Here is a 53,593-nt window from a genome sequence, read left to right on the forward strand (position 1 = left end):
GCACGGTGGCCTGCTCGGCCAGCTTGGGGCAGGTGTCGGGCAGGTCGTAGGTATCGAGCCCGCCGCCCTGCAGGAAGACCTTGGCGCCGGTCAGGCTGGCAAAGCCGTAGCCGGGCACACGGTTGTAGACCCAGCAGACCGGATAGTTGGGCGCGTGGGCGGCGAAGGCCAGGCCGGTGCCGGCCAGGTACTGCTCGGTGTAGGGCCGGGTCGCGGTCAGCATCGTCACGACGCCGCCCCAGGAAAAGCCCATGATGCCGATACGCTTGCCGTCGATGCTGGGCAGGCCGGCCAGGAACTTCAGCGCACCATAAGCATCGGGCAGGGTCTCGGGCACGCCGCTGGGCCGGCCGGCCGCGCCGCTGATGCCGCGCGCCCCCACATATCGATCTCCAGGGTCGCGATGCCGGCCGCGTTGAGTTCCTTGGCGTAGGAGACGCCGCGGCTGTCGATGCCGCTGCTGCCATGCACGATGACCACGGCGGGGCGCGCCGGGCCGGGCGGCATGCGCAGCTCGGCCGGCACCGTCAGCGGCTTGACCGGATCGAGCGAGCGGTAGCTGACGCGGGTGACCAGAGTCTCCTGGTCGTCATCGCCGCCGCCGCAGGCGGTCAGGCTCAAGGCGGGCAGCAGCGCTGCGGCAAGGCGGGCGCGCTGGCCGGCAGCGGTCATCATGAAGGCCATGTCTTGTCTCCGTCGATGCAGCGTCGGCCTGTCAGGGTCAGGTCTTGTGTGCCGCGAGCTAGCGCTATGCTCGCACAAACGCCGCCGCGAGTGGCAGGCCGCGAGCTGAGGCTTGGGGCGCGTGAATGGCCGGCGCTCTGTGCAACACTGTGCGCATCGCCTCCCCAAGCCTGTTCCATGGACGACCCCGCGCACGATGAGGAACTGGTCCGGCATCTGCTGAGCCTGCACGAGGCCAGCCCGCAGCTGCTGGCCGTGTTCGACGACAAGGATGTGCTGCGCTTCGCGAACCGGGCGTTCCGCGAGGCCTTCGATGTCCGGCCCGACGGGCGGCTGACCTGGCTGGAGATGATGCGGGCCAATTGCGCCAGCGGGCGCGGCAATGTGGTCTCGGCCGCCGACAAGTCCGCCTGGTTGGCGGCGGCCGCCTCGCGGCGAGGCAAGCAGCGCTTCCGCGCCTTCGAGGCCGACCTGGTGGACGGGCGCTGGATCTGGATGAGCGAGACCATGGACGCGCAGGGCTGGATGTACTGCAGCGCCAGCGACATCACCGCGCTGAAGCAGGACGGCCGGGCGCTGCGCCAGGAGCGCGACCGCGCGCTGCGCGCGGCCCAGACCGATGCGCTGACCGGCATCAGCAACCGCGCCCATGTGCTGCAGCAATTGCAGGATCAGCTGGACCGGCTGCGCGAGCGTGGCGGGCGGCTGGCCGTGGTGCTGCTGGACCTCGATCACTTCAAGCGCATCAACGACAGCCTGGGCCACCAGGCCGGCGATCTGGTGATCTGCGACTTCGCGCGCCAGCTGCAGCTCAGCACCCGGCGCGGCGACGGCTGCGGCCGCCTGGGCGGCGAGGAGTTCATGCTGCTGCTGGGCGATGTCGACCGGCCCCAGGCGCAGGCCATCGTCGAGCGCCTGCTGCAGCGGCTGCGCCAGGCCCGGCCCCTGGCCGAGCAACCGGCGCAGAGCTACAGCGCCTCGGCCGGCCTGGCCATGGCCGGCGCCGAGGACGGCCTGACCGAGCTCTGCCGGCGCGCCGACCAGGCGCTGTACCGGGCCAAGGCCGGGGGGCGGGATCGCTGCGTCGCGGATTCGGATGACTAGCCGGCCGGTCCGTCAGCCGTTGGCGTGCGAGCCCGGTCGCAAAGCGCGCGCCCTCCGCGCCGGAAATCTGGCTTCCGCGACCAGCATCCCCGTCACGATCAAGGCAGCGCCGATCCAGTTCGGGAGGCTCAGCCGGTCTCCCGCCAGCAGGTAGCCGAACCAGCCGCCAAAGACCGGCTCCAGCACGATGATCAGCGCAATGCGGTTCGGCGATGAGGCGAACTGGGCCTGGGTCTGGACATAGAAGCCGAGGGCCGTCCCCAGGATGCCGATGACGAGAATCGCCTGTATCGTGGCGGCGTCGCGTGGCACGGACAGCTCCCGCAAGACCAGTGATTGCGCCAGCGACAGCAGCCCGACGACGACGACTTGGATGAAGGCGAGATTGACGATATCCGCGACCTTGCTGGCTCTGGACAGGATGATGATGTGCAGCGCGAATGACGCCGCGCACAGCAATACCAGCAGGTCGCCGGCCCGAACGCTCAGGCCTTTCAGCGTCAGCAAGGCCAGGCCTATGGTGGCCAGCAAGGCGCCGAGCAGCTGCGGCTTCCCCGGCAGCACCCGGAAGCAGGCGAACAGCATCAGCGGCGTGAAGATGACGGCGAGGCCGGTGATGAAGGCGGCATTCGAGGCTGTGGTGAACATCAGCCCCTTGGTCTGGAACAGAAAAGCAAGATAGAGCGCAAGCCCGGCCATGCCGCCCTGGACAAGATCCGTTCTCGAGATCGGCACCCGCCGCGCCACGAGCGCCACAAGCATGACGAGTGCCGCAGCGAGGAATCTGTAGGCATTGAAGGCGGAGTCGCTCAGCTCGCCCAGGGCCGCCTGGATGGCGACAAACGACCAGCCCCACAAGGCGGTGATCAGCACCAGCGCGACCTCCCAGCGCCGCCGGCGAGGCCCCGCAACCATGCTCTTCATTGCTTCTTCCTTCCGCTTGATGGGCACCCAAATCTCCAGCCGATGAAACACCTGCGCAGCTTCGCGAGCGGCCATGAATTCTTGAGCGCCTCGCGTCTGGCTTGGCATACGGTCTGTCGGTTTTGGCGTACGCTGCAGGCCACAGATGGGAGGAGCGGTCCCCCGGGGCCGTCGAGAGCATGCAATCGAGTTCACCGGAAACGCTCCGCGCCCTGCTGGCGCGGCGCAGCAGAGAGCTGGGCAAGACGTTCACGGCCTTGGCGGCCGAGGCTGGGATCGCCCGGACCTATCTCTACGAGCTCGCCAACGGCGGCGCTCGCGATCCGTCCGTGCGCACCCTGGTCAAGCTGGCCGGCGCGCTGCAGGTCTCGCCGCTGCTGCTGTTCCGCTACTACGCCGACCTGCAGGGTTCGTCGGCCTTCGGCGCCTTCCCCTTGCAGACCAATCGGGCGATCAACCCGCAGGACCCGATCGATATCGCGGCCTTCAACGCCGACGTGACGACGCCCGACCATGCGGTGGTCTCGCCGGGCGAGTCCTTCCGAAAGATCTGGGAGATCCAGAACCTGGGCGGCCGCCCCTGGCGGGGCCGCCGTGTGGTTCGGGTCGACGGCGAATACGCGATCGCCCGGCGCCGGCCGGACGGCAGCCTCGAAGCCATTCAGGAGGCCTATCTGGCCAGCCTGTATCGCGAGGTCGAGCTGCCGGACACCCTGCCCGGGCAGCCCGTGCATATCGGCGTGGACTTCGCGGCGCCGAAGGAGAGCTGCACCGTGGCGTCGATCTGGCGGATGACGGATGCCGACGGCGTCCCTTGCTTCGGACCCAGCTTCATCTTCTTTGCGCTCGTGACCGTGATGGCGCAGTGAGCGGATCGGCGCGCGCCCAGAAAAAAAGCGTCGCCCGAAGGCGACGCTTTGCTTCTTGGCTAGGTCGTGCGAGGCCTGCTTAACGCACGCGCCCTTCCTTCCAAGCGTTCAGCAGCTTGTCATAGGCGATGGTCTCGCCCTTGGGCTTCTCGTTGGCCAGCTTGGCCCACGGGGCGCCCTTGTCGCTCAGCCACTTGGCGTTGCTTTCCTTCTTGTTGAGCTTGGGCGCGCACTTGGCCATGCCGGCGCGCTCCAGACGGCCCATCACCTGGTCCATTTCCTCGGCCAGCGTGTCCATCGCACCCTGCGGGGTCTTCTCGCCGGTGACGGCCTGGGCCACGTTCTTCCACCACAACTGGGCCAGCTTGGGGTAGTCGGGGACGTTGGTGCCGGTGGGCGTCCAGGCCACGCGGGCGGGGCTGCGGTAGAACTCGACCAGGCCGCCGAGCTTGGGCGCCATATCGGTCATCGCCTTGGAGCGGATGTCCGATTCGCGGATCGGGGTCAGGCCGACGATGGTCTTCTTCAGGCTGGTGGTCTTGGCAGTGACGAACTGGGCATAGAGCCAGGCGGCCGCCGTCTTGTTGGCGTCGTGGTTGGCGAAGAAGGTCCAGCTGCCCACGTCCTGGTAGCCGTTCTGCATGCCTTCCTTCCAGTACGGGCCGTTCGGGCCTGGCGCCATGCGCCACTTCGGCGTGCCGTCGGCATTGACCACCGGCAGGCCCGGCTTGGTCATGTCGGCGGTGAAGGCGGTGTACCAGAAGATCTGCTGCGCGATCTGGCCCTGGGCCGGCACCGGGCCGGCTTCGCCGAAGGTCATGCCGGTGGCTTCCTTGGGCGCGTACTTCTTCATCCAGTCCACGTACTTGGTCAGCGCGTAGACGGCGGCGGGCGAATTGGTGGCGCCGCCGCGGCTGACGGATGCGCCCACCGGCGTGCACTTGTCGGCCGCGACGCGGATACCCCATTCATCGACCGGCATGCCGTTCGGGATGCCCTTGTCGGCGGTGCCGGCCATCGACAGCCAGGCGTCGGTGAAGCGCCAGCCCAGCGACGGGTCCTTCTTGCCGTAGTCCATATGACCGTAGATCGGCTTGCCGTCGATGGTCTTGACGTCTTCGCTGAAGAAGGCCGCGATGTCCTCGTAGGCGCTCCAGTTCAGCGGCACGCCCAGGTCGTAGCCGTACTTGGCCTTGAACTTGTCCTGCAGGTCCTTGCGCGCGAACAGGTCGGCACGGAACCAGTAGAGGTTGGCGAACTGCTGGTCGGGCAGCTGGTAGAGCTTGCCGTCGGGCGCGGTCGTGAAGCTGGTGCCGATGAAGTCCTTCAGGTCCAGACCGGGGTTGGTGTATTCCTTGCCCGCACCGGCCATGTAGTCGGTGAGGTTCATGATCTTGCCGTAGCGGTAGTGGGTACCGATCAGGTCGGAGTCGGAGATCCAGCCGTCGTAGATGCTCTTGCCGGACTGCATCGAGGTCTGCAGCTTCTCGACCACATCGCCTTCCTGGATCAGGTCGTGCTTGACCGTGATGCCGGTGATCTCGCTGAAGGCCTTGGCCAGGGTCTTGGCCTCGTACTCGTGGGTGGTGATGGTCTCGGACACCACCGAGATCTCCTTGACGCCCTTGGCCTGCAGCTTCTTGGCCGCTTCGATGAACCACTTCATCTCGGCCATCTGCTGGTCCTTGCTCAGCGTACTGGGCTGGAACTCGGCGTCGATCCACTTCTTGGCCTCGGGCTCGCCGGCCCAGGCGCCAGACGCCCCAACGGCCAGCGCGGCGGCGACGGCCAGCGCTGAGAACTTCTTGTGCTGCATCATCATTACTCTTGTCTCCTCTGATGAATCCCCCGAACAGCGTGATGCGGCCCCGGGGGAGGAGGGGGCCGAATCCATGAATATCGTCTAGCCTTTGCGCATGATCAGGGCCAGCACCGCCATCGAGATCACGAAGCTGATCCAGATGCTGGGATCGCTCTCCAGCGCCCACCACTCGGCCATGCGGCCGGACAGGCCGACGAAGGCCAGGTTGATATAGGCGGCCGTCAGCAGGCCGATGAAGAGCCGGTCGCCGCGCGTGGTCTTCAGCGGCAGAAAGCCCTTGCGCATCACGGTGGGCGACTTGAGCTCCCACACCGTCATGCCGGCCAGCATCAGCACGATGCAGACGAAGAACACCGCCACCGGCGTGGTCCAGTACATCCATTCAAACATCAGCGGCTCCTCAAACTCGGCCCATCGCGAAACCCTTCGCGATGTAGTGGCGGACAAACCAGATCACGATGGCGCCCGGCACGATGGTCAGCACGCCGGCGGCGGCCAAGGTGGCCCAGTCCATGCCGGAGGCGCTGACGGTGCGGGTCATGGTCGCGACGATGGGCTTGGCGTTGACGCTGGTCAGGGTGCGGGCCAGCAGCAGCTCCACCCACGAGAACATGAAGCAGAAGAAGGCCGCCACACCGACGCCGGCCTTGATCAGCGGCAGGAAGATGGTCACGAAGAAGCGCGGGAAGCTGTAGCCGTCGATATAGGCGGTCTCGTCGATCTCGCGCGGGATGCCGCTCATGAAGCCCTCCAGAATCCACACCGCCAGCGGCACATTGAACAGCAGATGCGCCAGCGCCACCGCGATGTGCGTGTCCATCATGCCCATCGTCGTGTAGAGCTGGAAGAAGGGCAAGAGGAACACCGCCGGCGGCGTCATCCGGTTGGTCAGCAGCCAGAAGAACACATGCTTGTCGCCCAGGAACGAGTAGCGGCTGAAGGCATAGGCGGCCGGCAGCGCCACGCTGATCGAGATCACCGTGTTGATGCCCACATAGATCAGGCTGTTGATATAGCCCGAGTACCAGGAGGGATCGGTGAAGATCGTGACGTAGTTGGCCCAGGTGAAGTTGTCCGGGAAGAAGCTGAAGCTCGAGAGGATTTCCTCATTCGTCTTGAAGCTCATATTGACCATCCAGTAGATGGGCAGCAGAGCGAACAGCAGGTAGGCGATCAGGAAGAGGGATCTCTTCTTAAAGCGGCGCTCATCCATGGGCGGCCTCCGTTTTTTCAGCTTGGCCGAGGGCCTGCATCCAGTTGTAGAGGATGAAGCACAGCAGCAGGATGATCAGGAAATAGATCAGCGAGAAGGCGGCGGCCGGGCCGAGGTCGAACTGGCCGACCGCCTTGGTCGTCAGGTACTGGCTCAGGAAGGTGGTCGCATTGCCGGGGCCGCCGCCGGTCAGCACGAAAGGCTCGGTGTAGATCATGAAGCTGTCCATGAAGCGCAGCAGCACCGCGATCATCAGCACGCCGCGCATCTTGGGCAGCTGGATGTAGCGGAACACCGCGAACTTGCTCGCGCCGTCGATGCGCGCGGCCTGGTAGTAGGCATCGGGGATCGATCGCAGGCCGGCGAAGGCCAGCAGGGCCACCAGCGGCGTCCAGTGCCAGACGTCCATCAGCAGCACGGTCAGCCAGGCGTCGGTGGCGTTGCCGGTGTAGTTGTAGTCGATGCCCAGCCACTGCAGCGCGGCGCCCATCAGGCCAATGTCGGCGCGGCCATAGATCTGCCAGATCGTGCCGACCACATTCCAGGGAATCAGCAGCGACAGCGCCACCATCACCAGCACGGCCGAGGACTTCCAGCCCTGCGCCGGCATGGACAGCGCCAGCGCGATGCCCAGCGGAATCTCGACCGCCAGCACCGCCAGCGAGAAGCCGAGCTGGCGCCACAGCGCGGCATGCAGTTCCTCGTCGCGCATCATCGCGGCGAACCACTCGGTACCGACAAAGACACGGCGCTCGGGCGAGATGATGTCCTGCACCGAGTAGTTGACCACGGTCATCAGCGGCAGGATGGCCGAGAAGGCCACGCAAAGGAACACCGGCAGGACCAGGAACCAGGCTTTTTGATTGATGGGCTTCATTGATGAGCCTCTTGCTTGGAGTGATGACCGTTGAGCAACTGCTCATCGCGGCCGTAGAAACAGCTGTGCGTGCCCAGCACCTGCAGCCAGACCGCGTCGCCGGCGGCGGGCGGGCGGTCCTGCGCGTTCAGGCGCAGCTTGACGTCGACCTCACCCGCACCATGGCCGATGCGGGCGCTGATCAGCCAGTAGGTGCCGATATCCTGCACCTTGGCCACCGTCGCGCGCAGCGCGCCGGCCGCGCCTGCGCCGACCAGCTCCACATACTCGGGCCGCACGCCCAGCGTGAACTCGCCGGCACGCTCAAGCTGCTGGTAGAGCACACCGAAGTCCAGGGCCAGGTCTTGCCCGGCGATCTGCAGCACGCCGGCCTTGAAACGGCCCGGCAGGAAGTTCATGCCCGGCGAGCCGATGAAGTTGCCGACGAACATATGCTGGGGCTTCTCGAACAGCGCATCGGCGCTGCCGACCTGGACCGCGCGGCCGCGCGTCATCACGACGATCTGGTCGGCAAAGGTCAGCGCCTCGACCTGGTCGTGGGTCACATAGATCAGGGTCAGCTTCAGCTCGTGGTGGATCTGCTTGAGCTTGCGGCGCAGCTGCCATTTCAGATGCGGGTCGATCACGGTCAGCGGCTCGTCGAACAGCACCGCCGAGACGTCCTCGCGCACCAGGCCGCGGCCCAGCGAGATCTTCTGCTTGGCGTCGGCCGTCAGGCCGGCGGCGCGCTGGTTCAGCTGCCCGCTCATCTCCAGCATCTCGGCGATCTTGCCGACCCGGGCCTTGATCTTTTCGGGCGCAACGCCGCGATTCTTCAGCGGGAAGGCCAGGTTCTCGGCCACCGTCATCGTGTCGTAGATCACCGGGAACTGGAACACCTGGGCGATATTGCGCGCCTGCGGTGACAGCCGGGTGACATCGCGGCCGTCGAAGGTCACCGTGCCATGCGAAGGCTGGACCAGGCCGGAGATGATGTTGAGCATGGTGGTCTTGCCGCAGCCCGAGGGCCCCAGCAAGGCATAGGCGCCGCCATCATCGAAACTCATCTTCAGCGGCAGCAGCGCGTAGTCGCTGTCCTGCTGAGGGTTGGGTTTGTAGGCGTGAGCCAGGTCGAGGTCGATGCGTGCCATCAGTGGCCAGCCTTTCTGTCGGGAGCCAGCATCAGCGCACCGTCGGCACCGAAGACATAGGCCTGCGCGGCCTGCAGGTACAGCGTGATCGGCGCGCCCAGGTCGAAGTAATGCACGCCGGTCAGCTGGGCCACCAGGGACCCGAGCTCGCTGTGCACATGGACAAAGGTGTCGGAGCCCGAGATCTCGGCCAGCTCGACGCTGCCCTGGATCGCGATATCGCCCGGCCGGGTCTGCACGCGCAGCGCGCTGGCGCGCACGCCCACCGTCACCGGGCCTGAAATCGGCATTTCGGCCGCCAGCTCCAGGGCCAGGCCTGGCATCAGATCGATCCGCGCCCCTTGGCCGGTGGCCGGCAGCAGATTCATCGGCGGGTCGCTGAAGGCACGGGCCACGCGCAGCGAGGCCGGGCGGTGGAAGACCTCGGCCGTCGGCCCGTACTGCAGCAGTTCGCCGGCGTCCATCACGGCCGTGTAGCCGCCCAGCAGCAAGGCCTCGGCCGGCTCGGTGGTGGCGTAGACCACGGTGGAGCCGCCGACGGCGAAGAGCTGGCTCAGTTCCTCGCGCAGCTCCTCGCGCAGCTTGTAGTCCAGATTGACCAGGGGCTCATCGAGCAGCATCAGCGGGGCGTTCTTGGCCAGCGCGCGGGCCAGCGCCACGCGCTGCTGCTGGCCACCGCTGAGCTGGGCCGGCAGCTTGTCCAGATGCATCTCGATATGCAGGCGCTCGGCCAGCTGGTCAACCTGCTTGTTGATGGCATCGCGGTTCAAGCCGCCGCGCAACTTCAGCGGCGACGCGATGTTGTCGCGCACCGTCATCGACGGGTAGTTGATGAACTGCTGATAGACCATGGCGACATTGCGCTCACGCACCGCGACGCCGGTCACGTCGACGCCGTCGGCCATCACCCGGCCGACAGTGGGCCGGTCCAGGCCCGCCATCAAGCGCATCAAGGTGGTCTTGCCGGCCTGGGTCGCGCCCAGCAGCACGGTGACCGCGCCGGTTTGCAGCTTCAGGTCCAGCGGGTAGAGGTGCGTCGCCGCACCGACCCGGTGGCTGATGCCCTGCATATCGAGTTGCATCGTTCAGTCTTTCCCAACGGTATTGGTCTCGAACCAGGCGGCCACGGCGGCGCGCTGGGCTTCGGTGTAATGCAGGCCCAGCTTGGAACGGCGCCACAGCACGTCGTCGGCGCTGCAGGCCCATTCCTCGCGCTGCAGATAACGCAGCTCGATGTCGAACAGCCCCGGGGCCACCTCTTGCCCCAGCTCGGCCAGGCTGGCCGCGCCGCCCAGCACGCGCGAGATGCGCGCGCCATAGGCCCGGCTCAGGCGGCGCGCCAGCGTCGGCGGCAGATAGGCATGGCGCTTTTGCACGGCCGCCACCAGGCGCTCGAAATCGGTGTCGGGTCGCTGCGCCGCCCCGATCCAGGATGACAGATCGCCGCCCGGCAGATGGGCGCGCTCGGTCCAGGGCTTGCGCCCGGATTCCGGACCTTGACCGAGCATGCCGCCGACCATATCGGCCGCATCCTCGGCCAGCTTGCGGAAGGTGGTGATCTTGCCGCCCCAGACGGAGAGCAGCGGCGCACCCTGGGTATTGGTCTCCAGCAGGTAGTCGCGTGTGACGGCCGAGGGATCGCCCGAGGCGTCGTCCAGCAGCGGGCGCACGCCGGCATAGCTCCAGACCACATCCTCGCGGGTGACCGGCTTGGCGAAGTAGCGGCTGGCCTGCTCGCACAGATAGGCGATCTCGTTCTCGTCGATCCTGGCCTTGCGTGTTTCGGGTGTAGCGCCTGCCAAGGCATCCGGAGGCAGTTCGACATCGGTGGTGCCGATCAGCGTGTAGTCGCCCTCGTAGGGGATCGCGAAGATGATGCGCTTGTCGGGGTTCTGGAAGATGTAGGCGTGGTCGTGCTCGAAGCAGCGCTTGACGATGATGTGGCTGCCCTTGACCAGGCGCAGGCTCTTGGTCGCCAGTGCCTCGCCACGCGCCGGCCGTGCAATGCCGCGCAGAAAGCTCTCGGCCCAGGGGCCGGCGGCATTGACCAAGGCCCGGGCGCGCACGGTGCGCTCGCCGGCCGGCGTGGCAATGGTCGCGGTCCAGCCCTCCGCATCGCGTTGCACCGCCGTGACCATGCTGCGCGTCAGCAGCTCGGCGCCCTTCTCGCGCGCATCGAGCGCATTCAGCAGCACCAGGCGGGCGTCGTCGACCCAGCCGTCGGAGTAGACAAAGCCACGGGTATAGCTCGGCTTCAGCGGCTTGCCGGCCGGCGAGGTCCGCAGGTTCACCCCGGTGGAGCCCGGCAGCACCTCGCGGCGCGCCAGGTGGTCGTAGAGGAACAGGCCGATGCGTATCATCCAGGCCGGCCGCATCGCCGCGTCATGCGGCATCACGAAGCGCAGCGGCCACATGATGTGGGGGGCGCTCTTCAGCAGCACCTCGCGCTCCTGCAGCGCCTTGCGCACCAGCGAGAACTCGTAGTACTCCAGATAGCGCAGGCCACCGTGGATCAGCTTGGTCGACGAGGACGAGGTGTGGGCCGCGAAGTCGTCGCGCTCGGCCAGCAGCACCTGCCAGCCGCGCCCGGCCAGGTCGCGGGCAATGCCGGCACCATTGATGCCGCCGCCGACGACGAGCACGTCGTAGCGGTCCGGCGCGGCCTGCGGCATGGCACTCGGGGCGGTCGATGGATTGGCGGTCAAAGCGGGTCTCCTGGCGAACAAAAGCGGGATCAATGAGTTCGCTATTTTGTTCTTCTTTTTTCTTTTTAGCTCGTTTTGGTGCGTTTCATCTGAGGGAAAACCCCTGTGACGGTTCGTTTTAGTTCGCTTTAGGCTCGCCCACACCCCAAAAAAGTGCATCAACGCGCTCGCCATCCCATGATTCCGAATCCCCGCCAGAACGATTTGCTGCAGGAAGTGCGCGCACGCGGCTCGGTCAGCGTCGAGGCCCTGGCCGAGAAATTCGGCGTGACCTTGCAGACCGTGCGCCGCGATGTGCAGCGCATGGCCGAAGCCGGCCTGGTGGCGCGTTTCCACGGCGGCGTGCGGGTACCGGCCTCGACCACCGAGAACATCGCCTACCGCCAGCGCCAGGCCTTGCAGGCCGACGGCAAGGCGCGCATCGCGCGCGCGATCGCGGCGCGCATCCCGGCCGGCTGCTCGCTGATCCTGAACCTGGGCACCACCACCGAGGCGGTGGCGCGCGAGCTGCTGCACCACAAGGGCCTGCGGGTGATCACGAACAATCTGAATGTCGCCACCATCCTCAGCGACAACCCCGACTGCGAGCTGGTGATGGTGGGGGGCACGGTGCGCCAGCGCGACCGCGGCGTGGTCGGCGAGGCGGCGGTGGACTTCATCCGCCAGTTCAAGGTCGACATCGGCCTGATCGGCATCTCGGGCATCGAGAGCGACGGCTCGCTGCGCGACTTCGACTACCGCGAGGTGATGGTGGCGCGGACCATCATCGAGCATTCGCGCGAGGTCTGGCTGGCCGCCGACCACAGCAAGTTCAACCGCCCGGCGATGGCCGAGGTGGCGCGGCTGCCGCAGATCGATTTACTCTTCACCGACGAGTCGCCGCCCGAGCCCTACCCCACGCTGCTGGCCGACGCCGGCGTCGAACTGGTGCTGGCCGACTGAACGACGGGACAACCAAGCCATGACCTATCTGCTCGCCCTGGACCAGGGCACCTCCAGCTCCCGCTCCATCGTCTTCGACGCCGAGGGCCATATCGTCGCGATGGCGCAGCGCGAGTTCCGCCAGATCTATCCGCAGCCCGGCTGGGTCGAACACGACGCGCAGGAGATCTGGCACAGCCAGCTGGCCACCGCCCGCGAGGTGTTGGCCAAGGCGGGCCTGAAAGCCGCCGACATCAAGGCCCTGGGCATCACCAACCAGCGCGAGACCACCGTGGTCTGGAACCGCAAGACCGGGCAGCCGATCTATCACGCCATCGTCTGGCAGGACCGCCGCGCCGAGCCGACCTGCGCCGCGCTGCGCGAGCAAGGCCTGACCCCCACGGTGCAGCGCAAGACCGGCCTGGTGATCGATGCCTATTTCTCCGGCACCAAGCTGAAATGGATCCTCGACAACGTGGCCGGCGCGCGCGAACAGGCCGCGCGTGGCGAGCTGGCCTTCGGCACGATAGACAGCTGGCTGGTCTGGCAGCTGACCGACGGCCGCGTCCATGCGACCGATGTCAGCAATGCGGCCCGCACCATGCTGTTCAATGTGCACAAGAACGAGTGGGACGATGAGCTGCTGGCCCTGCTCGACATCCCGCGCGCGGTGCTGCCCGAGGTCCACCCCTCGGCCTTCGAGTTCGGCCGCGTCAGCACCGCCCATCTGGGCGCCGAGATCATGATCGGCGGCATCGCCGGCGACCAGCAGAGCGCGCTGTTCGGTCAGGCCTGCTTCAAGGCCGGCATGGCCAAGAACACCTATGGCACCGGCTGCTTCATGCTGATGCACACCGGCGCACAGTTCCAGACCTCGGGCAACGGCCTGATCACCACCAGCGCCGCGCAGGCGAGCACGACGCCGGAGTTCGCGCTGGAAGGCAGCGTCTTCATCGGCGGCGCGGTCGTGCAGTGGCTGCGCGACGGGCTGCAGGCGATCAAGGGCAGCGGCGAGGTGCAGGGCCTGGCCGAGAGCGTGCCCGATGCCGGCGGCGTGATGTTCGTGCCGGCCTTCACCGGCCTGGGTGCGCCCTACTGGAACGCCGAGGCGCGCGGCGCCATCGTCGGGCTGACACGCGGCTCGACGGTGGCCCATATCGCCCGCGCGGCGCTGGAGAGCATCGCCTTCCAGAGCGCAGCCCTGCTGCTGGCGATGAGCCGCGATGCGGTGGCCGCCGGCGGCGCGCCGGTCTCGGAGCTGCGCGTCGATGGCGGCGCTTGCGTCAACAATCTCTTGATGCAGTTCCAGGCCGATCTGCTGGGCATCCCGGTGGTGCGGCCCAAGGTCATCGAAACCACGGCGCTGGGCGCGGCCTATCTGGCCGGCCTGTCCTCGGGCCTGTACAGCAACCTGGATGCGCTGAGCGGCAACTGGCAGGCCGAGCGCCGATTCCTGCCCACGATGCCGCGCGAGCGCGCGGCCGAGCTGATGGCGAACTGGGAACGGGCGGTCCGACAGGCCTGCGCGAGCTGAGGGACAGCCCTAGCCTCAGGTATTCCACGCCGACACGATCAGCAGCACCTTGCCCGAGATGCCGGGCTTGTTGCTGCCGGCCGGCAGTTCCACCTCGATGCGGATGCCGCCGCCCTTGACCGCCTCATAGGTCAGGGCCTGGGTCGCCACGCCGATGCGCTGGCTCTCCCAGCTGTGCAGGATGCGCCAGTCGCCGCCCGCGCTGATCGGCGGCTCCAGCGAGATCAGCAGGCTGTCGCGAAACAGGTGGCTGCCCTCGAAATGCTGGTCGGGCCAGAAGCGCTTGTTGACCTGGTAATCGGGCACGCGCACGCCGACGTCCATCGCATAGGCCAGCGTGCGGTCATGGCTGCTGATCTTGGCGCGGTTGGCCAGGAAGACGCTGGACAGATAGACCATATGGCCGCCGCTGGCCTGTTGCTGGCTCAGCTGCTGGTGGGTGCGGCAGGCGGGCGAGTCCTCCTCGGTGGTCCGGCGGCTCAGGAACCAGCGCTTGCCGCGTGGCCGCGCCATCAGCTCGAACTGGTAGAGCGCCTGCACATCGGCCTCGGCCTCGATCTTCTGCGGCAGCCGCACTTCGTCCACCTGCATCCAGATGTCGACCCGCACATCGCCGAACAGAAAGCGCGACAGGTTCTGGTAGGCCTCCTCGCTGTTGACGATGCCGTAGTAGCCCGAGTGGGCGCGGTAGCAATAGGCGGTGGCGCAGGTCTTGGTGACGTTGAGCTGCTTGTCGACGCCCCAGACCGAGGCATTCTCGACCTTGACCAGGCCGTCGCTGCCATTGCCGGCAAAGGCGCGCGAGATGCCCATGCCGGCCTCGTAATCATTGCGGTTGGTGCCCACCATGCAGAAGACGCGCTCGATCGGAAACGCCTCCTGCGGCAGGAAGTCGACCCGCTGGTGCTTTTTGTAGACCGCCTGCATATTCAGGTAGCCGGCCATGCGCTCGTGATTGAAGTTGTTGATGTCGTTGAAGGACAGCCAGCCAGGCACCTTCAGGCCGGCCAGCTGGATGCCGTTGTGCGGGGTCGCATAGGTGAAGATCTTGTCGACCGCATGGCGCGCCTCGTCGCTGCCCAGCGCCGGGTTCTGGATGAAGCCGCGCACCACCAGGCCGCCCATCGAGTGCGCGACCAGATAGCAGCGGAAGTCCTGGGCCGCGATGCCCTCCTGCGCCACCACCAGCTCGCGCACCCGCAGGATCAGCTCGGACAGGCCGCGCGAGTAGTCCTCGATATCGCGCGGCTTGCCGTCGCCGAACAGGCTGGAGCCGCTGTCGTAGTAGCGGTAGATGATGACCGAGCGTGCCGGCAGGCCGGTGTGGCCGGCGCGCGGCTGCCAGTCGGGGTCGGTGATGCCCAGGCCGTTCTCGTAGACATCGCCATAGCCGAACTCCGCCGCCAGCCGCAGCAGCGGCGACTCGAAGACAAACTTCTTCGGCGGGTCGCGCTTGTCGGTGCTGGCGCGGTAGACGGTGGAGCCGAGATTGAAGCCGCAGAAGGGATCGGTCGCCGTCTCGTCGCGCTCGCCCTCGGTCATCGCGTAACCGCGGACATAGATGATGGGGAAGAAGGGTGCTTCTTGCATGGCGCTTGTCTCCGCAGGTCTTGGGGCCTGCCGCGCTTATAGCCCGCGCGCACCGCAGCGGGCAATCCTGAGAAGCAAAAACCCGCCAGGGCGAGCCGTGGCGGGTTGCTGGGGTGAGCGCAGTGCTTACTTGAACTGGTAGGTGGCCGTGCCGTACCAGAAGCGTCCGCGCGGGTCGGCGAAGGATCCGGCAAAGCCGGCCGCATGCGAGCCATAGCTCGATGAGGCGGTGAACGGCGCCGCGTCATCCAGCAGATTGCGCGCACCGACACGCAGGGTCAGGTTCTTGAAGCCCTTGTAGGTCACGGCCAGGTTCCAGCGCGAGGTGTCCTTGACCTTGTAGGCCGGCAGATCCAGCACGCCGGGAATGCCCAGGTTGACCGTCACCTGATCGGCGGACTCGGTCCAGCCATTGGTGAACACATGCTCGAGCGACACGCTCAGGTCGCCACGGCTCCAGTCGGCGCCGAAGGTGTGCTGCCAGGCCGGCACCGGCGCAATGCCACCGGTGGCCTGGCCGACATAGTCGATCATGGGCTCATCCTTGCCGCTCTGCGTCTTGTACTTCAGCACATAAGTGCCGCTGTAGCTGAGGCCGACCCGGGTGCCGCCGTCGTAGCTGAAGCCGCCACGCATATCGAGATCGATGCCCGAGGTCTTGAGCTTGCCCAGATTCTCGACCGGCGTCTCGATATAGGACAGCAGGCCGTCCGGCGAGCGCCTCACGCGGTTGATGTACTTGCGGTACAGCGCCTCGTCGCCCATCAGCGTGTCGCCAGTGATCACACCGATCGTGTCACGCTTCTCGATATTCCAGTAGTCCAGCGCGATGGTGAAATCGCGCGAGGGTTCGAAGACCGCGCCGAAGCTGAACTGCCGGCTCTTCTCGGGCTTGAGATTCGGGTCGCTGGACAGCTGCACATTGAACTGGGTCAGGCAGCGCGGGTTGTTCTCCTGGCCCACCGGGCAGTCCCAGTCCTGCTGTGCGTCGGCCGTGTTGGTGTTGGCCACCGGGCTGTTGACGTCCCACAGCGTCGGCGCGCGGAAGCCGGTGCCCACGCTGCCGCGCAGCAGCAGCTGCTTGCTGGGCTGGTAGCGCAGGCGTGCCATCGGGTTGAAGCTGCTGCCGAAATCGCTGTAGCGGTCATAGCGGGCCGCCAGCGTCGCCTCCAGCTCCTTGCTGAAGGGCAGTGCCAGCTCGCCGAACACCGCATAGATATTGCGGCTGGCCACCGTGGTGGGCACCGAGCCCTCGCCGCCCACATGCAGGCCGGCCGAGTAGTTGGCATTGGTCGGGCGGTCCTCGGCTTTCTCCTTGCGCAGATCCACGCCCAGCGCCAGCGCCATTGCGCCGCCGCCCATCTGGCCGAGCTCGCGGCTGATCTTGGCGTCATAGGCGAAGGTCGTGCCCTTGGAGCGGCGCACCTCGCCGCGCAGCGAGGCCCCGTTCAGCAGCGCCAGACCGGCGGCATCGTTGGGACCAAAGGGGTTGATATTGCCGCTGGCCAGGGCCGCCAGATACGGTGCCTGCAGCAGGTAGCCGTCATAGACCAGCTTGCCGCGCGCCTGCGACAGGTTCAGGCCCATGTCGTAGTCCCAGCCGCCGAACTGGCCGTTGGCACCGACGACAAAGCGGTACTGCGAGTTGGTGTTGTCGCTGATGCGGTTGCCCATGTCCAGCGAGCGGGTCACGATCTCGGCGAAGCCGTTGCCGTCAGGATCCCAGTCGGCCGCGGTGTAGCCGAGGCCGGTCAGCAGCGCCGTCGGGAAATAGCGGCTGGTGACGGGCATAGCGAAGGGCGGGTAGGTGCCGTCCGGATTGACCTTGGCCGCGCCGGAATCTAGCGGCGTCGGCGCGACGCGGCCGACGGTGGCGTTGCGGGCGATCGAGCCCTCGACGAACAGCTGGTGCCCGCCACCCAGCGCGAAGGTGCCGCGCCCGTAGACATCGGTCTTCTCGCTATCCGGCAGGTTGTCCAGCATCGCCGCGTAGATGGCGCGGCAGTAGCGGGCGGTATTGCCGCTCGGCGTCGGGCCGGTGTTCGAGACCACGGTGTTGGCCGGGTCGCAGGCCGAGAACGCGGCACCGGCGCCGGTGTACTGACCCGGGGTGACCAGCTGGTCGCCGTCGTTGATGAAGATGGCGCCCGGGAATCCACGGAAGGAGGTCGGCGGCCGAGAGCCCGGCACCTCAGTGACATGGCGCAGATAGAGGCCCTGGTCGATGGCCTTGACGCGCTCCTGGTCCTTGAAGTTGGCGGTCAGCAGGACGTTGTAGCCATCCTTGCCCAGATCGCCCATGCCAAAAGCCAGCGACGCGGTCTTCTCGCTGCCGCCAATGCTCTTCTCCGGCGCGCCGTAGCGCAGGGTCAGCTCGCCCTTGCTGTAGTCCTTGCGGGTGATGAAGTTGATCACACCGCCGACCGCATCGGTGCCATAGACGGCCGAGGCGCCGTCGCGCAGAACCTCGATGCGCTCGATCGCGGCAAAGGGAATGCTGTTCAGGTCCACCGCCGCCGAGCCGCCGATCGAGCCGAAGGGATGGCCGGCCAGGCGGCGACCGTTCAGCAGGATCAGCGTCGAGTTGGCGCCCAGGCCGCGCATATTCGCGTTGCTGGTGGCATAGCCCACGCCCTGGGTGCCGTCCGACAGCATGGCCGAGCTGGCCGAGACGCGGCGCAGGATGTCTTCGACATTGCTGGCACCGCTCTTCTCGATCTGCTCGCGCGAGATCACCGTCACCGGCAGCGCGGTTTCCGATTCCAGGCGCTTGATCGACGAGCCCGTGACAGTGACGCGGTCCAGCGACTGCTGCTGGGCCTGGGCCTGCGGCACATAAATCAGCGCAGCGCCGCCAAAGGCAAGCGCCAGGGCTTTGCAAAGCCTTGAGGGTTTCAGCATGGGGACCTCTCCAAAGAAATGAACAAGGGGTTTTGGTTCAAAGCCCGACAGCCGGACGGGTAGGCCCGGCCTCGGGTGGGTGTGAAGTTCGCGCTGCGGATTTTTCGCCTCGCAGACCGCACCATCGCTGAGGGAAACCCTTGACGTTGCGACCCCGCATCGACAGGCACCCGGGCCAGACCAATAGCACTTGCCAATCTCTTAAGGTTGCATTAAGGCCTCACAGACCGAAGCGGGCCCCCGCCCCCGACAGCGTCGCCACCCCGATCACCGCGAAGATCAGCGCCGCGATGCCATGCACCAGGCGCACCGGGATGCGGCCGGCGATGCGGTCGCCCAGCAGCACGGCCGGCACATTGGCGATCATCATGCCCAGCGTCGTGCCCGCGACCACGGCCACAAAGGCCTGGAACTGCGCGGCCAGCGCGACGGTGGCGATCTGGGTCTTGTCGCCCATCTCGGCCAGGAAGAAGGCCACGATGGTGGTGCCCAGCACGCCGAGTTTCAGGCCCTTGCCGCCCTCCTCCTCTTCGTCGATCTTGTCGGGGATCAGGGTCCAGATGGCCATCGCCAGAAAGCCCAGGCCCAGGCCCCAGCGCAGCATCTGCGGGCTCAGCTGGGTGGTGATCCAGGCGCCCAGCGCACCGGCGCCGGCATGGTTGACGGCCGTGGCGATCAGGATGCCCAGGCAGATCGGCAGCGGCTTTCGAAAGCGCGCGGCCAGCAAAAAGGCCAAGAGCTGGGTCTTGTCCCCGATTTCGGCGAGGGCCACGATGCCGGTCGAGACGAGAAAGGCTTCCATTGCGAGAACACTCCACGGCCTGCAAGTGCAGCATTGACCATGCCGCCTCCGGCCGTTACCGAGGGTGCATGGTCAAAGGTCTTGCCAGGTGTGGGCACTGCCCGCGCCATGGTTCTCACGAACCAAGTGTGTTGACGCGGGCCTGCAGCGGGATGGTGGCTACAGCGGCTACTCCCCAATGACAGCAGCTATTCTAGCCGCTGTCATTGGGGGGCCTCAGCGCCCGGCCGGTCGCCGCAGTGACGGATTGCCCAGATCGAGCTGCTCGAACGGGATCACCCAGGCGCCCGGGTCGAGCTGGCGCAGCTCGGCGCCGGCCTCCTTCAGATCGCTGACGACCACGGTGCGCAGGCTGTCGGCGCGCCAGTAGCGCGCCGCGAACTCGCGCAGCGGCTCGGCCCGCAGCGCTGCCAGTTGCTGCGGCAGCTGGGCCAGCGTGGCCAGCTCGCGGCCCTGCTGCAGATGCTCGGACACCAGGCCGGCCAGACCGGCGGTGGTCTCGAGCTGGCGCGCATAGGCGCCGATCAGGCTGGCGCGGCGCGTCGCCAGCTCGGCCTCGCCGACCGGCTCTCGGCCCAGGCGAACCAGCTCGGCGGCCATCAGCCGGGCCACCTCGGCGGCCCGGCCGTGCTGGGTCTGGGTATAGGCGCTCAGCGTGCCGGCGCCGGGCAGGCTCTCGACCTGGCTGACCGCGCCGTAGCTGAGGCCGCGCTTGATGCGCACCTCATGGCTCAAGCGCGCCGAGTAGCCCTGGCCCAGCACCGCATTGGCCAGCATGCCGATGCGCTGGCCGGCCGCATCCTCGCTACCGGGATAAGGCGCCAGCAGCTGCACCGCGCTCTGGCCGGCCCCGCTCAGATCCAGCAGCACGGTCCGCACCGGCAGCGGCTGAGCGCGCAGCGGCTGCAGCGCCGGGCCGGCCGGGCGCAGGCTGCGCCAATCGCCGAAGTGCGACTCGGCCAGCGCACGCGCCTGGCCCCAATCGAGGTCGCCGGCCAGTATCAGTGTGGTGGATTCCGGCCGCAGCTGCTGGCGCTGAAAGGCCAGCAGATCCTCGCGACGCAGCCGTGCCAGGCTGGCCGGCGTCGCGATCTGGCCGGCCGGGCTGTCGCCCCAGAACAGGCGCTGGCCCAGCAGCTGGGCCAGCAGGGCCGGGTCGGACAGGCTGAGCCGGAAGCTGGCAATCAGCTCGGCGCGGGCCCGTTCGATCTCGGCCGGCGGCAGCGTGGCCCGCTGTAGGAGATCGGCCAGCAGGGCCAGCCCCTCGTCCAGCTGCGGTGTCGCCAGGGTCAGCCCCAGGCTCCCCGAGGCGCTGCCGTCACCGATCTCGAGGCTGGCGCCCAGGCTTTCGGCGGCGAAGGCGATGTCGGCCGCATCGACCGCCTGGCCCTCGCGCCGCGCGCCCTTGCTGAGCATCAGCAGGCCCAGCTGCGACAGCCCGGTCTTGCCCGGCGGGTCCAGCAGGCTGCCGGCCTGGCCCAGCAGCAGCTCGACCGTCACCAGCGGCATGCCGCGCCGCTGCGCCAGCACCAGACGCAGGCCGTTGTCCAGGCGCAGCTCCTGCAGCCGGGGCTGGGGCAAAGGCCGCGCCCGACCCGGTGCAGGCATCTGGTCGAAGCGCTGCGCCCACAGCGCTGACGGCGCCGCCGCCAGCAGGCCGGCCAGCAGGTGGCGGCGCCTCATCGCTTGTCTCCGTACAGCACCGAGACCTTGGCGGCCTGCAAGACATGGCGACGCAGCGCCCGCTGCACATCGGCCACGCCGACCGCCTGCAGCTGCGCCAGCTCGCGCTCGGCCAGGCTCGCATCGCCGCGCAGCAGCAAGGCATAGCCCAGGGCCAGCGCACGGCCCTCGGGCGTCTCGCGCTCGAGCAGCAGCTTGTTGAGCAACTGCGCCTTGGCCTTGGCCAACTCCGCGGGCAGCACCGGCTCATGGGCGAGGCGCTCGACCTCGGCCACCAGCTGCTTGAGCAGCAGCTCGCCGCTCAAGGCGCCGGTCGAGACCGCATAGGCGGCCAGGAGGCCGGCATCGGCATTCAGCAGCGCATCGAAGCCCACACTTTGTGCGACCCGCTGCCGGTACACCAGGGCCTCGCTCAGCCGCGCCGAATCCCCCTGGGCCAGCAGGGCCTGGGCCACTTGCAGCGCCGGAGCCAGCTCGCTGGCTGCCTTGGGCCCCTGCCAGATCACCAGGGCCGCCGGCAGCGGCGCACGGGCCGTCAGATGATGAAACTCGTCGCGCGCTCGGCGCGGCTCGGCGCTGGCCGCCTGGGGCACGGGGCTCAGCGCTGCGCGGATGCTGCCGAAGTAGTGGTCGACCCAGCGATCCAGCTGGCTGGCATCGAACTCGCCGGCGACGATCAGCAGCGCGTTGTCCGGCCGGTAGTAGGCCGTGTGGAAGTCGCGCACATCACGCAGCGTCGCGGCGTCGAGCTCGGCGATATTGCCGATCACCGGGCGCTTGTAGGGGTGCTGCTGGTAGCCGTAGCTGGAGATCGCGTTGAACAGCAGGCCATAGGGATCGGCCAGCACGCGCTGGCGGAACTCCTCCTTGACGACCTCGCGCTCGCTGTCGAAATTGGCCTGGTCCAGGTTCAGATTGGCCATGCGCTCGGCCTCGGCCCAGAGCACCGGTTCCAGATGGTTGGACGGCACGGTGCAGTGGTAGACCGTCATGTCCTCGGCGGTGAAGGCATTGTTGCTGCCGCCCACGTCCTCGGTCATGCGGTCGAACTGCTCGTTCGCCATATGCCGCGTGCTCTTGAACATCAGGTGCTCGAACAGATGGGCCAGGCCGGAGCGCCCCGCCGGATCGTGCTTGCTGCCGACCCGGTACCAGAGCTGCACGCTGACGCTGGTGCTGGCCACCGGCAAGGCCAGCACGGTCAGTCCATTGGCCAGCTGCCGGCTCGTGAAGGCCAGCGGCGGCAGTTGCAGACCGGCCGCCAGGCCGGCAAGACCTGTCCCCGCCGCCGCGATCAGCAGGCTGCGTCGGGGGACACCGTGGCGCAAAGTCATGGCGCGCAGCATAAGGGCAATGCTGACAGCGACTGTCAGCAGCGGCGGCGCAAGATGTCGCCACCCATCCACAGCAAGGAGCAAGCCCCATGAACTTCGCCTACACCCTCGTCTATGTCGCCGACGTCGCCGCCTCGCTGGACTTCTACGAGCGCGCCTTTGGCCTGCAGCGCCGCTTCCTGCACGAGTCCGGCGCCTATGGCGAACTCGAGACCGGCGCCACCGCGCTGGCCTTTGTCGACCACGCGACCGCGCGCGACAGCGTCGGCGGCGACTATGTCGCGGCCGACGCCAGCCCCCGCCCGCTGGGCATGGAGATCGGCTTCACCACCACCGATGTGGCAGCGGCCTACGCGCGCGCCCTGGCCGCCGGCGCCACCGGCCTGGCGGCACCGACGGTCAAGCCCTGGGGCCAGACCGTCGCCTATGTGCGCTGCCCGGACGGCTCGCTGGTGGAGCTGTGCACGCCGATGGGCTGATGGCCCCTCAGGCCTTGCGGCGACGCACCGCCACACCCACGGCCACCAGACCCAGGGCCATCAGGCCGTAAGTCGAGGGCTCGGGCACTGGCGCGGCGCTCAGCACAAAGGACAGATTGTCGGCATAGCCGTCGTTGTCGCCGCCGCCCAGGCGCTCCATCGTGAGCCAGAACTGCACGGTGGCGGTCTGGGTCGGCAGCAGGCCGCTGGCCTCGCGGTAGAACAGGCCGGTCTTGTTGCCGCGATCGGCCGCGTAGACGGGGCCGATCTCGGTGCTGCCCAGCGACTTGCCGGACAGGTCCAGAAAGGACACGAAGAGCTTGGCGTTGTCGCCCTGGGCCTGCCAGCCACCGAGCCAGCCGCTGAGCTTGAAGCTGTCGCCGGCACCGGACAACTGCTCCAGGTCCAGCGACTGCCAGGCCACTGCGCGCGCGCCAAGGCCGGTGAACATCTGGGCGCCACGGTCGACCGGGCCCGGCTCGCTGGGCTTGACCCAGTTGTTGCCATAGCTGACCGACTGGATGAAGTCGAAGTCATCGAAGCCGTTCCAGCCGCTGGTGCCCTGTTCGGCACCGCCATTGACGATCAGGTTCTGGTCGTAGACGGCGGCCTGGCTGAGGCCGGCGACGAGGCCCAGCAGGGTGCTCGCGATAAGGTTCTTGATTTTCATGATGGACTCTTGATGTGTTGGAGGTTCAGGGGATTCAGGGGCGGTATTGGTCGAGCAGGGCCGGGCCACCCAGGGCCGGGTCGCTGATCGAGGCCTCGCCGGTCTCGAGATGGCCGGCCAGGCGGCGGCTGAAGCCGGCCAGCTCGCGCACCTTGACCGACAGGTCGTACCAGTGGCGGCTCTCGGCCAGCGGCAGGCGCAGCTCCAGCGAAGCGCCGGCGGCCACCTTGTGCAGCTGCACCGGCTCGTCGCTGTACTTCAGCGCGCGCAGCTCGAAGCTGGCCGCCACCGGGCCGCGGTTGTGCAGGCGCAGCAGCAGTTCGCCATAGACACGGTCGCTGCGGACCTCGATCTCGGGCCGGGGCTTGTTGGCCACGGCGGTCAGCGAGCCGGTGAAATGGCGATGGAAGCCATTCGGGCCCAGCACCCAGAGGTCATAGCTGCCGGTGGCCGGGGTCCAGCGGCCTTCCAGCTGCTTGCCGGCCTCGACCGTGTAGCGGCGCGGCAGCGCGCCCAGCGCCAGGCGGTCGTAGACATGGAAGACCGCACCGGCCTCGCCCTCGTTCTCGAAGCGCAGCAGCAGGCTGGTGCCGTCCTGGCGAGCCTGCACCTGCAGCTCGTAAGGCAGGGCGCGGGCCGGGCGCACGCCATCCTCCTGCACCGGTGCGACCAGGCTCTGCGGCGTGGCCGGGGTCTTGGTGGCGGGCAGCGCGCGGGCGCGCGCGCGCAGTGCGGCGGTCTCGGGCAGCAGATGGATGAAGGGCTGGTCCTCCGGATTGCGGAAGTCGAAGCAGCTCTGCAGATCGCCGCTGACCGCGCGGCGCCAGGGGCTGATCAGCGGCTCCTGCACGCCGAAGCGCGCCTCGATGAAGCGGATCACCGAGCTGTGGTCCGAGACCTGGGAGTTGACCCAGCCGCCCTTGCTCCAGGGCGAGATCACATACATCGGCACGCGCGGGCCCAGGCCGTAAGGGCGGTGGTGATAGAGCGCGTTCGAGCCGTTCAGGTGATGGTGGTACTCGCCCACGGTATCCACCGTCGAGGCGCCGGCCAGGCGGGCGCGGCTAGCGTCGGCGTCATAGAGCTCGTAGGACGGCGCGGACGGCGGCGGCATATGGTCGAAGAAGCCGTCGTTCTCGTCGAAGTTGATCAGGAACACGGTCTTGCTCCAGACCTCCGGATTGGCCGTCAGCGCGTCCAGCACGCGGGCCGTGTAGTCCGCGCCCGAGGCCGGGCTGGACGGGCCGGGGTGCTCCGAGCCTTCGGCGGTGGCGACGATCCAGCTGACCTGGGGCAGCTTGTCGGCCAGCACGTCGGCCTTGAGCTTGTCGAGGTCGCGCGTGCTGACGCCGCGCTCGCGCAGCACCTGCGAGTAGCCGGGACGCTGGTACCAGGCGTTGCGGAAGGGGCGGAAGCCGGCCAGCGGGTTGTCGGTGAAGTTGTCCGCCATGTTCTGGTAGACCTGCCAGCTGATGCCCGCGTCCTGCAGGCGCTCGACATAGGTGATCCAGGTGTAGTCGGTGGCGGGATTGGTGTTGAAGCTGTCGCGGCTGTTGTCGGTCGACGGGCCGCCGGCCACGGCCAGCGGGTCGTTGTGGCCGGTCCACAGGAACAGGCGGTTGGTGTTGGTGCCGGTCTGGGTGGCGCAGTGGTAGTGGTCGCACAGCGTGAAGGCCTCGGCCAGCGCGAACTGGAAGGGCAGGTCCGCACGGGCATAGTGGCCCATCGAATGGTTCTGCTTGGCCTTGGGCCAGTTGTTCATGCGGCCCAGGTCCCAGGCGGCCTGCGAATCGGGCCAGCTGTGCGGCGTGCCGGCCACGCGCATCACCGAGAAGTCCTGCTCGGTGTTCAGGTGGAAGGGCGCGATCGCGGTGCGGCCACCGCCCCACTCCGGACGGCCCGGCACCGGCGCGCCACTGCCGATGGGCTGGACGAACACGCTCTTGCGCGTGAAGGTGCCCGGGCGGTCCAGCACCGGCACCGGGAAGGGGTCGCTGAAACCGCGCACGCCGGCCAGCGTGCCGAAGTAGTGGTCGAAGCTGCGGTTCTCCTGGGTCAGGATCACGATGTGCTCGACATCGTTGAGCGTGCCGCTGCGGTGGTTGGCGGGGATGGCCAGCGCACGCTGGATGGCGGGCGGGAAACTGGCCAGGGCGGCCGAGGCACCGGCGCCGGCGGCGAGGCTGCGCAGAAAGCTGCGGCGATCTTGCTGGGACTTCATGATGGGAAGACTCCTGTGGGACGGCGGTCCCGTTCTGGTTGTCGAACGGGACGCAATCTAGGAGCTCTTTATGAAGCTCAACAAAATCTCAATAGGCCGAACGGACCCGTTCGGCCGGCCGCTGTGCGGCTAGTGGCCGGGCTCTGCGGTCGGCGCCGGTTCGGCCACCACGCGCGCATAGCGCTGGAAGCTCCAATAGGCCCAGGCCCAGTCCATCAGCACGACCAGGCGGTTGCGGAAGCCGATCAGGAAGTAGATGTGGACAAACAGCCAGAACAGCCAGGCGAAGTAGCCGCTGAACTGGAAGCGCCCGACATCGGCCACCGCCGCCTTGCGACCTATCGTGGCCAGCGCGCCGTAGTCCTGATAGCGGAACGGGGCCAGGTCTTGCCGGCCGGCGATGGCCGCCATGATCTGGCGGGCCGCATGGCGACCCATCTGCTTGGCGCCCGGGCTGACGCCGGGCACCGGCTTCGTGCGGCCATCCTTCTCATGGCTTTGCGCGGCGGCCAGGTCGCCGACGACAAAGATCTCGCGGTGGCCGGGGATGTTGAGCGCGCCATCGACGATGACGCGGCCGGCGCGGTCCAGCGGCACATCCAGGGTCTTGCCCAGCGGTGAGGCCGCCACGCCGGCGGCCCAGACCACGGTGCGCGCCGCGATGCGCCGCCGCTCGCCGCCCTGCTCGACCTCGATGCCCGCCGCGTCGATGCCGACCACGCGGGCGCCGGTCTGCACCTGCACGCCCAGGCCCTCCAGCTGGGCCTGGGCCTTGGCCGAGAGCTCGGGCCTGAAGGCCTGCAGCACCCGCTCCGAGCCCTCGACCAGCAACACCTGGGCACTGGCCGGGTCGATGCGGCGGAACTCGTTCTTCAGCGTGTGGCGGGCGATCTCGGCCAGCGTGCCGGCCATCTCGACCCCGGTCGGGCCGGCGCCGATCACGATGAAGTTCAGCCAGGGCCGGCGCTGCGCCTCGTCCTGCAAGGTCTCGGCCTGCTCGAAGGCCAGCAGCACCTTGGCGCGCAGCTTGAAGGCATCGGCCAGGGTCTTCAGCCCCGGCGCGTGGGCGGCCCATTCATCGCGGCCGAAATAGCTGTGGGTGGCGCCGCTGGCGACGATCAGATGGTCGTAGGGCAGGCGCTGGCCATCGGCCAGCGCCACCCGCCGCGCGGCCTTGTCAACACCTGACACCTCGGCCATCAGCACGGTGACATTGCGCTGGCGCCGCAGCATATGGCGGATCGGCGCCGCGATCGAGGGCGCCGACAGACCGGCGGTGGCCACCTGGTAGAGCAGGGGCTGGAACAGATGGTGATTGCTGCGATCGATCAGCGTGATGTCGACCGGCGCATGGGCCAGCGTGCGTGCGGCCTCCAGGCCGCCAAAGCCACAACCGATGATCAGAACCCGAGGCCTTTGCATTCATGCTCCCGCAGTGTTTCGGGGCATTGTGGATCAGGCGCCGAGCAGCTTCTCCATATAGACGCTGAAGGGGTCGGCACGGTAGCCGCCGAAAGGGCCGCAGCGCCGATAGCCCATGCGCTCATAGAGCCGTATCGCCGGACGCTGGCGCACGCCGGTCTCCAGCCGCAGCAAGGGCCGGCCCGCACACACGGCCTCCACCTCCAGCGCCGCAATCAGCGCGCCGCCCAGGCCCTGCCCGCGCGCCTCGGGGCGCACCATCATGCGCTTGAGCTCGGCGCAGTCCTCGCGCAGCACGATGGCCCCGCAGCCCTGCACCCGTGCCTGTGCATCGCGCACCACCAGAAAGCGCACCTCCGGCGCCAGCAAGGCCTCGATATCAAGCAGATGGTTGCTGGCGGCCGGGTAGAGCTGGCTCTGGAAGGTGTCCAGCGCATGGATCAGCGCCAGCACCTCAGGCTGATCGGGGCGCTCGCGCGCCAGGCTGGGTTCGAGAGCAAGGGCAGAACTGTTCACGGTGTACGGCTCGGGTGAACAAGGAGAGGACAACATGGGCACGATGCCGGCAGCGGCCGGTAGTCAACAAAGCGGTTGGGATGTGCCGTTGTACGCAAGTGGCGTGCCAGCGCGCCGAATTCCAGGTCCGCTTCCGGCCAGCCAGGCCGGCACGGCGGGCCTAGGCTGCAGACCTTCTCAACCCTTGGACCGCTGCACCATGACGACCCATTACCGCATCACCGGCCTGTCGCCCGAGCCCTTCCGCCCGCTGTTCGGCCTGAGCGACGCCGAACTCGCCGAGCGCCATATCGTGCGCCGCCGCGTCGAGGCCGGCCAGACCTTGCCCGACCGCATCGAGCTGCGCCCGGCCCGGCCCGGCGAAAGCTGCCTGCTGCTGAACCATGTGCATCTGGACGTCGACAGCCCTTACCGCGCCAGCCACGCGATCTTTGTGCGCGAGGGTGCCGAAGCCGCCTTCGAGGCGGTGGACAAGCTGCCCGAGATGCTGCGCTACAGCCTGCTGTCGCTGCGCGCTTTCGACGCGCAGGGGCTGATCGTCGATGCCGGCGTCGTCGAGGGCCGCATGGCCGAGAGCCTGATCGGCCACCTGCTGGGCCAGCCCCGCACGGCCTTCATCCATGCCCACTACGCCGGCCATGGCTGCTATGTGGCGCGCATCGAGCGCGCCTGATCGTCAGACGCTGTGAAAGCGCTGGACGATGCCCGTCCAGCGTCCCTGCTCCAGCCGGTGTTCGCTGAAGTGGCCGTGGCTGCGGGCCGCGATCACGCGGCGCCAGAAGGCCTGGGCGGGCAGATTGGCCGGCATCTGGCCGACCTCCCAGTCGCCCGGCAGCGCCTCGAACACATGGGCGGCCAGCGCCGCACCGACCCCGGCGCGGCGGTACTTCTTCAGCACGAAGAACTGGTCCATCCACCAGCCCTCGGGCCCGATCTTGACGCGCCGGTCCACCGTCGCGAAGCCGGCGTAGCGACCAGCCACCGTCGCGATGAAGGCATGGCAGGTGGGCGAGCGCCAGAAGCTCTCCAGGTCGTAGCCGAATTCGCCGTTGGCATCGAGGTCCTGGTCCCAGATATCGGACAGCTCGTACTGGTAGAGCTCCAGCATGCGGGCCAGCGCCGGGCGGTCACCCGTCTCGCAGCGGCGCAGCGCGAGCGCGGCCATCAGACATAGGGCCGCTCGCGCAGCCATTTGGTGGCGATGTACTTGACACCGGCCAGCACCGGCACGCCGGCGTGCAGCGTGACCGGGTCTTCGACACCGCGCGCATCGACATCGGCAAAGTACAGCGCCGCGCCGCGCGAGGGCCGCACCTCGAAGCCCAGCTGCGGGAAGCGGGTGCCGCCGCCGGCCTCGACCTCGCCCAGGTAGAGGATGCAGGTGCCGACCCGCTGGCCGCCCTGCTGCAGATGGCGCTGGCTGCCGGCATGGGCCGGGTTGAAGAAATCATGGTGGGCGCGGTACTCGCCGCCCGGCCCGTAGCGCAGCACCTGCAGGCCCTCGCCGTGATCCACCGGCCAGCGCAGCAGCGCGGCCAGCCGCGCCTCGATGGTGGCGACCAGCGGCGTCTCGCCGCGCTGGAACCAGGCCCCGGCGCTGCTGCGGTGCTCGTGCGCCCGCGCCTCGCCGAGCTGCTCGTCGACCACGGTGGAGCGCGCCAGCCGGGTCTCGGCCAGCGCGATCATCGCCGCGCACTCGGCCTCGCTGAGCAGGTTCTCGAACAGCGCGATCTGCGGCGCATCCAGCACCGCCGCGACGCGCACGCGCTGGCCGGCGCAGTCAATGCGATTGGCCTGCAGCTCGGGCGCGGGCCGCTTGCGCAAGGCCTGACCCTGCGTCGCCGGCAGCGCCGGCGCGCCGGCGATGAGCTCGTCCAGCGCCCGCTCGGCCACGGCCGGGGCAAAACCGCCCTGCACCAGCAGCGGCAGCATGGTGTCGCGGCGGCAGCCGCGCGCGACGTTCTCGCGCAGCCAGGCTTGCCAGTCGGGGGTCAGCTGTTGAATCGACATGGGCGGATGTTACTGACAGCACGGCGTCAGCAGTGTGAAGCGAGCATCGGAAGCCGCCACAATGGAGGGATGCGCCGTGCCGACCGCCTGTTCCAGATTGTCCAGCTCATTCGTGGGCGCCGCCTCTCCACCGCCGAGTTCCTGGCCCAGCGCCTGGAGGTGTCGGTGCGCACCGTCTACCGCGATGTGGCCGCGCTGCAGCAGCAGGGCGTGCCTATCGAGGGCGAGGCCGGCGTCGGCTACCGCATGCGGGCCGGCTTCGACCTGCCGCCGCTGATGTTCACCAAGGACGAGGCCCAGGCCCTGGTGGCCGTGGTGCGGCTGGCGCGGCCGGCACTGGACGCCGGTCTGATCGCGCCGGCCGAAAGCGCGCTGTCCAAGATCCTGGCCGTGCTGTCGCCGGCGGCGCGGGCGGCGGCCGAGAGCCTGGCGGTCTATGCACCGCACAGCGGCATGGACGAAGGCCTGAGCCAGCGCCTGATGCGGCTGCGTGAAGCCACCGAGAGCCGCCACAAGCTGCGCCTGCAGTATCTGGACCTCGGCGGCGCCAGTACCGAGCGGGTGGTGCGCCCGCTGGCCTGCTTCTTCTGGGGCCCGGTCTGGACCGTCGCGGCCTGGTGCGAAAAGCGCAGCGACTTCCGCAGCTTCCGGGTCGACCGGATACAAGACCTGACCCTGCTGGACGAACGCTTCCGCGACGAGCCGGGCAAGACCCTGGCCGACCTGGAGCGGGCGCAGGCCGGGGGCTGAGCGCAGCCCGGCGGGGTCGTCACCACAGCTTCGTCAGGCTGTCATCAACGCTGGCCACACTGCGGACCGATAGCGCAAGTCTGCCCGAGCACATGCAAGTTGACACACGGTCTGTGGCCGACGGCACGGCCTGGACCGAATGGATAGCCACCAATCTGCTGCGCGGCTGCAGCGTCGACTCGATGCTGCAGGGCATGGTGGATGCGGGCCTGCCCGCCGATCCGGCACTGGCCGCCATCCAGCGGGTCGCCCAGGACCCGATCTTCGCGGCGGCCGCGCGCGGCCAGCGCCAGCATCGCAAGCTGCTGTCGGTGGTCGGCAATATGCAGTCGGTCTGGGCCTCGGACCCAGGCTATGCGGAGATCCCGCGGGTCGGCCGGATGGACGCGGCCGACTTCCTCGCCCGCCATGTGCACGCCTTCCGGCCCGCCCTGCTGACCGAGCCTGCGCGCCACTGGCCGGCGCTGCAGAACTGGCGCTGGGAGCGGCTCGCCGCCCGCTTCGGCGAGCACACGATCGAGGTCCAGGACGGCCGCAACGACGACCCTCGCTTCGAGGAGAACAGCGTCGCGCACAAGCGCCCGATGCGCTTCGGCGAGTTTCTTGCCTATGTCGAACAGACAGCCTGGGACAACAACGCCTACATCACGGCCAACAACGGCTTGCTGCGCCAGGCCGCTTTTGCCGGGCTGCTGGACGATGTCGGCGAACTCCCGCCCCTGGCGGACCGGGCCCGGCTCGCCGCCGCCGCCCATCTCTGGATAGGACCGGCCGGCACCAAGACACCGCTGCATCACGACACCTGCATGCTGTTCCACACCCAGATCATCGGCAGCAAGCGCTGGCGTCTGGTGTCGCCGCTGGAATGGGCGCGCATGTACAACCACAGCCATGTGTTCAGCCCGGTCGACCTGGACGCACCGGACCACGGCCGCTATCCGGATGTCGCCGCCGCGCGCGTGCTGGATGTGGTGGTGCGCCCCGGTGAAACCCTGTTCCTGCCACTGGGTTGGTGGCACCAGGTCAGTGCGCTGGAACCCAGCGTCTCGATCAGCTACACGGGACTGACGATACCGAACAGCTTCGAGTACGCCGATCCGGCCGCCGCATGAGCTAGGCTCCCGCCATGCTCAAAACCCTGCTGATCACCGCCACGCTGCTGACCTGCAGCGTCGCCAATGCGGCCGATGCCCCGCTGCCCACGGTGGCCGACGTCGACCTCGCGCGCTACGCCGGCGCCTGGTACGAGATCGCACTGCTGCCCAATCGCTTCCAGCGCCAATGCGTGGCCGACACCCAGGCCCGCTACCGACCCGACGGCGAACGCGTCGAGGTGATCAACCGCTGCCGCACGGCCAGCGGCGAGATCGAGGACGTCAAGGGCCATGCCAAGGTGGTGGACGGCAGCGGCAATGCCAGGCTGAGCGTCACCTTCTTCTGGCCGTTCTACGGCGACTACTGGGTGCTGGATCTGGACGAGAACTACCGCCAGGTGCTGGTCGGCACACCCAACCGCAAGCACGCCTGGGTGCTGTCGCGCGAGCCGCAGATGGACGAGGCCCAGCTGCAGCGCCTGCTCGACAAGGCGGCCTCGCTGGGCTTTGACAAGAGCGCCTTCCAGCGCACGCCGCAGACCCGGCCGCTGGCGCGCTGAGGCCAGCGGGGCTCAGGCCTGCTGGGTGCGCGCCCAAGCCAGGCGCAGCCGCCCGGCCGGCGCCTCGATCCAGCGATAGAAAGGCAGCGCGGCCAGATTGCTCAGCGCCCAGGCGGCCGCCATCGCGGCGACGCCGGCCCAGGGGTGCTCGGGGTCCTTGTGCTCGAACAGCGCATTGACCAGCAGGCAGATCGGGAAGTGCACCAGGAACAGCGCATAAGAGTGCGTGCCCAGATGAGCGAGCGCCGCCGCCGCCCGGCCGCGCAGCAGCCGCAGGCCGCGCTGGTGGCGCTGCTGCAGCCAGGCCAGCAGCAGCGCGGTGGCCAGCGCCAGCGCCAGGCGCTCGCGGAACTCGTAGACCAGGGCCCCGCCGGCCAGCGCTGTCAACACAACGAGGCCCAGCCTGCGATGGCGGCTCAAGCCCAGCCAGTGCACCAGCGCGCCCAGGCCATAGGCACCGAAGAAGTACGGCGCCCAGACGTCTTGACTGGCATCCAGATTGAAGACCCAGAGCGAGGCCGCGCTCAGCAGCAGCACCAGGGCCGGGCCCAGCCAGCGCGCCGCCGCGCTGCCGCGCACCAGCCACAGCAGGGCCAGCAGCAGCGCGAACAGCTGCAGATCGATGGCCACATACCAGGCACCCACCGTCAGCGCCTCATAGCCCAGCACATCGTGCAGCAAGAGCCCGTGGGCCAGCAGCTGCGGTGCGCTGACCGCGGCCGGCACCAGCTCGGGCAGCAGCGGCTCGACCAGGGCCGAGCAGGCCAGCGTCAGCAGCACGGCCGCCATAAACGGCAGCGCCAGGCGCAGATAGCGGCGCCACAGCAGGCTCAGCGGCGCACCTTCCAAGGGTCGGCCGGCCGGTGCCAGGCCGCGCGCCGTCAGAAAGCCGCCGACCACCAGAAACACCTGCACCGCCATGCGACCATAGTCATACAGCCAGGCGATCAGGGCCGGCCACAGCGACTGCACGGTCTCGGCGACGGGCCCGTAGGCGGCCAGGTGATGCAGCACGATCAGCTGCGCGGCCACCGCCTTCAAGGCATCGAGGTGCAGCAGGCGGGAGGAGACAGCGGACATGGGGACGTTCATGAAAAAACGCCCGCCCCGGTGTCGGGCGGGCGCTGTCTTGTTCTGGGAGGGCTCAGTCGCGGAGCGCGGCCGGCGGCGGCGCGCAAGCCCCGGATTGTAAGGCGGGGCCCAGCAACAGGCCTTCGTGGATGGCCACCCGCTCCAGCGCCGTCTCGAAGCTGGCGCGCGCCTGGCCCGCGACCTGCTGCAGATAGGCGTGCAGCTCGGCATCGGCCGGGCTGCGCTGGCGGCAGTCGGCACTGTAGGCCTCGAACTGCGCCAGCCGGATCAGGATCTCGGCCAGATGCTGTGGGCATTCGCAGGCAATCGTCGAGGACAGCCCCGCCACGTCGCCGAGCACCGCATCGTCGAAGCGACGTGGCGGCGCCGTGTCGGTCGGCAGGTCCAGCGGAAGATCCAGTGTCAGAACAGGCAGGCGCAGCGGCTCGGCCACGGTGCTGGCATGGGTGCGGGCCACGGCCTGCAGCCCGTCCATATCGAGCGCGGCGAGCGCACCGATGGCATGACCCAGCGTGGTCAGCTGTTTCAGCAGGGCCAGGCGCCGCACATCGGCGGCGCTGTAGAGCCGGTGGCCGGCCGCGCTGGTGGCCGCACCGCTGACCCGGTAGCGCCGCTCCCAGACGCGCAGCGTCGCCACCGGCATCCGCAGCATGCGGGCCACGGCAGCGCTGCGGTAGTGGCGCTGCGCGACGGCTTCTGCAACGGACTCGGACATGAGGGCCTTCACTGACTCGAAATTGAATCGGATTATCAGAGCCCACGCGCCGAGAATTGCGCGCCGTCGGGGTCGGCGAGGCCGATCTGCCTAAGCTCGGCCCATGCGCGTCAAATCCTCCTCGCCCTCGTCAGCCGACTTCAAGGGCAATAAGCAAAACCTGCCCAGCAAGCCCTGCCAGGCCTGCGGCCGATCGATGAGCTGGCGCAAGCGCTGGGCCAGGGTCTGGGACGAGGTGCGCTACTGCTCCGACGCCTGCCGCAGCGCCAGGACGGGCCGCCATGGCTGAGGGCCTGCGCGATCTGGTGCTGGTGCTGGGCGATCAGCTCGATCTGCAAGCCGCCGCCTTCGATGACTTCGATCCGGCCCACGACGCGGTCTGGATGGCCGAGGAGTCCACCCATGTCTGGTCGGGCAAGCCGCGCATCGCGCTGTTTCTGGCCGCGATGCGGCATTTCGCCGCCGCGCTGCGCGCCGCCGGAAGGCCGCTGCACTACCGGCGGCTCGACGATGCGGGCAATCTCGGCACGCTGGCGGCCGAGCTGGGCGCCAGCCTTGCCGAGTTGCGCCCGCAGCGCCTGTTGCTGACCGCGCCGGGGGATTGGCGGGTGCTGCAGGCGCTGAAGGCGGTGGCCAGCGAGGCCGGGCTGCCGCTGGTGCTGCGCGAGGACCGGCATTTCTACGCGACGGTGCGCGAGTTCGCGGCCCACGCCAAGGGCCGCAAGCAGCTGCGGCTGGAGTACTACTACCGCGAGCTGCGCGGCCGGCACGGCGTGCTGATGCAGGCCGATGGCCAGCCGGCCGGCGGGCAGTGGAATTTCGATGCCGAGAACCGCGACGCCTTCGGCCCGAATGGCCCCGGCCTGCGAGCGCCGCGCGCCGAGTTCGCGCCCGATGCGATCACCCGCGAGGTCATCGCGCTGGTCAACAGCCGCTTTGCCGATCACCCGGGCTCGCTGGCGCAGTTCGCCTGGCCGGTGACGCGCGCCGATGCGCTGCGGGCGCTGCAGGACTTCATCAGCGAGCGCCTGCCGCTGTTCGGCCGCTACCAGGACGCGCTCTGGCCCGACGAGCCCTGGCTCTACCACTCGCAGCTGGCCGCCGCGCTGAACCTGAAGCTGCTGAACCCGCGCGAGGTGGTCGCCGCGGCCGAGGCGGCCTGGCGCGACGGCCACGCGCCGCTGGCCAGCGTCGAGGGCTTCATCCGCCAGATCCTCGGCTGGCGCGAGTATGTGCGCGGCATCTACTGGACCCAGATGCCCGGCTATCTGGAGCGCAATGCGCTGGACGCCCGCCAGCCCCTGCCCGCCTGCTACTGGAGCGGCGACACCGAGATGGCCTGCCTGCGCGACGCGCTGAAGCAGACCCTGGAACAGGGCTATGCCCACCACATCCAGCGCCTGATGGTCACCGGCCTCTACGCGCTGCTGCTGGGCGTGGACCCGAAGCAGCTGCATGCCTGGTATCTGGCCGTCTATGTCGATGCCGTCGAGTGGGTGGAGCTGCCCAACACCCTGGGCATGAGCCAGTTCGCCGACGGCGGCCTGATGGCCAGCAAGCCCTATATCGCCAGCGGCAAATACCTGCAGCGCATGGGCCCCTACTGTCGAGGCTGCCGCTTCGACCCGGCCGAGCGCGTGGGCGAGCGCGCCTGCCCCTACACCAGCCTGTACTGGGACTTTCTGCTGCGCCACGAGGATTGGTTGATGCGCCAGCCGCGCATGCAGATGCAGCTCAAGAATCTGGCGCGGCTGGACGATGCGCAGCGGCAGGCCATCCGCGCGCACGCCGAGACCTTGCGAGCCGCTGCGGCATGAGCAAGCCCGGCTTCCCGCCCACGCTGGCCGCCGCCCGGGCACGGGTGGCCGCGATCGACCCGCACGAGTACGCGCGCAGCCGCAATGCGCTGGACGGTGCGGTGACGCAGCTCTCGCCCTATATGAGCCATGGCCTGCTGGACCTGCCTGCGGTGATGGCCGCACTGTCCGAACGGCACGGGCCGCTGCACCCGCAGCACAAGCTGGTCTACGAGTTCGGCTGGCGCGAGTATTTCCACCATGTCTGGCAGCGCCGCGGCGAGGCGATCTTCCGCTCCCTGCATGCCGGTCCGCTGCCCGACCGCGCCTATGCCCGCGAGCTGCCGGCCGACATCCGCGAGGCGCGCTGCGGCGTCCCGGTGATCGACCGGGCGGTGCGCCTGCTCTATGCCGAAGGCTATCTGCACAACCATCTGCGCCTGTGGCTGGCCAGCTATATCGTCCATCTGCGCAAGATCCACTGGCGCAGCGGCGCCGACTGGATGTACGGCCACCTGCTGGACGGTGATCTGGCCAGCAACCACCTGAGCTGGCAATGGGTGGCCGGTACCGGCAGCCACAAGCCCTATCTCTTCAATGCCGGCAATGTCGCCCGCCATGCGCCGCCGGACTGGCACAGCCCGGGCACGGTGATCGACACCTCCTACGAGGCCCTCGATGCGATCGCCCGCAGCGCCGAGCCGGTCGGCGCCGAAGCGCTGCAAGCGCCGGGCATCGACACGCCGGCCCTGCACGAGCGGCCGCCCGCCGCCTGGAGCGCGCCCGATGCCCAGGCGGTGGCGGGGCGCGATGTCTGGCTGGTCCACGCCTGGGCCTTGGCCGACCCGCCCCCCGATCTGCCGGACGGCACCGTCAGCGTGGCCGTCTTCGAGGCCGGCCATCTGCATGCGCGCTGGCCCTGGAGCGCGGCACGCTGGACCTTTGTCGGCCAGCGCATGAGCGAGCTGGCCGCGTTGCGCTGGTGGGGCGATGCGGCCACGCTGGCCGGCGCGCTGGCGCAGGCACGCTCGGTGCAGATGGTGGCCGACCCGCATCTCTCGCCCGCCCTGCACGGCCTGGCCCGCTGCCGGCCGAGGCCGCAGCTGTTCGCCCCGGTGGCGCGGCACTGCGATTCGTTCTCGCAGTGGTGGAAGCGGGCCAGCGCGGCGCTCTGACCCTCAACGCCCGCTGCTGAAGATCCGCCCCAGCCAGCCCAGATACCAGTCCAGAAAGCGCTGGAAGGCGCTCTTGGGCGGGGCCGGTGGCTCGGCCGGTGCCACCCCATAGCGCTCGGCCAGCGCCGCGTTGAAGGCCGCGAAGAAGTCGCCGGCCATCTTCTGCGCGGCCATATCGACCAGGCGCGAACCGATCTGCGCGATCTTGCCGCCGACGCTGGCCACCACGGTGTAGTGCAGCAGGGTCTGGGCCGGGCCCAGCGTCTCCAGCCGCACCTGGGCAGTGCCCTTGCCGTGCCCGGCCGCGCCGCCCGAGCCCTCGAAGGCGAGCTGGTAGCTGGTCGGCGGCTGCAGGTCGGAGAGCTTGAGCTTGCCCTTGAACTTCGCCTTGACCGGGCCGATCGCGACCGCGAGCAGGACCTCGTATTCGTTCTCTCCAGTGGGCGTCAGCGCTTCGCAGCCGGTGATGGCGGCCTTCAGCATCTCGGTGTCGTTGAGCGCGGCCCAGGCCTGGGCCTGGGCGACGGGAAGGGTTTCTTGTCCGGTCAGTTGCATAAGGTGTTCACCAGATCTTCAAGACTGGCGAGATTGTGGGCGGGAAGATGAGCGCTGACCTCGGGCAGCAAGGCCTTGATGCCTGCCGCCCTGGGCTCGAAGCCCTCGAAGCGCAAGAGCGGGTTCAGCCAGATCAGGCGCCGGCAGGACAGGCGCAGACGGCGCGCCTCGAAGGCCAGGGCCTCGGCACTGTCACCCTGCTCCAGGCCGTCGGTGATCAAGAGCACCGTCGTGTCGCTGCTCAGCACGCGGCGGGCCCAATCATGGTTGAACTGGTGCAGGCAGGCGCTGATGCGGGTGCCGCCCGACCAGTCGGCCACCGCGCGCGCGACGGCGCCCACCGCGATATCGGGGTCGCGCTGCTGCAGCAGCCGGGTAATGGCCGTCAGCCGCGTGCCGAAGACAAAGCTCGTGACCCTGGGCGCATGACGGCGCTCGGCCGGATTGGCCAGGCCATGGGCCAGATGCAAGAGCATGCGCGAATAACGGCTCATCGAGCCGGAGATATCGGCCAGGATCAGCAGCGGCGCGATCTTGCCCCTGGGCCGGCGCCAGCACGGCGGCGCCAGCTCCTCGCGGGTCTGCGCGCGCATCGTGGCACGCCAGTCGAAGCGGCCCTGGGCCGAAGGCCGGAAGCGGCGCGTGGGCCGGGTCTCGAAGAAGGGACGCAGCCGCGCCAGCAGGCGCTTGGCGGCGGCCCATTCCTCGGCCGTCATCGTCTCGAAATCGCGCTGGCGCAGCAGCTCCTGATCGCTCCAGCTGAGCCGGGCATCGATCTCGATCTGCTGCTCCGGTTCACGCGGCTCCTGACGCTGCCCCTGCGGGAACAGCGCATCGGCCAGGCGTCGGTTCTCCGGCGGCGGCGGGGTGCCGGGTTGGGCCTGGGCGCGCGGCAACATCATCGCCATCACCCGGCCCAGCAGATCGGGGTCGCGCCAGAACAGGTAGAAGGCCTGTTCGAACAAGGGCCGGTGCGCCGCGCGGTCAATCAGGCAGGCGGCCAGCGTGGCCTTGAAATCGGCACGCGACGCCAGCCCGGCCACCTGCAGCGCCTGCAGGCACAGCTGCACCCGGTCCGTGCCCACGGCCATGCCGGACTGGCGCAGCACGCGGGCGAAGTGCATCACATTGGCCGCCAGGTGCGCCGGCAGATCGGGCGACTCAGCCATGGTGCGTGGCCACCCTCACCTGCTCCAGCAGCCGCGCCGCCTCCGAGCCCTGCACCTTGGCGATGTCGTCCTGGTATTTCAGGAGCACGCCCAGCGTGTTGCTGACCGTCTCCGGGTCCAGCACCAGGGCGTTGAGTTCCAGCAGCGCGCGCGACCACTCGATGGTCTCGGCCACACCGGGCAGCTTGTACAGGTCCAGCGTGCGCAGGCCCTGGATGAAGGCGACGATCTGGCGCGACAGCGCCTCGCCGGCACCGGGCACCTTGAGCCGCAGGATCTGCAGCTCGCGCTGTGCATCGGGGAAATCGACCCAGTGATAGAGGCAGCGGCGCTTGACCGCGTCGTGGATCTCGCGGGTGCGATTGCTGGTCAGCACCACGATGGGCGGCTCGGCGGCCTTGATCACACCCAGCTCGGGGATGCTGAGCTGGAAGTCGCTCAGCAGCTCCAGCAGAAAGGCCTCGAAAGGCTCGTCGGCACGGTCCAGCTCGTCGATCAAGAGTACCCCCGGCTGTTCCAGGGCCTGCAGCAGCGGCCGCGCGATCAGGAAGCGGCGCGCGAACAAGTCATCGCCGCTCAGTCCGCCGCTCTTGATCTCCAGCATCTGGCGCGCATGGTTCCACTCATAGGCCGCGCTGGCCAGATCCAGGCCCTCGTAGCATTGCAGCCGTATCAGCGGCCGCCCCAGCATCGCGGCCAGGGCCTTGGCGATCTCGGTCTTGCCGGTGCCCGGCTCGCCCTCCAGGAACAGCGGGCGCTGCAGGCGCAGGGCCAGGAAGACGGCGGTGGCCAGCTCGCGCTGGGCCACATAGCCCTGGGCCAGCAGTTGTGCCGCCGTTTCGTCGATGCTGGCGGGCAATGCCGCCGCCATCAGCTGGCCGCCACCGCGCGCCCGGCCAGCACCGGAATCAGCGCGGCCCGGTAGGCCGCCGAGCCATGCAGATCGTTGTTCAGGCCCGCGTCGCTGATGCTGACCGTCATCGTCGCCGCCTGGCTCCAGCTGGCGCTCAGCGCCTGCTCCAGCGCCGTGGCGCGGAACACGCAAGACCCGGCACCGGTCACGGCCACGCGCACGCCGCCGGCCGTCTTCGCGACGAACACGCCGACGATGGAGAAGCGCGAGGCCGGTTGCTTGAACTTCTGCCAGCCGGCCTTCTCCGGGACGGGGAAGCTCACCGAGCTGATGATCTCGCCCTCGGCCAGCGCGGTCTCGTACAGGCCCTTGAAGAAATCATCGGCCGCAATCGAGCGCCGGTCGGTGTGGATGGTGGCGTTCAAGGCCAGCACCGCCGCCGGATAGCAGGCGGCCGGGTCGTTATTGGCCAGGCTGCCGCCGATCGTGCCGCGGTTGCGCACCTGGCGGTCGCCGATGCGGCCGGCCAGATCGGCCAGTGCCGGTATCGCGGCGGCCAGCTCCTTGGACGATGCCACCGCCGCGTGCGTGCTCATCGCGCCGATCGTGACCTTGCCGGCCTCGACCTTGATGCCCTTCAGATCGGCCAGGCCGGACAGATCGATCAAGGCCTCGGGCGCGGCCAGGCCCTGCTTGATCGCGGCCAGCAGGGATTGGCCGCCGGCCAGGATCTTGGCCTCGCTATTGGCCCGCACGGCCTGGGCCGCGTCGGCGACGCTGGCGGCTTGTTGGTAGGCGAATGTCATGCTGTGCTCCCCGGTTCAACGCTTGGCTTGGATGGCCTGCCACACGGTGTGCGGCGTCGCCGGCATCGGCAGGTCCTTGACGCCGATGGCATCGCAGATCGCATTGATCACCGCCGGCGGTGATCCGATCGCGCCGGCCTCGCCGCAGCCCTTGACGCCCAGCGGGTTGTGCGTGCAGGGCGTGCCCTTGGCCGTGCGGATATTGAAGCTGGGCAGGTCGTCGGCGCGCGGCATCGCATAGTCCATATAGCTGCCGGTCAAGAGCTGGCCGCTCTCGGTGTCATAGATGCCATGCTCCAGCAGCGCCTGGCCTATGCCTTGCGCGATGCCGCCCTGCACCTGGCCTTCGACAATCATCGGGTTGACGATGTTGCCGAAGTCATCGACCGCGCTGAAGCGGTCCACCCGCACGACGCCGGTGGCCGGATCGACCTCGACCTCGCAGACATAGGACCCGGCCGGATAGGTGAAATTGGTCGGGTCGTAGAAGGCGTTCTCGTTCAGGCCGGGCTCCAGCTTGTCGAGCGGATAGTTGTGCGGCACATAGGCGGTCAGCGAGACGGACGCGAAGGGCACGCTCTTGTCGGTACCCGCCACCTTGAAGATACCGTTCTCGAATTCGATGTCGGTGTCGGCCGCCTCCAGCAGATGGGCGGCGATCTTCTTGCCCTTGGCGATCACCTTGTCGACCGCCTTGATGATGGCCGTGCCGCCGACCGACAGCGAGCGGCTGCCATAGGTGCCCATGCCGAACAGCACCTTGGCGGTGTCGCCGTGCTCGATGCTCACATCGTCGATAGGAATCCCGAGCCGGTCCGCGACCACCTGGGCAAACGTCGTCTCATGGCCCTGCCCATGCGAATGGCTGCCGGTGAAGATGGTCACCTTGCCGGTCGGATGCACCCGCACCTCGCCGGCCTCGAACAGGCCGGCCCGTGCGCCCAGGGCGCCGGCGATGTTGGACGGCGCCAGGCCGCAGGCCTCGATATAGGTCGAGTAGCCGATGCCGCGCTTGAACCCCTTGGCCTCGGACACCGCCTTGCGCGCCGCGAAGCCGGCCACATCGGCCAGCTCGATGACTTCCTTGAGCGTCGCGTCGTAGTCGCCGATGTCGTAGGTCAGGCCCACCGGCGTCGCGTAGGGGAAGCTGTGGATGAAGTTGCGGCGGCGGATCTCGGCCGGGTTCAGGCCCAGCTCCTTGGCCGCCGTCTCGACCAGGCGCTCGACCACATAGGTGGCCTCGGGCCGGCCGGCACCGCGGTAGGCATCGACCGGCGCGGTGTTGCTGAAAACGCCGGTGACCTCGGCATAGATCTTGGGTGTCGTGTACTGGCCGGCCAGCAGCGTGGCGTAGAGAATGGTCGGCACGCTGGACGCGAAGGTCGACAGATAGGCACCCAGGTTCGCGGTGGTGTGGACCCGCATCGCCAGGAACTTGCCGCCGGCGTCGAGTGCCAGCTCGGCCACGGTCGCATGGTCGCGGCCGTGGGCATCGCTCAGAAAGGCCTCGGAGCGGTCCGCCGTCCACTTGATCGGCCGGCCGACCTGCTTGCTGGCCCAGGTCAGCGCGGTCTCCTCGTTGTAGAGAAAGATCTTGGAGCCGAAGCCGCCGCCGACATCGGGCGCGACCACGCGCAGCTTGTGCTCCGGAATGCCCAGCACGAAGGCGCACATCAGCAGCCGCGCCACATGGGGGTTCTGGCTGGTGGTGTAGAGCGTGTAGCTGTCGTCGCTGGCGTTGTAGGCGGCATTGGCCGCGCGCGGCTCGATGGCATTGGGGATCAGCCGGTTGTTGCGGAACTCCAGCCGCGTCACATGGGCGGCGCCGACAAAGGCCGCGTCGGCGCCGGCCTTGTCGCCGCAGCCCCAGGTATAGCAGACGTTGTCCGGCGCTTCCTCATGCACCTGGCCCGCATGGCCCTTGGCGGCGGCGGTGTCGACCGCCGGCACCAGCTCCTCGTAGTCGATCGCTATCAGCTGGGCGGCGGCCTTGGCCTCGGCATAGCTCTCGGCCACCACCAGGGCCACCGGATCGCCGACATAGCGGACCTTGCCGTCGGCCAGGATCGGGTGCTTGGGCTCCTTCATCGGGCTGCCGTCCAGGCTGTTGATCAGCCAGCCGCAGGGCAGGCCGCCGATCGCGCGGAAGTGCTCGCCGGTGTAGACGCCCAGCACGCCCTCGGCCGCCGCCGCGCCTGCCGTGTCCACGCTCTTGATGCGCGCATGGGCATAGGGCGAGCGCAGGAAGTAGGCATAAGTCTGGCGCGGCAGCACGATGTCATCGGTGTACTGCCCCCGCCCGGTCAGAAAGCGCGCGTCCTCGCGGCGCTTGACGCTCTGGCCGATGAAACCTTCTTTGGGTGCGTTCATGGTGCGGCCTCCATCACTTCATGTTTTGCGCGCCGAGCTGCACGGCGCGCACGATGTTCTGGTAGCCGGTACAGCGGCAGATATTGCCCTCCAGCCCCTCGCGGATATCGGTCTCTGAGCTGCAGCGGTGGTGCTGCACCAGGTCGACCGCGCTCATCACCATGCCGGGCGTGCAGAAGCCGCATTGCAGGCCGTGGCACTCCTTGAACGCGGCCTGCATCGGGTGCATCTCCCCGCCGGCCGGTGACAGGCCCTCGATGGTGGTGATCTCGGCGCCGACCGCCTGCACGGCCAGCATCGAACAGCTCTTCACCGCGCGCCCGTCCAGGTGCACGGTGCAGGCCCCGCACTGGCTGGTGTCGCAGCCCACATGGGTGCCGGTCAGCGCGAGGTCCTCGCGCAGGAATTGCACCAGCAGGCGGTCCGGCGCGATCTCGCGCGTGACCGGCTTGCCGTTGACCTTGAGCGTGATCTTGTGGCTCATTGGCTTGTCTCCTTGTTGTCGTCAGCGATCCATCAGCGACCATCGTCGCGGCAGCCCGCCGCGGGCGCTATCTACCGTTTACCCGCATGTATGCCCATACATGGGGCGCTTCAGTCCGGGCATGCTGCCCCGGCTTGGCACAGCTGTGCCAGCTTGGTGCCCACTTGCACCAGACCTGCGGGTCAACCCGGATTCACCGCAGCTCAGGCAAGGCCGGCCGCTATCGGGTATGTTCGACGCCTGTGTCGCCCGGGCGCCGGGCTAGAGTCTCAAAGAACGCTTATGGACAATGTTGATCTGAATGTGCTGCGCCAGGTATCGAGCTGGATGAGCGAGGGCCGGCGCGTCGTGCTGGGCACCATCACCCGCACCTGGGGCTCGGCGCCCCGGCCGGTGGGCTCGGTGGTGGCGGTGCGCGACGACGGCCTGATCGCCGGCTCGGTTTCGGGCGGCTGCATCGAGGACGATCTGATCGCCAAGGTGCGCGAGGGCGCGCTGACCCTGAGCAGACCCGAGCTGATCCGCTACGGCGTCGGCGCCGAAGAGGCCACCCGCTTCGGCCTGCCCTGCGGCGGCACCTTGGAGCTGGTGCTGGAGCCGCTCAGCGCGGCCTCGCAGATCCCGGCCCTGCTGGCCCGTCTGGCGGCCGGCGAGCGGGTGCAACGCGAGCTGGACCTGGCCAGCGGCGCGGTGCGCTTGCTGGCCCCGCAGGCCCATGCCGATGTGGTGCGCCTGAGCGAGACGCAGCTGGTCACCCACCACGGCCCGCAATGGCGCTTGCTGATCATCGGCGCCGGCCAGCTGACCCAGTACCTGGCCAGCATGGCGCTGGCGCTGGACTACCAGGTGCTGGTCTGCGATCCGCGCGACGAGTACCAGCCCGACATTCCCGGCGCCACCCTGACGCGCGAGATGCCGGACGACGTGGTGCAGCGCTTTGCCCCCGACGGCCACTGCGCCATCGTCGCGCTGACCCACGACCCCAAGCTCGACGACCTGGCCCTGATGGAAGCGCTGGGCAGCCCGGCCTTCTATGTCGGCGCGATCGGCTCGCGGGTCAACCAGGCCAAGCGCAAGGCCCGCCTGGCCGAGCATTTCGGCATGAGCGAGGCCCAGCTCGCGCGGCTGCACGGCCCGGTCGGCCTGAACATCGGCGCCCGCACGCCGCCCGAGATCGCGCTGTCCATCCTGGCCCATATGACGGCCGAGCGTTATGGCGTGAGCCTGGCGAGCTCGCAGCAGGGCTCGGGCAGCGAGGCCGGCTGCGTGGTCTGAGCACCAGCCCTCGCCTACTTCTTCCGCCCCCGCTCCGCCACCGGCGGCGCCAAGGCGCCCGGGTCGGCGGGCTTGCTGATCGGCGGGTCCTTCTTCGGTTTCTTCGCTTCCTTATTGCCGCGCTGGCCCTTGGACATGGCTGATCTCTCCTGCAATGACGGAATTCCGCCGGTGAGCCAGCTTGCATGAAGCCGATCGCGTCGTCCGTGCGCTGGCGCACCTCGCTGCGCCCACACCGTCACAAGCTGGCGCTACGATGCCGCCCATCGATCACGCCCGGCCCCACCCCATGATCCAGCTGCACTACCACCCGAGCAATGCCAGCTTCGCGCCCCACATCGTCCTGAACGAACTGGCCGTGCCGTTCGAGCTGAAGCTGGTCGACCGCGCCGCTGGCGCCCACAAGTCGGCCGACTATCTGAAGCTCAACCCCAACGGGCTGATCCCGGTGCTGGTCGATGGCGAGCTGGTGCTGTATGAGACCGCCGCCATCCTCCTGCACCTGGCCGACACCCACCCCGAGGCCAGCCTGGTGCCGCCGCTGGCCACGGCCGAGCGGGCCCAGTTCTACAAATGGCTGATCTGGCTGACCAACACCTTCCAGCCCCTGGTCCTGGCCTACTACTACCCCGAACGCTGGGTGGTCGAGGGCAATGCGGAGGGCGTGGCCCAGGTCAAGGCGCAGGCCGAGGCGCGCATCGCGCCGCTGCTGGACCAGCTGGAGGCCCAGCTGGCCAGCCACGACGGCCCCTGGCTGCTGGGCCAGCGCTACAGCGTGGCCGACGCGCTGGCCTTCATGCTGTGCCGCTGGACCCGCGGCTTCGCCCGGCCGGCGCGCAGCCTGCCGCTGCTGGGCGTCTATCTGCAGCGCATGCTGGAACGCCCGGCGGTGCAGCAGGCCATCGCCACCGAGCAGCTGCCCCAACCCTGGATCTGAAGCCATGACCGAGCTGATATTGATACGCCATGGCGAAACCGACTGGAATCGCCGCCAGTGCTTCCAGGGCCATCTCGATGTGCCGCTCAACGCACGCGGCCTGGCCCAGGCCGAACGCCTGGGCGCGCGGCTGGCGGCCGAGCGCATCGATGCGCTGGTGGTCAGCGATCTGATGCGCACCCGCCAGACCGCCGCGCCACTGGCCGGCCAGACCAAGCTGGTGCCCAGCTACACGCCGACCTTGCGCGAGCAGGCCTTCGGCATCCTCGAAGGCCTGACCTTCGAGGACATCCGCGTCCAGCATCCGGCCGAGTTCGCGCTCTGGGCCAAGCACGAGCCCGACTACGCGCTGCCCGGCGGCGCCGAGAGCCGCACGCTGTTCCACCGCCGCGTCATCGCCGCGCTGCAGCAGCTGGCCACCCAGCACAGCGGCCAGCGCCTGGCCGTCGTGACCCATGGCGGCGTACTCGACATGGTCTGGCGCACGGCCAAGGGCCTGAGCCTGCATGGCGCCCGCGAATGCGCGATTCCGAACACCGGCATCAACCGCGTGCAGCTCAAGGACAGCGGCGGCTTCGAGATCCTCGGCTGGGCCGATGACGAGCATGTACGGGATCTGGCGGACTAGCTAGAACCTCGACCTGATCTTGCGCACGCTCCAGCTGTGGTCCTTCTCGTTGAGCGTCGCGCAGACAATGGTCTCGCCGTCCGTGCGGATATTGACCAGGCCGTAGACCAGGCCGGCCACAACCAGGGTGCTGCCCAGCGTGCGCGTGGTCTTGCTGGGATTCAGATCGCCGGCCTTGGTGACGGCGGCCTCGATGCGGATCTTGGCCAGCTCGGCCTGCTCGTGCGCGTGGTCGGGCGTGATCAGGCGCAGCGGCTTGCCGAGCTGCACGCTGCGGGCGATTTCGGTCGAGTAGACCAGCGGCGTGACGATGCGATCCTGCTCGACCTGCAGATGACCGGTGGTGGCGCTGGCCGCGACGATGGCCGGGCGCGGATGGTCGTGGCCCTCGCTGTCGCCCGATGAGATCACCGTGACGGCCGGCCGCAGCGCGGCCAGGAACTCGTAGCTCACATCGTCGCTGCCATGGTGGCAGGCCTTGGCCACATCGCACTGGAACTCGATGCGCCGGCCCGCATAATCGTCCAGCAGCGCGCGCTGGCTGGCGGTGTTGAGGTCGCCGGTCAAGAGGATGCGGGCGCGGCCATGGTCCAGGCGTAGCAGCACGCTATTGCCGTTGGTGTTCTGGCTGGGCGCCGAGGCATAGCTGTGCAAGGCGGGTTTGCCGGCCAGCGTCTGCTCCCAGGGCCCCAGCACCTTGATCGCGACGCCGCCGCCGGCGCCATCGAAACCGGGCAGGAAGCCGTCCTTCTGGCTCAGGCGGCGCACCGGCGTGATGCGGCCGGCAGCGGTGCGGGCCTTGCACACATGGCCCATGAAGCCGGCCCACTCGCCCTGCAGTCGCGGCTCGGCGCCGGGCTTCAGCGCGGCCAGCACCTCGTTGCGGCTGCCCATCAGCTGGGTCAGCCAGCGCTTGTCGGCCGAGCTCGGGCCCAGCCAGCGCTGGCCGTTGGCCGGGTTGGTCCACCAGGCCACACCGGCGTGATAGAAGGCCTCGACCTGCAGCTTCTTGGCATCGAGCTCGGCGGTCTGCGCCACATCGAGCAGATCGGCCAGGCCGCCGTAATGGTCGGCATCGCAGTGCGAGGCGATCATCGCGTCGAGCTTGATGGTGTCGCGACCATAGTCCTTGGCGAATTTCCAGTCGACGAAGTCGGCCGCATTCTTGCCGCTGGGCTGCTTGCTGCGCGCATAGCCGCCGTCGATCATCAGATGCCGGTCGTCGGGCGTGCGTATCAGGATGCCGTCACCCTGGCCCACATCGATGATGTAGACCTCCAGCAGCGACTGTCCGCCCAGCGCCGCGTTGTCGACCCAGCCGGTCTTGCCGCGCGCGCGCACCTTGGAGCGGCTCGGTCCCGCCTCCAGCAGTTGGGCCCGGTCACCCCAGAGCAGCTCCAGCCGGACCTGGCTGCCGCTGGCCGCCTGGTAGAGCCGGGCGGTGTCGCTGCCGATGTACTTCGTGACGCTGTCGTTCATCGCGGGCTCCTGCTGCATGCGGGCCGAGCCGATTGTGAACGCATAGTCGTGGCGACGCCTACTCGCTGACCGGCAAGGCCTTCAGATAGTCGTGCAGCTGGCGCGCCACCGCCTCGCGGTCGGCCAGGCCCTCGGGCAGCGGCGGCATGGTCGTGCCCGGTCTCACCGCGCTGGGATTGAGCAGCCAGCGCTGCCAGGTGGTGGCATCGATCTGCTTGGCGCGGGCCGCCAGATTGATGGGCATCTTGTCGCCGCCAAAGCCGTTGACCTGGTGGCAGTTCAGACAGAACTTCTGCGCCAGGCCGGCCTGGAGCTCGAAGCCCGGCGCCAGCCCGGGCGGCAGCAGGGCCGTCTTGCTGCTGGTGCGCAGCGCAATCTGGGCGACCTGATAGGGCCAGCCGCTGGCGCCCTCGGCCTGCAACTCGGGCGCGGCGATATTGTCCCAGACCAGGTAGTAGGGCCCGAGGGGCACGCGCTTCTGGTTCTGCTCCAGATTGTCGACCACGAACTCGCTGCCGTCCTGGCGGCCCAGCACCAGATAGGCGCGCTGCCTGGTGCCGAAGCGCTCGACCGGAATGCGCGAGACATAGCCGTCCAGCGCACGGAACTCGATCTCCTTGCCGGGCGTCTTCTGCCAGTCGGGCCCCAGATGGGCGTTCAGCACCTGGGCGATCGGATAGCCCAGATAGCTCAGGCGCACCTGCTTGCCACCGACGCTCAGATGCGGCTCGATCACCGTGACCGGCTGTGGCGGCGCGCCCAGACTGGCCTGCAGCACGGCCGGTGTCGGCAGCACCTGGGCCCACAGCGCCGGGGCGACGGCGAGCAGGGCGGGAACCAGCGAGAGATGGCGATAGCGCATGGGCAGGGGTCAGGCCTTGCGCGGCTTGCGCATCGAGACCAGGGCCTCGACCCGCTTGAGCAGCTCGCGGTCGTTCCAGGGCTTCTTGAACAGGCCGTAGATCCCCTGCACATCGTGCACCCGGGTGTGCAGCTCGTCGTGGCCGGTGATCGCGATGATGGGCAGATCCTCGGTCTCCAGACTGCCCTGCACATCGGCAATCAGCTCGAAGCCGTCCTTGTTGGGCATTTCCAGGTCGGTGACCATCACATTGAAGTGCTGCTGGGCCAGTTGCTCCAGCGCGTCGACGCCATCCTTGGCCAGGGTGACGCGGTAGCCGGCGCTCTCGAACAGCTTGCCCAGCTTGGCGCGCGCCACCGCCGAGTCGTCGACCAGCAGCAGCGAGGCCGGCTGGCCCTGCTCGGCCAAGGTCATCGGCTGGGTCGGCGGCAGCATCGTGCCCGGGGCCGCCCGGGTGTTGTCCAGATCGTCGCCACGGCGGCGGCTGATGACCAGCACCACAATGGCCAGCGGCACCGCGATCAACAGCGGCAGCAGATAGGGTCCGAGCAATTCCGGGACTTCAAAAGGCATGACGGGGTTCTCCTGAGCTCGGCCAGCCCTCCACGGCCCGCTGAGGCCGCTCATTCTCCCACTGTCGGATCCGATTCAAGCAATAGAAAAGGCGACACAAGGTCGCCTTTGTCGTGAGGCTGACGCAATCGGCCGGGCCCGCGGCGACCCGGCCTGTGCATCCGCCCGGGCTTATTGCGCGCTGCGCGGCTGGCCGGCGAGCGTCTGCGGCAGCGGGCGGGTCTGCGGGCCATGGGCGAAGTCGGCATGCTCGCTGTTCAGCAAGGCCAGCTCACCGCTGACGCGGGCTTGCTGCAGCTCGGCCAGCACGGCGGCGCGGCTCTTGGTCGACACGGTCGAGATCTGCGGTGCATAGGACTCGCTGTTGAGGCGATCCAGCGCGCCGCTCTGGCGGGCTTTTTGCAGCTCGGCCAGCACGGCGGCGCGGGTCTGCGGCGCCGCGACGCTCACGCTCACATCGCTGTCGCGACCCAGTTCGTTGAAGGCCCCGCCCCGGGCCATCGCGGCACCGGTGGTCGACAGCAGGGCAAGGGCGATGACGGCGGTCAGCTTGTTCATGATGGTTGTTTCCTTTTCAGCTTGCGGATTGATTGGGGTTGAGGCTCTGGAGCCAGCGATGCTTGTTGTCGGTATCGCCGTGTCCATGGGCCGAACTTTGAACCTCGGGCCGCTGAAGAAAAACCGGCGGCGCTGCAACTGAGCATTCAGGATTTCACAAGAATGCCGGTGCAACGCCCATGAAAAAGCCGGCCCGCAGGCCGGCTTTCGTCATCGAAGGGTCAGGTCTTGCCGCGATCGATCAGGACTTGGCGCCGACCACGCGGTAGGCCGCCGCGCCCAGCAGCGCGCCGACGATGGGGGCCAGCCAGAACAGCCACAGCTGCTGCACCGCCCAGCCGCCGACATAGATCGCCACGCCGGTGCTGCGCGCCGGGTTGACCGAGGTGTTGGTGACCGGGATGCTGATCAGGTGGATCAGGGTCAGGGCCAGGCCGATCGCGATCGGCGCAAAGCCGGCCGGCGCGCGGCCGTCGGTGGCGCCCAGGATGATGATCAGGAAGAAGGCCGTCAGCACCACCTCGGTGATCAGCGCCGCCTGCATCGAGTAGCCGCCGGGCGAGTGCTCGCCGAAGCCGTTCGACGCGAAACCGGCCGACACATCAAAGCCGGCCTTGCCGCTGGCGATCAGATAGAGCACGCCGCCGGCCGCCAGACCGCCCAGCACCTGGGCAATGATGTAGGGCAGCAGCTGCGAGGCCGGGAAGCGCCCGCCGGCCCACAGGCCCACCGAGACGGCCGGGTTGAAATGCCCGCCCGAGATATGGCCCACCGCGTAGGCCATGGTCAGCACCGTCAGGCCGAAGGCCAGCGACACGCCGACGAAGCCGATGCCCAGGCCCGGAAAGGCCGCCGCCAGCACCGCGCTGCCGCAGCCCCCCAGCACCAGCCAGAACGTGCCCAGGAATTCGGCACCATATTGCTTTGTTGTCATCGTTTCTTCCTCCACCAAAGGTTCAATCCGCCGGCCGGTCCAAGTTGCCGCCGGCGGCTGCGCCGCATCATGATGCAAGCCCCGTGACAAGGCAAGGCCAGGAATGTCCCTTGGGCAGGGGCCAGGTCTTGCTGGTCCTCAGCGATCCGACCCCGCCACCAGCGAGAACACCGAGGCCGGCACCGACAGGCCGCGGATGTTCAGGCGCTGGCGGGCCACGCATTCCAGCAGCGCGCCGGACTTGCGGGCCACCGCCTCGCTGGGCCGGTTGCCCTCAGCGACGATGATCTCAACCCGCCGCAGCCCCAGCACGCCGAAAGCATGAGCCGCCAGGGCCTGGACACAGCGGCCGGCCACCCCCTGCCCTTGCCGCGATTGCCGCACCCAGTAGCCCAGATTGCAGTAGAGATGCTGGGGGTTGATCAGGTTCAGGCCAGCGCCGCCGATGAAAGCGTCGGTCTCGCGGTCGAAGATGCCGAACTCATGGGCCGTGCCCGCTGCGGCGCCGGCCCGGCAGGCGGCGAACCAGTCAAGCGCATCCTGCTCGCTGTAGCCCTCGCTGCACCAGGGCATCCAGCGCCCCACCGTCACGACCGACTCGCGCGCAGCGGCCGCGAAGGCCAACGCATCGCCGTCATCGAAAGGGCGCAGCAGCAGGCTGTCGCCAGCCGTCAGCGGTGTCGAATGCAAGCTCAGCCCAGCTCTTGCTGGCGCTCGATGACGCGCGAGACGATGCCGTACTCGATCGCCTCGGCGGCGCTCATCCAGTGGTCGCGTTCCATATCGGTCTGCACGCGCTCGAGTTTCTGGCCGGTCTTCTTGGCGATGACCTGGGCGATGCGCTCGCGGGTGCGCAGGATCTCGCGCGCCTGGATCGCAATGTCCGAGGCCTGGCCGCCGGCGCCGCCGGCCGGCTGGTGGATCATGAAGCGGGTGTTGGGCAGACAGACGCGGCGCTCCTTGGGCGGCGCCAGGAAGATATGGGCGCCGGCGCTGGCTACCCAGCCGGTGCCCACCGTGGTGACCGGGGCACGCACGAAATTGATCATGTCGTGGATCGCGTCGCCCGATTCCACATGGCCGCCCGGCGAGGAGATCAGCAGCGTGATCGGCGCATCGGACTCGGCCGCCAGCGCCAGCAGGCGGCGGCAGGTGGCATGGGCAACCGTGTCGCTGATCTCGCCGAACAGCAGCACGAAGCGCGATTTGAAGGACAGCTGCTCCTCCAGACGGTCGGGGCGATCGCCGGCGGTGGGCGCGGATTCGGCGGCAAGGGTGTGGGCGTGAATCATCGAAGAAGTCTCCGGAACATGGATGGCTGGTGGTGATTGTGGCGCATGCGTCGGCAGCGCCGGATCGGGTTCAGCTGGCCGGCTTGATCGCCGTGGCCTGCGACCACACGACCTGCCACTGACCCTGGGCATTGCGCTCGTACGTGTCGATATGCCAGCAGCGAAACGGCGCGCTGCCCTCGAAGGCCAGCGTGGCCTGGTAGCGTATCGCCGCGCTGTCCTGGCCGCTGACGCGCACCGCCATCTCGGCATCCGGCTCCCAGCGCAGGTATCGCAGCGTGCCCTGCGCTATCTTGCCCAGGTATTGATCGCGGCTGAAGGCCGCGCCACCCGGTGTGATCAGCTGGAAGTCGGGCGCATGCAGCGGGCTGGCCAGTGCCATGTCGGCGGCGACCAGCGCGCGCAGGCGGCTGCGTTCGAGCCTGCGGATGTGGTCGGCCAGCGCGATGCCGGCGCTGCTGCTCTGCTGTGCGTCACTCATCGCCGCCACCCTCCTCGGCCGCCAATGCATTGCGAACAGAGGTCCGATAGCCGGCCGGCAGATTCGCCGGCAAGGCTTCGGGCCCAAACAAGCCAATCTGTCTGTGCTCAGGACTCAGCCGGGGCGCGAACCCCGCCCCCGCCGACAGCCGGGCCCGATAGGTGCAGATAAACACCTGCTTGCCGGGGACCACCTCGAAGAGATAGGCATCCAGCGGTGACGCATCGACCTCCACTCGCAGCCCCAGCTCCTCCTCGATCTCGCGCGCCAGGCATTCGTGCGGTAGCTCACCGGGCTCAATGCGGCCGCCGGGCAGCTCCCATTCTTCGCGCTCATTGAGCATCAGCAAGAGCTCGCCGTTCGGTGCGCGCAGCACGGCCTTGATCGAGACCGGGTAGCGGTGATCGCCCGGCGGCGACACGATGGTCGTCACAGCAAATCCTTGCCGACCCAGACACTGCCATCGCCGTCATCGCGCAGTTGCTCGAAGCCGGCCGCGAGATAGAGTTTCAACGGGCCGAAGTGGTTGTCGGCGGCGCTAGCCGGATCGGTGCGCGGATTGGCCTCAACGCGGGCCATGCCCTGCTCCTGCAAGCCATCACAAGCGGCGTCCAGCAGAACCTTTGCAATGCCCTGGCCGCGCTGGCTGGGGGCCACCAAAAAGCACATGATCGTGCCGGTACGTGCCAACTCCTCGGGCGAAGTCTGCAGCGGCGGTTCATCGTCCAGTGCATGCAGCAGCGGGCGCGGCGCCGCATTGACCCAGCCGACCACGCGGCCCTCGCGATAGGCCAGATAGCCCTGCATCCGGCCGGTCGCTATGCGCCGCGCGGCACAGTCACGGTTTTCGTCGGCCGTGCGCGCCTTCCAGTTGACGACCCGGTGGTCCTCATAAAAGCACTGGCAGTAGCAAAAGGCCCAGCGCGGGTTGTCGCTGAAAGCCTCGCCATCGAAGAAGGCCATGAAGTCGGCCTGGCGCTCAGGGGAGAGCGGGTGGATCTCGATCATTGAAGACTCCATTCTGAATTCGGTAGCGCGCTCAGCGCTCGCCCGCTGCACCGCGCCAGTGACCGAGGCGCCAGCTTATTGCAGCAGAGGTACTCATCAGCCCGAGGGCCTCGGCAGTAGCCGTCGCATAACGGACATAGGCCCAGGGTTGAGCCGTGATGACGGTGGGGCCGCCATCATCGGACCGGTCGACCATCACATCGGCATGTTCGAAGCGCAAGCCTTCCCAGAAAGCTTCGGTGAAAGCCACGGCCTCGGCGCCGGCATGCTCGCTGGTGTAGTTGTGCGTGCCACGCCGGCCCCGCAGCAGGCCGGCGCTGGCCAGCACCAGATTACCGGCGCAGATACCGGCCAGCACAGCGCCCCGCTCGGCAGCGGTGCGCAGGCAGGGCGTCGCGAGCTGCTGCGGGATGATGGAGCCCGGATCGCCGCCCGGCACCAGCACCGCCGCCAGCTCACCCGGATCTCGCGCCAGATCGGCATAACTGCCCTGCGGCAGGATGCAAGCGCCCATCGAGGCCAGATGCGGCGCACCATCTGGTGTGTAGTAACGCAACGCGCTACCAAGACTCGCCAGCAGTTCGGCCGCCAACGCGATCTCGAAGAAGATACAGCCCGGATAGAGCAGCACAGCTACAGGCCTTGCCGCAGCCGTGTTTGCCGGGTCCTCTGCGTCGTCAAGACTCATATCTGCACATGCGCCGTTGACCCGCCATCGACATACCAGTTCGCCCCC

57 protein-coding genes and 1 riboswitch (2 of these 58 running past the window's edge) are annotated in these 53,593 nt (G+C 68.4%); of the genes, 15 read left to right on the top strand and 42 right to left on the bottom strand.

The genetic code is table 11. The features are described 5' to 3' along the window. Both ABGI63_RS01590 and ABGI63_RS01595 read right to left on the bottom strand, forming a co-directional pair. A protein-coding gene (locus tag ABGI63_RS01590) for a dienelactone hydrolase family protein (protein WP_349740714.1) crosses the window boundary here: on the bottom strand, window positions 1-382 show its 5' portion. 197 nt of this gene lie to the left of the window's left edge; the window shows 382 of its 579 coding nt (coding positions 1-382); the start codon lies at window positions 380-382; the stop codon falls past the left edge of the window. Further along, window positions 301-684 carry a dienelactone hydrolase family protein gene (locus tag ABGI63_RS01595; protein ID WP_349740715.1) on the bottom strand — a complete coding sequence of 128 codons (384 nt, stop codon included), beginning with the start codon at window positions 682-684 and terminating at the stop codon, window positions 301-303. Before ABGI63_RS01595 ends, ABGI63_RS01590 begins: the two co-directional genes overlap by 82 nt. 177 nt (window positions 685-861) lie before the next feature. On the opposite strand from ABGI63_RS01595, the gene ABGI63_RS01600 reads away from it, so the two are divergent. After that, a complete protein-coding gene (locus tag ABGI63_RS01600; protein ID WP_349740716.1) occupies window positions 862-1,788 on the top strand; it encodes a diguanylate cyclase domain-containing protein in 927 nt (308 codons plus the stop codon). 12 nt (window positions 1,789-1,800) lie between these two features. Here the strand turns inward: ABGI63_RS01600 and ABGI63_RS01605 are convergent, their stop codons facing one another. Then, window positions 1,801-2,787 (bottom strand): DMT family transporter, encoded by a 987-nt coding sequence (locus tag ABGI63_RS01605; protein WP_349740717.1) that lies wholly within the window; start codon window positions 2,785-2,787, stop codon window positions 1,801-1,803. A gap of 104 nt (window positions 2,788-2,891) precedes the next feature. Here ABGI63_RS01605 and ABGI63_RS01610 point away from each other — a divergent pair, with 104 nt between their 5' ends. Further along, complete coding sequence (locus tag ABGI63_RS01610) at window positions 2,892-3,581, top strand: NBR1-Ig-like domain-containing protein (protein ID WP_349740718.1); 690 nt, start codon at window positions 2,892-2,894, stop codon at window positions 3,579-3,581. 79 nt (window positions 3,582-3,660) lie between these two features. Here the strand turns inward: ABGI63_RS01610 and ABGI63_RS01615 are convergent, their stop codons facing one another. The 7 genes from ABGI63_RS01615 to glpD all read right to left on the bottom strand — a co-directional run bounded on the left by ABGI63_RS01615 (window position 3,661) and on the right by glpD (window position 11,295). Next, the gene (locus ABGI63_RS01615) at window positions 3,661-5,397 is read right to left on the bottom strand and encodes an ABC transporter substrate-binding protein (protein ID WP_432767381.1); all 1,737 of its coding nucleotides are present in this window, start codon (window positions 5,395-5,397) and stop codon (window positions 3,661-3,663) included. Between the two features lie 87 nt (window positions 5,398-5,484). Continuing rightward, window positions 5,485-5,793, bottom strand: a complete 309-nt coding sequence (locus ABGI63_RS01620; protein ID WP_349740720.1) for a DUF2160 domain-containing protein — start codon at window positions 5,791-5,793, stop codon at window positions 5,485-5,487. 10 nt (window positions 5,794-5,803) lie between these two features. Continuing rightward, complete coding sequence (locus ABGI63_RS01625; protein ID WP_137943882.1) at window positions 5,804-6,616, bottom strand: carbohydrate ABC transporter permease; 813 nt, start codon at window positions 6,614-6,616, stop codon at window positions 5,804-5,806. Then, window positions 6,609-7,493 carry a carbohydrate ABC transporter permease gene (locus ABGI63_RS01630; RefSeq protein ID WP_137943881.1) on the bottom strand — a complete coding sequence of 295 codons (885 nt, stop codon included), beginning with the start codon at window positions 7,491-7,493 and terminating at the stop codon, window positions 6,609-6,611. The genes ABGI63_RS01625 and ABGI63_RS01630 overlap by 8 nt, the downstream gene beginning before the upstream one ends. Next, window positions 7,490-8,623, bottom strand: a complete 1,134-nt coding sequence (locus ABGI63_RS01635) for an ABC transporter ATP-binding protein (RefSeq protein WP_349740721.1) — start codon at window positions 8,621-8,623, stop codon at window positions 7,490-7,492. The genes ABGI63_RS01630 and ABGI63_RS01635 overlap by 4 nt, the downstream gene beginning before the upstream one ends. Next, window positions 8,623-9,705, bottom strand: a complete 1,083-nt coding sequence (locus ABGI63_RS01640; RefSeq protein ID WP_349740722.1) for an ABC transporter ATP-binding protein — start codon at window positions 9,703-9,705, stop codon at window positions 8,623-8,625. Before ABGI63_RS01640 ends, ABGI63_RS01635 begins: the two co-directional genes overlap by 1 nt. A 3-nt stretch (window positions 9,706-9,708) precedes the next feature. Next, window positions 9,709-11,295: a glycerol-3-phosphate dehydrogenase gene (gene glpD, locus ABGI63_RS01645; protein ID WP_349741691.1), complete on the bottom strand. Its 1,587-nt coding sequence runs from the start codon at window positions 11,293-11,295 to the stop codon at window positions 9,709-9,711. Window positions 11,296-11,505: 210 nt separating this feature from the next. Here glpD and ABGI63_RS01650 point away from each other — a divergent pair, with 210 nt between their 5' ends. Next, complete coding sequence (locus tag ABGI63_RS01650; RefSeq protein ID WP_137943878.1) at window positions 11,506-12,270, top strand: DeoR/GlpR family DNA-binding transcription regulator; 765 nt, start codon at window positions 11,506-11,508, stop codon at window positions 12,268-12,270. Window positions 12,271-12,289: 19 nt separating this feature from the next. Continuing rightward, the gene (glpK, locus tag ABGI63_RS01655) at window positions 12,290-13,783 is read left to right on the top strand and encodes a glycerol kinase GlpK (protein ID WP_349740723.1); all 1,494 of its coding nucleotides are present in this window, start codon (window positions 12,290-12,292) and stop codon (window positions 13,781-13,783) included. A gap of 15 nt (window positions 13,784-13,798) precedes the next feature. Here the strand turns inward: glpK and ABGI63_RS01660 are convergent, their stop codons facing one another. The 5 genes from ABGI63_RS01660 to ABGI63_RS01680 form a co-directional block, all read right to left on the bottom strand. Then, window positions 13,799-15,373 carry an esterase/lipase family protein gene (locus tag ABGI63_RS01660; RefSeq protein WP_349740724.1) on the bottom strand — a complete coding sequence of 525 codons (1,575 nt, stop codon included), beginning with the start codon at window positions 15,371-15,373 and terminating at the stop codon, window positions 13,799-13,801. A gap of 126 nt (window positions 15,374-15,499) precedes the next feature. Then, a complete protein-coding gene (locus tag ABGI63_RS01665) occupies window positions 15,500-18,274 on the bottom strand; it encodes a TonB-dependent receptor plug domain-containing protein (protein ID WP_349740725.1) in 2,775 nt (924 codons plus the stop codon). A gap of 220 nt (window positions 18,275-18,494) precedes the next feature. Next, entirely contained in the window at window positions 18,495-19,076 is a 582-nt protein-coding gene (locus ABGI63_RS01670; RefSeq protein ID WP_349740726.1) for a TMEM165/GDT1 family protein, read from the bottom strand. Window positions 19,077-19,088: 12 nt separating this feature from the next. After that, a riboswitch (yybP-ykoY riboswitch) is annotated at window positions 19,089-19,265 on the bottom strand. A 27-nt stretch (window positions 19,266-19,292) separates the two neighbouring features. Further along, on the bottom strand, window positions 19,293-20,759 hold the full coding sequence (locus ABGI63_RS01675) for a M16 family metallopeptidase (protein WP_349740727.1): 1,467 nt from the start codon (window positions 20,757-20,759) through the stop codon (window positions 19,293-19,295). Beyond that, the gene (locus tag ABGI63_RS01680; protein WP_349740728.1) at window positions 20,756-22,093 is read right to left on the bottom strand and encodes a M16 family metallopeptidase; all 1,338 of its coding nucleotides are present in this window, start codon (window positions 22,091-22,093) and stop codon (window positions 20,756-20,758) included. The genes ABGI63_RS01675 and ABGI63_RS01680 overlap by 4 nt, the downstream gene beginning before the upstream one ends. Before the next feature lie 89 nt (window positions 22,094-22,182). On the opposite strand from ABGI63_RS01680, the gene ABGI63_RS01685 reads away from it, so the two are divergent. Beyond that, window positions 22,183-22,572: a VOC family protein gene (locus ABGI63_RS01685; RefSeq protein WP_349740729.1), complete on the top strand. Its 390-nt coding sequence runs from the start codon at window positions 22,183-22,185 to the stop codon at window positions 22,570-22,572. A gap of 7 nt (window positions 22,573-22,579) precedes the next feature. Here ABGI63_RS01685 and ABGI63_RS01690 read toward each other — a convergent pair whose 3' ends face one another. The 4 genes from ABGI63_RS01690 to ABGI63_RS01705 all read right to left on the bottom strand — a co-directional run bounded on the left by ABGI63_RS01690 (window position 22,580) and on the right by ABGI63_RS01705 (window position 27,401). Continuing rightward, a complete protein-coding gene (locus ABGI63_RS01690; RefSeq protein ID WP_349740730.1) occupies window positions 22,580-23,242 on the bottom strand; it encodes a PEP-CTERM sorting domain-containing protein in 663 nt (220 codons plus the stop codon). A 34-nt stretch (window positions 23,243-23,276) separates the two neighbouring features. Further along, window positions 23,277-25,463 (bottom strand): phosphocholine-specific phospholipase C, encoded by a 2,187-nt coding sequence (locus ABGI63_RS01695; RefSeq protein WP_349740731.1) that lies wholly within the window; start codon window positions 25,461-25,463, stop codon window positions 23,277-23,279. A gap of 129 nt (window positions 25,464-25,592) precedes the next feature. Then, a complete protein-coding gene (locus ABGI63_RS01700) occupies window positions 25,593-26,885 on the bottom strand; it encodes an NAD(P)/FAD-dependent oxidoreductase (protein ID WP_349740732.1) in 1,293 nt (430 codons plus the stop codon). A gap of 33 nt (window positions 26,886-26,918) precedes the next feature. After that, window positions 26,919-27,401 (bottom strand): GNAT family N-acetyltransferase, encoded by a 483-nt coding sequence (locus tag ABGI63_RS01705; RefSeq protein ID WP_262971897.1) that lies wholly within the window; start codon window positions 27,399-27,401, stop codon window positions 26,919-26,921. Window positions 27,402-27,600: 199 nt separating this feature from the next. Here ABGI63_RS01705 and ABGI63_RS01710 point away from each other — a divergent pair, with 199 nt between their 5' ends. Beyond that, a complete protein-coding gene (locus ABGI63_RS01710; protein WP_349740733.1) occupies window positions 27,601-28,074 on the top strand; it encodes a DUF1203 domain-containing protein in 474 nt (157 codons plus the stop codon). A gap of 3 nt (window positions 28,075-28,077) precedes the next feature. On the opposite strand, the gene ABGI63_RS01715 is transcribed toward ABGI63_RS01710, so the two are convergent. Together ABGI63_RS01715 and ABGI63_RS01720 are read right to left on the bottom strand one after the other, a co-directional pair. Continuing rightward, the gene (locus ABGI63_RS01715; RefSeq protein ID WP_349740734.1) at window positions 28,078-28,566 is read right to left on the bottom strand and encodes a GNAT family N-acetyltransferase; all 489 of its coding nucleotides are present in this window, start codon (window positions 28,564-28,566) and stop codon (window positions 28,078-28,080) included. Next, window positions 28,566-29,411, bottom strand: coding sequence for a 2OG-Fe(II) oxygenase (locus tag ABGI63_RS01720; RefSeq protein ID WP_349740735.1), 846 nt, complete (start codon window positions 29,409-29,411; stop codon window positions 28,566-28,568). Before ABGI63_RS01720 ends, ABGI63_RS01715 begins: the two co-directional genes overlap by 1 nt. Window positions 29,412-29,480: 69 nt before the next feature. Between ABGI63_RS01720 and ABGI63_RS01725 the strand changes: the two genes are divergently transcribed. The 3 genes from ABGI63_RS01725 to ABGI63_RS01735 all read left to right on the top strand — a co-directional run bounded on the left by ABGI63_RS01725 (window position 29,481) and on the right by ABGI63_RS01735 (window position 31,815). Next, window positions 29,481-30,161, top strand: coding sequence for a helix-turn-helix transcriptional regulator (locus ABGI63_RS01725; protein ID WP_349740736.1), 681 nt, complete (start codon window positions 29,481-29,483; stop codon window positions 30,159-30,161). A 92-nt stretch (window positions 30,162-30,253) separates the two neighbouring features. Further along, entirely contained in the window at window positions 30,254-31,273 is a 1,020-nt protein-coding gene (locus tag ABGI63_RS01730) for a cupin-like domain-containing protein (protein ID WP_349740737.1), read from the top strand. A gap of 14 nt (window positions 31,274-31,287) precedes the next feature. Beyond that, a complete protein-coding gene (locus ABGI63_RS01735; RefSeq protein ID WP_349740738.1) occupies window positions 31,288-31,815 on the top strand; it encodes a lipocalin family protein in 528 nt (175 codons plus the stop codon). A gap of 12 nt (window positions 31,816-31,827) precedes the next feature. On the opposite strand, the gene ABGI63_RS01740 is transcribed toward ABGI63_RS01735, so the two are convergent. Together ABGI63_RS01740 and ABGI63_RS01745 are read right to left on the bottom strand one after the other, a co-directional pair. Continuing rightward, window positions 31,828-32,895 (bottom strand): acyltransferase family protein, encoded by a 1,068-nt coding sequence (locus tag ABGI63_RS01740; protein ID WP_349740739.1) that lies wholly within the window; start codon window positions 32,893-32,895, stop codon window positions 31,828-31,830. A gap of 64 nt (window positions 32,896-32,959) precedes the next feature. Next, window positions 32,960-33,622: a MerR family transcriptional regulator gene (locus ABGI63_RS01745; RefSeq protein ID WP_349740740.1), complete on the bottom strand. Its 663-nt coding sequence runs from the start codon at window positions 33,620-33,622 to the stop codon at window positions 32,960-32,962. A gap of 103 nt (window positions 33,623-33,725) precedes the next feature. On the opposite strand from ABGI63_RS01745, the gene ABGI63_RS01750 reads away from it, so the two are divergent. Genes ABGI63_RS01750 through ABGI63_RS01760 form a run of 3 tightly spaced genes read left to right on the top strand, consistent with a single transcriptional unit; the run spans window position 33,726 to window position 36,593 of the window. Continuing rightward, complete coding sequence (locus ABGI63_RS01750) at window positions 33,726-33,911, top strand: DUF2256 domain-containing protein (RefSeq protein ID WP_349740741.1); 186 nt, start codon at window positions 33,726-33,728, stop codon at window positions 33,909-33,911. Then, window positions 33,904-35,439, top strand: coding sequence for a cryptochrome/photolyase family protein (locus ABGI63_RS01755; RefSeq protein ID WP_349740742.1), 1,536 nt, complete (start codon window positions 33,904-33,906; stop codon window positions 35,437-35,439). The genes ABGI63_RS01750 and ABGI63_RS01755 overlap by 8 nt, the downstream gene beginning before the upstream one ends. After that, complete coding sequence (locus ABGI63_RS01760; protein ID WP_349740743.1) at window positions 35,436-36,593, top strand: FAD-binding domain-containing protein; 1,158 nt, start codon at window positions 35,436-35,438, stop codon at window positions 36,591-36,593. The genes ABGI63_RS01755 and ABGI63_RS01760 overlap by 4 nt, the downstream gene beginning before the upstream one ends. Window positions 36,594-36,596: 3 nt before the next feature. Here ABGI63_RS01760 and ABGI63_RS01765 read toward each other — a convergent pair whose 3' ends face one another. From ABGI63_RS01765 to ABGI63_RS01790, 6 genes are read right to left on the bottom strand one after another with little or no spacing between them, the layout of a single operon-like run. Further along, window positions 36,597-37,148, bottom strand: coding sequence for an SRPBCC family protein (locus ABGI63_RS01765; protein ID WP_349740744.1), 552 nt, complete (start codon window positions 37,146-37,148; stop codon window positions 36,597-36,599). Then, window positions 37,139-38,317, bottom strand: coding sequence for a vWA domain-containing protein (locus ABGI63_RS01770; protein ID WP_349740745.1), 1,179 nt, complete (start codon window positions 38,315-38,317; stop codon window positions 37,139-37,141). Before ABGI63_RS01770 ends, ABGI63_RS01765 begins: the two co-directional genes overlap by 10 nt. Continuing rightward, complete coding sequence (locus ABGI63_RS01775) at window positions 38,310-39,188, bottom strand: AAA family ATPase (RefSeq protein WP_349740746.1); 879 nt, start codon at window positions 39,186-39,188, stop codon at window positions 38,310-38,312. The genes ABGI63_RS01770 and ABGI63_RS01775 overlap by 8 nt, the downstream gene beginning before the upstream one ends. Further along, the gene (locus ABGI63_RS01780; protein ID WP_349740747.1) at window positions 39,188-39,976 is read right to left on the bottom strand and encodes an FAD binding domain-containing protein; all 789 of its coding nucleotides are present in this window, start codon (window positions 39,974-39,976) and stop codon (window positions 39,188-39,190) included. Before ABGI63_RS01780 ends, ABGI63_RS01775 begins: the two co-directional genes overlap by 1 nt. 15 nt (window positions 39,977-39,991) lie before the next feature. Beyond that, a complete protein-coding gene (locus tag ABGI63_RS01785; protein ID WP_349740748.1) occupies window positions 39,992-42,346 on the bottom strand; it encodes a xanthine dehydrogenase family protein molybdopterin-binding subunit in 2,355 nt (784 codons plus the stop codon). Between the two features lie 13 nt (window positions 42,347-42,359). Further along, the gene (locus tag ABGI63_RS01790) at window positions 42,360-42,830 is read right to left on the bottom strand and encodes a (2Fe-2S)-binding protein (RefSeq protein ID WP_349740749.1); all 471 of its coding nucleotides are present in this window, start codon (window positions 42,828-42,830) and stop codon (window positions 42,360-42,362) included. 282 nt (window positions 42,831-43,112) lie between these two features. Here ABGI63_RS01790 and ABGI63_RS01795 point away from each other — a divergent pair, with 282 nt between their 5' ends. Further along, complete coding sequence (locus tag ABGI63_RS01795) at window positions 43,113-44,105, top strand: XdhC family protein (RefSeq protein WP_349740750.1); 993 nt, start codon at window positions 43,113-43,115, stop codon at window positions 44,103-44,105. Between the two features lie 14 nt (window positions 44,106-44,119). Here the strand turns inward: ABGI63_RS01795 and ABGI63_RS01800 are convergent, their stop codons facing one another. Further along, window positions 44,120-44,242, bottom strand: coding sequence for a hypothetical protein (locus ABGI63_RS01800; RefSeq protein ID WP_262971916.1), 123 nt, complete (start codon window positions 44,240-44,242; stop codon window positions 44,120-44,122). A gap of 152 nt (window positions 44,243-44,394) precedes the next feature. On the opposite strand from ABGI63_RS01800, the gene ABGI63_RS01805 reads away from it, so the two are divergent. Continuing rightward, on the top strand, window positions 44,395-45,042 hold the full coding sequence (locus ABGI63_RS01805) for a glutathione S-transferase family protein (RefSeq protein WP_349740751.1): 648 nt from the start codon (window positions 44,395-44,397) through the stop codon (window positions 45,040-45,042). 4 nt (window positions 45,043-45,046) lie between these two features. Beyond that, a complete protein-coding gene (locus ABGI63_RS01810; RefSeq protein ID WP_349740752.1) occupies window positions 45,047-45,670 on the top strand; it encodes a histidine phosphatase family protein in 624 nt (207 codons plus the stop codon). On the opposite strand, the gene ABGI63_RS01815 is transcribed toward ABGI63_RS01810, so the two are convergent. The 12 genes from ABGI63_RS01815 to ABGI63_RS01870 all read right to left on the bottom strand — a co-directional run. Further along, complete coding sequence (locus tag ABGI63_RS01815; protein ID WP_349740753.1) at window positions 45,671-47,149, bottom strand: ComEC/Rec2 family competence protein; 1,479 nt, start codon at window positions 47,147-47,149, stop codon at window positions 45,671-45,673. Window positions 47,150-47,207: 58 nt separating this feature from the next. Further along, entirely contained in the window at window positions 47,208-48,011 is an 804-nt protein-coding gene (locus tag ABGI63_RS01820; RefSeq protein WP_349740754.1) for a hypothetical protein, read from the bottom strand. 9 nt (window positions 48,012-48,020) lie between these two features. Further along, the gene (locus ABGI63_RS01825; protein WP_349740755.1) at window positions 48,021-48,584 is read right to left on the bottom strand and encodes a response regulator; all 564 of its coding nucleotides are present in this window, start codon (window positions 48,582-48,584) and stop codon (window positions 48,021-48,023) included. A gap of 171 nt (window positions 48,585-48,755) precedes the next feature. Further along, window positions 48,756-49,142: a DUF4148 domain-containing protein gene (locus ABGI63_RS01830; protein ID WP_349740756.1), complete on the bottom strand. Its 387-nt coding sequence runs from the start codon at window positions 49,140-49,142 to the stop codon at window positions 48,756-48,758. Between the two features lie 241 nt (window positions 49,143-49,383). Next, on the bottom strand, window positions 49,384-50,076 hold the full coding sequence (gene aqpZ, locus ABGI63_RS01835; RefSeq protein ID WP_137943840.1) for an aquaporin Z: 693 nt from the start codon (window positions 50,074-50,076) through the stop codon (window positions 49,384-49,386). A 138-nt stretch (window positions 50,077-50,214) separates the two neighbouring features. Next, window positions 50,215-50,766: a GNAT family N-acetyltransferase gene (locus ABGI63_RS01840; RefSeq protein WP_349740757.1), complete on the bottom strand. Its 552-nt coding sequence runs from the start codon at window positions 50,764-50,766 to the stop codon at window positions 50,215-50,217. 2 nt (window positions 50,767-50,768) lie between these two features. Next, window positions 50,769-51,368, bottom strand: coding sequence for a ClpP family protease (locus ABGI63_RS01845; protein ID WP_349740758.1), 600 nt, complete (start codon window positions 51,366-51,368; stop codon window positions 50,769-50,771). A gap of 70 nt (window positions 51,369-51,438) precedes the next feature. Then, the gene (locus ABGI63_RS01850) at window positions 51,439-51,849 is read right to left on the bottom strand and encodes a nuclear transport factor 2 family protein (protein ID WP_349740759.1); all 411 of its coding nucleotides are present in this window, start codon (window positions 51,847-51,849) and stop codon (window positions 51,439-51,441) included. Beyond that, a complete protein-coding gene (locus tag ABGI63_RS01855) occupies window positions 51,842-52,282 on the bottom strand; it encodes an NUDIX hydrolase (RefSeq protein ID WP_349740760.1) in 441 nt (146 codons plus the stop codon). Before ABGI63_RS01855 ends, ABGI63_RS01850 begins: the two co-directional genes overlap by 8 nt. Next, window positions 52,279-52,857, bottom strand: coding sequence for a GNAT family N-acetyltransferase (locus tag ABGI63_RS01860; protein WP_349740761.1), 579 nt, complete (start codon window positions 52,855-52,857; stop codon window positions 52,279-52,281). The genes ABGI63_RS01855 and ABGI63_RS01860 overlap by 4 nt, the downstream gene beginning before the upstream one ends. Window positions 52,858-52,888: 31 nt before the next feature. Further along, a complete protein-coding gene (locus ABGI63_RS01865; protein WP_349740763.1) occupies window positions 52,889-53,545 on the bottom strand; it encodes a DJ-1/PfpI family protein in 657 nt (218 codons plus the stop codon). Beyond that, window positions 53,542-53,593: the 3' portion of an SDR family NAD(P)-dependent oxidoreductase gene (locus tag ABGI63_RS01870; RefSeq protein WP_349740764.1), read on the bottom strand. Its footprint extends 680 nt past the window's final position; 52 of the gene's 732 nt are visible here — the last part of the coding sequence; the start codon falls outside the window, past its right edge; its stop codon occupies window positions 53,542-53,544. Before ABGI63_RS01870 ends, ABGI63_RS01865 begins: the two co-directional genes overlap by 4 nt.

Origin of the sequence: Roseateles cavernae (genome assembly GCF_040187885.1) — a bacterium.
GTDB lineage: Bacteria > Pseudomonadota > Gammaproteobacteria > Burkholderiales > Burkholderiaceae_C > Roseateles_E > Roseateles_E cavernae.

Bases quoted from the DNA above. Each gene is read 5' to 3' on its own strand.
- ABGI63_RS01650 (WP_137943878.1), top strand. From the start codon at position 11,506: ATGATTCCGAATCCCCGCCAGAACGATTTGCTGCAGGAAGTGCGCGCA.
- ABGI63_RS01710 (WP_349740733.1), top strand. From the start codon at position 27,601: ATGACGACCCATTACCGCATCACCGGCCTGTCGCCCGAGCCCTTCCGC.
- ABGI63_RS01665 (WP_349740725.1), bottom strand. From the start codon at position 18,274: ATGCTGAAACCCTCAAGGCTTTGCAAAGCCCTGGCGCTTGCCTTTGGC.
- ABGI63_RS01680 (WP_349740728.1), bottom strand. From the start codon at position 22,093: ATGACTTTGCGCCACGGTGTCCCCCGACGCAGCCTGCTGATCGCGGCG.
- ABGI63_RS01735 (WP_349740738.1), top strand. From the start codon at position 31,288: ATGCTCAAAACCCTGCTGATCACCGCCACGCTGCTGACCTGCAGCGTC.
- ABGI63_RS01805 (WP_349740751.1), top strand. From the start codon at position 44,395: ATGATCCAGCTGCACTACCACCCGAGCAATGCCAGCTTCGCGCCCCAC.
- ABGI63_RS01800 (WP_262971916.1), bottom strand. From the start codon at position 44,242: ATGTCCAAGGGCCAGCGCGGCAATAAGGAAGCGAAGAAACCGAAGAAG.
- ABGI63_RS01745 (WP_349740740.1), bottom strand. From the start codon at position 33,622: ATGTCCGAGTCCGTTGCAGAAGCCGTCGCGCAGCGCCACTACCGCAGC.
- ABGI63_RS01605 (WP_349740717.1), bottom strand. From the start codon at position 2,787: ATGGCCGCTCGCGAAGCTGCGCAGGTGTTTCATCGGCTGGAGATTTGG.
- ABGI63_RS01720 (WP_349740735.1), bottom strand. From the start codon at position 29,411: ATGTCGATTCAACAGCTGACCCCCGACTGGCAAGCCTGGCTGCGCGAG.
- ABGI63_RS01730 (WP_349740737.1), top strand. From the start codon at position 30,254: ATGCAAGTTGACACACGGTCTGTGGCCGACGGCACGGCCTGGACCGAA.
- ABGI63_RS01865 (WP_349740763.1), bottom strand. From the start codon at position 53,545: ATGAGTCTTGACGACGCAGAGGACCCGGCAAACACGGCTGCGGCAAGG.
- ABGI63_RS01635 (WP_349740721.1), bottom strand. From the start codon at position 8,623: ATGGCACGCATCGACCTCGACCTGGCTCACGCCTACAAACCCAACCCT.
- glpK (WP_349740723.1), top strand. From the start codon at position 12,290: ATGACCTATCTGCTCGCCCTGGACCAGGGCACCTCCAGCTCCCGCTCC.
- ABGI63_RS01815 (WP_349740753.1), bottom strand. From the start codon at position 47,149: ATGAACGACAGCGTCACGAAGTACATCGGCAGCGACACCGCCCGGCTC.
- ABGI63_RS01860 (WP_349740761.1), bottom strand. From the start codon at position 52,857: ATGATCGAGATCCACCCGCTCTCCCCTGAGCGCCAGGCCGACTTCATG.
- ABGI63_RS01780 (WP_349740747.1), bottom strand. From the start codon at position 39,976: ATGACATTCGCCTACCAACAAGCCGCCAGCGTCGCCGACGCGGCCCAG.
- ABGI63_RS01725 (WP_349740736.1), top strand. From the start codon at position 29,481: ATGCGCCGTGCCGACCGCCTGTTCCAGATTGTCCAGCTCATTCGTGGG.
- ABGI63_RS01845 (WP_349740758.1), bottom strand. From the start codon at position 51,368: ATGATTCACGCCCACACCCTTGCCGCCGAATCCGCGCCCACCGCCGGC.
- ABGI63_RS01640 (WP_349740722.1), bottom strand. From the start codon at position 9,705: ATGCAACTCGATATGCAGGGCATCAGCCACCGGGTCGGTGCGGCGACG.
- ABGI63_RS01675 (WP_349740727.1), bottom strand. From the start codon at position 20,759: ATGAGGCGCCGCCACCTGCTGGCCGGCCTGCTGGCGGCGGCGCCGTCA.
- ABGI63_RS01810 (WP_349740752.1), top strand. From the start codon at position 45,047: ATGACCGAGCTGATATTGATACGCCATGGCGAAACCGACTGGAATCGC.
- ABGI63_RS01785 (WP_349740748.1), bottom strand. From the start codon at position 42,346: ATGAACGCACCCAAAGAAGGTTTCATCGGCCAGAGCGTCAAGCGCCGC.
- ABGI63_RS01615 (WP_432767381.1), bottom strand. From the start codon at position 5,397: ATGCAGCACAAGAAGTTCTCAGCGCTGGCCGTCGCCGCCGCGCTGGCC.
- ABGI63_RS01830 (WP_349740756.1), bottom strand. From the start codon at position 49,142: ATGAACAAGCTGACCGCCGTCATCGCCCTTGCCCTGCTGTCGACCACC.
- ABGI63_RS01775 (WP_349740746.1), bottom strand. From the start codon at position 39,188: ATGGCGGCGGCATTGCCCGCCAGCATCGACGAAACGGCGGCACAACTG.
- ABGI63_RS01715 (WP_349740734.1), bottom strand. From the start codon at position 28,566: ATGGCCGCGCTCGCGCTGCGCCGCTGCGAGACGGGTGACCGCCCGGCG.
- ABGI63_RS01700 (WP_349740732.1), bottom strand. From the start codon at position 26,885: ATGCAAAGGCCTCGGGTTCTGATCATCGGTTGTGGCTTTGGCGGCCTG.
- aqpZ (WP_137943840.1), bottom strand. From the start codon at position 50,076: ATGACAACAAAGCAATATGGTGCCGAATTCCTGGGCACGTTCTGGCTG.
- ABGI63_RS01595 (WP_349740715.1), bottom strand. From the start codon at position 684: ATGGCCTTCATGATGACCGCTGCCGGCCAGCGCGCCCGCCTTGCCGCA.
- ABGI63_RS01625 (WP_137943882.1), bottom strand. From the start codon at position 6,616: ATGGATGAGCGCCGCTTTAAGAAGAGATCCCTCTTCCTGATCGCCTAC.
- ABGI63_RS01850 (WP_349740759.1), bottom strand. From the start codon at position 51,849: ATGAGTGACGCACAGCAGAGCAGCAGCGCCGGCATCGCGCTGGCCGAC.
- ABGI63_RS01765 (WP_349740744.1), bottom strand. From the start codon at position 37,148: ATGCAACTGACCGGACAAGAAACCCTTCCCGTCGCCCAGGCCCAGGCC.
- ABGI63_RS01690 (WP_349740730.1), bottom strand. From the start codon at position 23,242: ATGAAAATCAAGAACCTTATCGCGAGCACCCTGCTGGGCCTCGTCGCC.
- ABGI63_RS01760 (WP_349740743.1), top strand. From the start codon at position 35,436: ATGAGCAAGCCCGGCTTCCCGCCCACGCTGGCCGCCGCCCGGGCACGG.
- ABGI63_RS01740 (WP_349740739.1), bottom strand. From the start codon at position 32,895: ATGTCCGCTGTCTCCTCCCGCCTGCTGCACCTCGATGCCTTGAAGGCG.
- ABGI63_RS01755 (WP_349740742.1), top strand. From the start codon at position 33,904: ATGGCTGAGGGCCTGCGCGATCTGGTGCTGGTGCTGGGCGATCAGCTC.
- ABGI63_RS01770 (WP_349740745.1), bottom strand. From the start codon at position 38,317: ATGGCTGAGTCGCCCGATCTGCCGGCGCACCTGGCGGCCAATGTGATG.
- ABGI63_RS01620 (WP_349740720.1), bottom strand. From the start codon at position 5,793: ATGTTTGAATGGATGTACTGGACCACGCCGGTGGCGGTGTTCTTCGTC.
- ABGI63_RS01750 (WP_349740741.1), top strand. From the start codon at position 33,726: ATGCGCGTCAAATCCTCCTCGCCCTCGTCAGCCGACTTCAAGGGCAAT.
- ABGI63_RS01660 (WP_349740724.1), bottom strand. From the start codon at position 15,373: ATGCAAGAAGCACCCTTCTTCCCCATCATCTATGTCCGCGGTTACGCG.
- ABGI63_RS01825 (WP_349740755.1), bottom strand. From the start codon at position 48,584: ATGCCTTTTGAAGTCCCGGAATTGCTCGGACCCTATCTGCTGCCGCTG.
- glpD (WP_349741691.1), bottom strand. From the start codon at position 11,295: ATGCCGCAGGCCGCGCCGGACCGCTACGACGTGCTCGTCGTCGGCGGC.
- ABGI63_RS01630 (WP_137943881.1), bottom strand. From the start codon at position 7,493: ATGAAGCCCATCAATCAAAAAGCCTGGTTCCTGGTCCTGCCGGTGTTC.
- ABGI63_RS01685 (WP_349740729.1), top strand. From the start codon at position 22,183: ATGAACTTCGCCTACACCCTCGTCTATGTCGCCGACGTCGCCGCCTCG.
- ABGI63_RS01820 (WP_349740754.1), bottom strand. From the start codon at position 48,011: ATGCGCTATCGCCATCTCTCGCTGGTTCCCGCCCTGCTCGCCGTCGCC.
- ABGI63_RS01790 (WP_349740749.1), bottom strand. From the start codon at position 42,830: ATGAGCCACAAGATCACGCTCAAGGTCAACGGCAAGCCGGTCACGCGC.
- ABGI63_RS01795 (WP_349740750.1), top strand. From the start codon at position 43,113: ATGGACAATGTTGATCTGAATGTGCTGCGCCAGGTATCGAGCTGGATG.
- ABGI63_RS01600 (WP_349740716.1), top strand. From the start codon at position 862: ATGGACGACCCCGCGCACGATGAGGAACTGGTCCGGCATCTGCTGAGC.
- ABGI63_RS01670 (WP_349740726.1), bottom strand. From the start codon at position 19,076: ATGGAAGCCTTTCTCGTCTCGACCGGCATCGTGGCCCTCGCCGAAATC.
- ABGI63_RS01610 (WP_349740718.1), top strand. From the start codon at position 2,892: ATGCAATCGAGTTCACCGGAAACGCTCCGCGCCCTGCTGGCGCGGCGC.
- ABGI63_RS01695 (WP_349740731.1), bottom strand. From the start codon at position 25,463: ATGAAGTCCCAGCAAGATCGCCGCAGCTTTCTGCGCAGCCTCGCCGCC.